Raw genomic sequence first — 56,776 nt, 5'->3', positions numbered from 1 at the left:
GAACGGGATCCGCAGCGGCGTCGCGTCCGCGTGCGGGCTGACCACGACGGCGAACAACTACCAGGCGCCGTCGTCCTCGAGCTCCCCGTCGAACGGCGGCGCCCAGTCGAACGGGAACGCGCCCGCGCAGAACGGCGGCGGCAACCCGCTCGGCGACTACCAGCCGGGCTCGACCGGGATCGCCCCGCCGCGCGACTACGGCAACATCCCGACCGCGAGCCCGGGCAACCCCGGCGTGCTCGGCACCGCGATCGCCCCCGGCGCGCGCTACGGCACGCTGCCCGGTTCCGGCGCGCTGCCGCAGCAGCCCTCGGCGGGCCAGGACCCGCAGGGACAGCAGGGCCCGGACATCCTCAACGCGGGCAACGCCGAATCGCTGGCGAGCCAGGGCCGGCCCTCCGACGTCCAGCTGCCGATGCTGCTCGCGGTGATCGTGCTGGCCGGCGTCACCGCCGGGCTGGTCCGCACCTGGGTGTTGCGCCGCGTCAGCTGACCCGCCGGACGGGACTGTCGTACCCGCCGGGTACGCTTACCTGGACAAACCCTCCTGTCACGGATCCGCCGTGACCGCGAGCCCATAGGAGGTGAGTGGTTATGTCACGCCATTACGAGGTAATGGTCATCCTGGACCCGACGCTCGACGAGCGTACGGTCGCGCCCACGCTGGACAACTTCCTCAACGTGATCCGCACTTCGGGCGGAAGCGTCGAGAAGGTCGACGTGTGGGGCCGCCGTCGCTTGGCGTACGAGATCAAGAAGAACGCCGAGGGCATCTACGCGCTGCTGGACCTGAACTCGACGTCCGAGGCCGTCAAGGAACTGGACCGCCAGCTGTCGCTGCAGGAAACCGTGCTGCGCACCAAGGTCATGCGCCGCGAGGTCAAGGCCGCGGCCAAGCCCGCGCCCGCCAAGGCCTGATCCGAGCCCGATCCGAAGGGACGCCATCCGTGGCTGGAGACACCGTCATCACCGTGGTCGGGAACTTGACGTCCGACCCGGAGCTGCGCTTCACCCCGTCCGGTGCGGCGGTCGCGAACTTCACCGTCGCGTCCACCCCGCGCACGCTCGACCGCCAGAGCGGCGAGTGGAAGGACGGCGAGGCGCTGTTCCTGCGCTGCAACATCTGGCGGCAGGCGGCGGAAAACGTCGCCGAGTCGCTCACGCGGGGCGCCCGCGTGGTGGTGCAGGGGCGGCTGAAGCAGCGGTCTTTCGAGACCAAGGAAGGCGAGAAGCGCACCGTCGTAGAGCTCGAGGTCGACGAGATCGGCCCCTCGCTGCGCTACGCGACGGCGAAGGTCAACAAGGTCAGCCGCGGTGGCGGCGGCGGTGGTGACTTCGGCGGCGGCGGAGGCGGCGGCTTCAACGGCGGCGGCGGAAATCGCGGCGGCGGTGGCGGCAACAGCGCGCCCGCCGACGACCCGTGGGGCTCGGCCCCGCCCGCGGGCGGTGGCGGCGGAGGCTTCTCCGACGAACCCCCGTTCTGATCTCATTTCTTTCTAGAATTCCAGGAGTACACCAGTGGCCAAGCCACCCATTCGCAAGCCCAAGAAGAAGGTCTGCGTGTTCTGCAAGGCCGAGAAGAAGGGCCGCCCGGAGACGATCGACTACAAGGACACCAACCTGCTGCGGAAGTACATCTCCGACCGCGGCAAGATCCGTGCCCGTCGCGTCACCGGCAACTGCAGCCAGCACCAGCGCGACATCGCCATCGCGGTGAAGAACTCGCGCGAGATGGCTCTGCTGCCCTACACGTCCACCGCGCGCTGAGGGGAGCACTAGTCATGGCGAAGATCATTCTCACCACGGACGTGGCGAACCTCGGCGGCCCCGGCGACATCGTCGAGGTCAAGGACGGATACGCCCGCAACTACCTGCTGCCGCGCGGCTACGCCATCGTGGCCAGCAAGGGCGCGGAGAAGAACGTGCGCACGATCCAGCGCGCACAGGAATCCCGCCGCATCCGCGACCTCGACCACGCCAAGGAGATCAAGGCGACGCTCGAGGGCCTCGGCGCGATCCAGCTGACCGGCAAGGCCGCGGCGGGCTCGAAGAAGCTGTTCGGCTCGATCACCGCCGGCGAAATCGTCGACGCGATCAAGGCACAGGGCGGCCCGCTGCTCGACAAGCGCGTCCTCGACCTGCGCGACCACATCAAGACGGTCGGCAAGCACTCGGTCAACGCCCGCCTGCACCCGAACGTGAAGGTGGACCTCCGGCTCGAGGTCAAGGCCACGGCCGCGAACTGACGCTCGCGTCTTTTTTCCGCGAACCGCCCCCGGGGATTCTTCCCCGGGGGCGGTTTCGTTTCGGCGGCCTTCCCGCAGCTCGGGCCCACTCTCGAAACAACTGAACGCGAAGCGGGAACCAACGGGCGTGCGTTACCATCCAACTTGCTGATCTCGCCGCTTGGGGAGCGAGAACTGTGCCAAAGGGGGTCACCGGATGTCCGACGTACCACCGCCCGCGCCGATCATGGTCGGCGGATACGGATCCGCAGGCGGGTACAAATTCAGCGAGGACGAGGTCGACTCGGTCATCAAGCAGTGGGAAGACCTGCTCGGGAACCTGAACAAGGACCTCCGCGACGCTCGGTTCATCGCCGACGTCAAGCGTCCGGCCGACGAGTTCGCCAGCAACGACTTCATCGACAAAGGTGCGAATCCTTCCGGACAGACCCTGCTGGACCAGCACCAGCGCATGGTCGACTACGTCACCAACTTCATCACCGCGTTGAAGGCCGCCAAAAACAAAATCACCGTCGCCGAGCAGGAAGCACGCGACGCCGCAAGCAAGACGAAGGTCTGAGCTGCTCATGCCGCACCGCACCATCCGGATCGCCGCCGCTGCCGTCGCCGCTCTCGGTCTTCTGACCGCCTGTGGCGGAGGAGGAAAGACCGGCGGAGGTGACACCCCCTCGCAGGCGCCTGCCAGTTCGAGCGCGACCGGAGGCGGCTCGGGCCCCAAGGTCCCCGCCGCGCTGCCCACGCAGGACTTGCTCGGCGACAACCCGTGCAAGGTCCTCACCGACGCGGAGACCTCCGACTTCGGGCTGGTCGTTCCTGGGGAAAAGACCACCGAACCGCTCTCCGGCTGCGAGTGGAGGTCGTCTGGCAATGGGCAGAACTCCATCGGCATGCGAGTGGCGCCGAAGCTGACTCCGAACGGCATCAGCGACATTTACGACCAGAAGGCGCGGCAGGCATATTTCGAGCCGGTCTCCATCGACGGCTACCCGGGCGTTCTCGCGGACACCCAGGACGGACGTCCGTCGGGCACCTGCACGCTGTGGCTCGGGGTCACCGACAAGGTCGCCATCTCGATCATCCCGGCGATCGGTGCCGGTCCGAACAAGAGCAACCCCTGCGGTCTCGCGCAGAAGTTCGGGAACGCGGTGGTCAAACATCTCAAGGGTGCGGCGTGACCGCCCAGCAGCCGATGACCGGCTTAGAAGAAGGAGTGGCTCATCATGGGGAATGACGCCAACACCGTAGGCAAGGAATTGAAGTACGCGGCCGCGGGTGCCGGCGTCGGCGCCGCGGTCGGCTCCGTCGTGCCGGTCGTCGGGACCGCCGTCGGTGCGGCAGGCGGCGCGCTGGTCGGCAGCCTCGTCGGTCTGTTCAGCGGTGGCCCGGACGCGAAGCTCGCCGAGGCGGATCTCGGCGGCCGGTCGATCGACGCGCGCACGATCTGGGAGAAGATCCACGTCGGCGACAGCTCGTCGCTGCAGACCGGCGTCAGTTCGGCCAACAATCTCAAGACCGTGCACAACGACCGCATCACCGAGATCGACAACCTGAACAAGAAGATGGACGCCGCCTGGCAGGGCGGCGGTGCCACCGCCGCGCAGGCCGGTGCGCACCCGCTGGGCGTCTGGCTCCAGGATTCGGTCAACAACCTCGGCAAGAGCCACACGTACCTGAACACGCAGGTCGACTGCTTCTCCACGGTCAAGGGCAAGGTCCAGGAGATCGCCAAGGACCCGCCGCACGCCGGGTTCGTCGACGGGATCAACCCGTGGAGCGACAAAGACGACGAGATCAACAAGTACAACGAAGACGGCAAGGCGAACGTCCAGGCCTACACCAACTACTTCAACGCCAGCGGCCAGAACGCCGGCGGGCTGCCGCAGTACAGCGCCTGGCAGGGCAACAACATCTCGAACCCGGGCGGCAACGGAGGCGACTTCGGCGGCGGTCCCGGCGGCACCGGCGGAAACTTCGGGGGCGGCCCCGGCGGCGGTGGCGGCGGCTTCACCCCGCCGAAGATGGACCCGCCCAAGTTCACCCCGACCCCGCCCAGCACCCCGCCGCACACGACGTTCCCCCCTGGCGGACCGGGCGGTCCTGGGCACAACATCACGGACCCGACCGGGCACTACCCCGGCGGCGGCGACGGTACGAGCACCTCGGGCTGGACGCCTCCGACGACCGACCCGAGCAAGTTCAACCCGAGCACGTTCGGACCCGGCGGCGGTGCGGGCCAGTTCGGTCCGGGCGGCGGTGGCGGCGGCGCGGGTTCCGGCGCCGGCGCGGCTTTCGGTCCCGGTGCGTTCGGCGCGGGCGCGGGCTTCGGTCCCGGCGGCACCGGTTCCGGTGCGGCCGCGGGCGGCATGGCCGGCGGAGCCGGAGCGGGCGGCATGGGCGCCGGAGCCGGCATGCGCGGCGGCGCGGCGGGCAAAGCCGGTGCGGCCGGAATGGGCGGCATGGGCGCCGGAGCCAAGGGCGGCAAGGGCCAGGAGGACGAGGAGCACCAGACGAAGTACCTGGTGGAAGAGGACTCCAACGAACTCTTCGGCTCCGACCAGCTGACCGTTCCTCCCGTGATCGGTGAATGAGGCCAGCCGACGTGATCACGCTTGACCGACCCACCAAGTTCACCCTCCCGACGCTGTACAACCTGATCCGGCGTCGGGGCGGTGAGCCCCATCAGGCCATCGCCGAGATCCCGGTGTTCCACGACCCGGACGCCGAGCGGAAGCTGGACCAGCAGGTCAACGAGGCGCTGACCGAGTCCGGCCTGATGGGCCCGCGCGGCATGGACCGCGATCTGCTCGCGCTGATCGAATCCATCTCGCATCCGCAATTGGAGTACTACGGCTGGTTCGACGGCACGTTCGAGGACGGCAGCCCCGGGAACTACTCGGTGCTGTGCGGCAGCGGCAACGGCGGCGGCTTCGGGCTGCTCCGGATCATCGGCGAGAACACCGTCACGGTGTCGCGCCAGCGGCCGGACCTGCTGTTGCAGACGTTCCTCGACCTCATGCCCGCGGGCAAGGCGGCGGCCGGTCAGCCGCTCGTCACCAGCCGCAGCGAGTACGAGAGCGGCCGGTCCGCCGGGTCGGAGGAAGTTTCGCAGCGCTCGATCATGCAAAGCGGGCAGCGGAGCGACCAGCTTTCGCCGCTCAAGGAGATCCAGCGGATCCTCAAGCTGCCGCGCACCGGCAGCGGCGCGCTGTACGTCGCCACTCGCCCGAACGGCGGACGGCGGCGGCGCATCCCGAAGCCGGTGAACTTCATCGACACCAGCGAGGGCCGGTGGCTGATGGAGGAGCGGCCGGGACAGGATTCGCTCATCGTCTTCACCCCGGGCACTCCGCAGGCGCTCTCCGAACGGCTCCGCCAAGCTCAAAGCGCCTTGGGCTGACCGCCCCGAGCGTTACTCCGGGTGGGGTTCCCGGTACGGCACCGCGAGGTGGCCGGCCGGTGAACCTCACCCGGTTTCGCGTTTGCACCCGGTTAACCTGCGCTTTTCCCGGATCGGTCACCACGGGTAGTCACCGGCTGGGCCAGGTGTGGAATTCTCCTTCGTTCAGCCCATCGGGTCAGTGATCTACCGTGCGTAGCAACCATCCACAGGGCGGTGGATCGCGGCCGGTGCGACACGCCGAAGAACCAGTTCGACACGACACGCCGGACGAGTTTTCGCGAAGTTCTCCACAGTCTCTACACAGGCCTTGACCTGCGGGTTTAGTGAAGCCGATCAGCACTGTCCCCACTTTGTCCACAGGCTCACCGGCACCTGTGATTCGTTGCCCCCAGTCATCCACAGGTTGTCCACAAGACGGTCAACACCCGGAATTGCGCTCGTCCTTCCGGGGGATCTAGCGTGCGATCGCGCTCAGTACTCCCGGTGGCCCCGCGTGGCGGTCACCGGCGCGGGGAACCGCCCGGTCCATCATCGAAGAGGACCGGACGGACAAGGTGGGAAAGCCGGGCCGACTCCGGCATACTCGAACAGGTGTTCGCCTTGACCGGCCTCTTCGCGAGGCGGGCGGCGGACGCGGTTCGGCACAGCACAGGCGCACGCGAGACAGGCGCAAGCGAGACGACGGGGCCGGCCGGAACGACGGCGGGGCGAGGGGAGGTGTCCGGGCAGTGGCGGTGACCGATGACCGCGGTCCGGCGTACGCGGAGTCCGATCCGGGTCCGAGCGACCCCGGCCCTGGCGGGTTCGACCGCCAGCCGCCGCAGGACATCGCGGCGGAGCAGTCCGTGCTCGGCGGCATGCTGCTGTCGAAGGACGCGGTCGCCGACGTCATCGAAGCGCTCGGGCCCGGCGATTTCTACCGGCCCGCGCACCAGGCCGTCTACGACTGCATCCTCGACCTCTACGGCCGCGGCGAACCGGCCGACCCGATCACCGTGGCGGCCGAGCTGGAACGACGCGGCGAACTCGGCCGCGTCGGCGGAGCTCCGTACCTGCACACGCTCATCGCAACCGTGCCCACCGCGGCCAACGCGGGCTATTACGCGGAGATCGTGTCCGAGAAGGCGGTGCTGCGCCGGCTCGTGGAAGCGGGCACCCGCATCGTGCAGTACGGCTACGGCGCGGCCGCGGCCGACGGCGCGAACATCGACGAGGTCGTCGACCGCGCACAGGCCGCGATCTACGACGTCACCGAACGCCGCACGAGCGAGGACTACGTCGCGCTGGAAGACCTGCTCCAGCCGACCATGGACGAGATTGACGCGATCGCCTCGCGCGGCGGGCAGTCCCAGGGCATCCCGACCGGGTTCGCCGATTTCGACGAGTTGACCAACGGCCTGCACCCCGGCCAGATGATCATCGTCGCGGCCCGTCCCGGTGTCGGCAAGTCGACTTTGGGGCTGGACTTCGTCCGTTCCGCGTCCATCAAGCACGGCCTGACCAGCGTCATCTTCTCGCTGGAAATGAGCCGCACGGAGATCGTGATGCGCATGCTGTCGGCCGAGGCGAAAATCCGCCTCGCCGACATGCGCGGCGGCAAGATGTCCGACGACGACTGGACGCGGCTGGCGCGGCGGATGAGCGAGGTGTCCGAGGCTCCGCTCTTCGTCGACGACTCGCCGAACATGACGATGATGGAGATCCGCGCGAAGGCCCGCCGGCTCAAGCAGCGGCACGACCTGAAGCTCGTGGTCGTCGACTACCTGCAGCTGATGACCTCGGGCAAGCGCGTCGAATCGCGGCAGCAGGAAGTGTCGGAGTTCTCCCGTCAGCTGAAGCTGCTGGCGAAGGAGATCGAGGTGCCGGTGATCGCGATCTCCCAGCTGAACCGTGGTCCGGAACAGCGCACCGACAAGAAGCCGATGCTGTCGGACCTTCGTGAATCCGGCTCGCTGGAGCAGGACGCGGACATCGTCATCCTGATCAACCGCCCGGACGCCTGGGAACGCGACGACCCGCGCGCCGGGGAAGCGGACCTGATCCTGGCGAAGCACCGTGCCGGTCCGACGAGCACGATCGTGGTCGCGCACCAGCTGCACTACAGCCGATTCGCCGACCTGGCCCACGACTGACGCGAGCCGGCAGGGTCTCAAAGCTGGCCGCACCTCGCGCGGGAGCCTGCGCGATCGCCGTCAGAACCGAAGACAATTCACTGCTCGGACGAGTCCGGCGCGCCGTCTCGGAGGAAGGCGTGCAGGGTGTCGAGCAGTTCCGTGACGCGGTCGGGTCCGATGGCATCGAATCGGCGTTGCAGTTCCGGTCGAATGCGCCGCGCGATGAGGCCGACGATCCGGCGTCCCTCGTCGGTCAGGCTGACCGTGAGTCGTCGCGCGTCGGCTGTGGTGCTGATGCGCTGCAGCAGGCCGGCGCGAACGAGGCGAGTGATGGTGCGGCTGGTCGCGCTCGGGTGAGTGCTCAGCTGCCGCGTCAGCTCCGCGGGTGACACCGCTCCGCGGGAAGCGGCACGCAGCACCATGAACTCGCTCACGTCCAGCTCCGCGATCCCGGCAATGTGCTGCCGGGCGTCATCGACGAGCAGCCGATTCACCCGGTACAGCACCTCCACGAAATCGAGTACCGCACTGTCCGCTTCCATCGGCGTACAGTAGCAGCTGTCAATAGTTGACAGATGCAAAGCACTGGAGGATTGCCGTGCAGCGGTTCGATGTGCACGCACATGCGGTCGCGCCGGGAACGGATGTCGCGTCCTTCCCCGCGGCCCAGGCGCTGATGAAGCGTGAAGGGTTCGCCGGCAGCATTCCGGGCGCCGGCTGGAGCGTCGACGGAGCACTGCGGTTCATGGACGAGCAGGGCATCGCGTTGCAACTGCTGTCGATGCCCGGCGCGCTGGACGCGGAGCAGGCGAGGACGTGGAACGAACAAACCGCCGGCATCGTGGCCGCGCATCCGGACCGGTTCGGGCTGCTGGCGGCACTGCCCATGGCAGATCCCGACCGCGCCATAGAAGAGATCCGCTACGCGACCGATCAGCTGCACGCCGACGGGTTCGTCCTCGCCACCAACTACGACGGCGTGTACTTCGGCGACGCCCGTTTCGAGGCAGCCTTCGCGGAGCTTGACCGGCATCGGCTGCCGGTTTTTGTGCATCCAGTGTTGCCACCGGCGTTCGACCGGCTGGGCCTCGGCCGACCGGGACCGCTGATCGAATACCCGATGGACACGGCCCGCACGATCGTCGACGCGATCTTCGCCGGAGTGTTGCTGCGGCACCGGAATCTCCGCCTCGTCCTCGCCCACGCCGGGGGCGTACTCCCCGCGCTGCAGGACCGCATCGCCCTCGCCGGACCCGAGCCGTGGGTCGCGAACCCGTTGGGGCTGACCTCGCAGCAGCTGACCGAGCAGCTCCGCGGCCTCTATCTGGACACCGCGATCGGGGGCGGCCCCGCCGGCATCGTTCCCGCCGTCCAGATGGTCGGCATAGACCACCTCGTTTTCGGCACGGACTACCCGCCGGCGGGGACCGACATCATCACCGCCACGTCGAAGAATCTCCGGAACACCCTCGACCGCGCTGGACAGCAGCAGCTGGAGGCAGCCTTCGCCCGCCTGTTCCCGGCCGCGGCCACACGCGCCGGGTAGGACCGATGACCTGAGTTGGCAGGAATGAGAAGCCCTCGCGGAAGCTGTCGGCCTGCTTCAGCGTCGCGCGAACCGGTGCAGGGAGTCGAGCGCTGCCGGGGCGAGAGCGCTCGGGTGGTCGGCGTCGTGCAGCAGGTGGTCCACTCCCGACAGCGGCACCCGGCCCGGTCCGCTGACGTGCGCGCGGCGTAGCGCGGCGGTCAAGGCATCCGTTGTGGCGCAAGGGACTTGGGTGTCGTTCGTGCCGCAGGTCAGCAGCACCCGGGTCCCTGGTCGCAGGGCCGCCGCGGTGTCTGGCGGGTAGACGGCGTCGTCGCTGTCCACGAAGCGGCTGTTCTGCCCTTGGAAGGCCTTGAAAAGCTGTGCGACGGCGGGTGGCAAACCGGTGGCGTCGACCGGTCGGTGTTCGCGCAGCGCGGTGACGGCGGCGTCGATCGCCGCGTCGATCGTGTGCTGCTGCTCCGGGGTGAGCTGGCCTTGCCGGGCCGCCTCGGCGATCTGGGCGTGCAGTTGCAGCGCGACCAGGTCCAGCAGGCGGATCGCCTGCGGTTGCAGCAAGGCCAGGCCAGTCGGGCGCGGGCGGGCGGTGCCGCCGAGCAGCAGCGCGGTCATCGCGCCCTCGCTGTGCCCGACGACGGTCAGCGCGTACGGGTTGGTCTCCGGCTGGTCGCGCAACGACTCGTAGGCGGCCTTCGCCTGGCGGACGAACGCCGGATAGTCGAGTTTCTCCGGGTGGTCGCGATAAGCGCCGAGCCCGGTGCGGCCGGTGCCGTACTTGTCGAATCGCAACGTGGCGACCCGGTCGTCGCCCAGCGCGCCGGCCACCTGCGCAAGGGTGTTCGGGGACGTGTGGGCTTGGTTGCCGTCGCGGTCGGTGGGCCCGCTGCCGGGCAGCAGCAGCGCGGCTCGCAACCGGTGCCCGGCGCGATGCGCGGGAACATGCAGGGTGCCGTAGGTCGTGGTCCCGTCGACGGTGAAAACGATTTCGCGGTCGGCGGCGGGTACGAGGCCGACCGGCGCGGCGGTCACGCCCGTCAATGCCAGCGCGGCCGCGGCGAGATAGGAGAACATCGGCTCACCGCCGGGCGTTCTCGACCAGCGCGACCGTCGCCCGGGGGTCGTCGACCTGGACGACCAGCCGGGCGTAGCGCTCGTCGGCGAGTTCGAGCACGACGGCCTTCGCCGGATCTTTGACGTCCCAGAAGACCTTTTCGCCGTCGAGGTGGAACGTGCCCGCGGTGATCACGCCGGGCACGTGGGCGCCCGGCGCGCGGATTCCCTTGGGGTCGGCGGCGATGCCGGGGTCCGCGGTCGCGCCGCGGACGTGGGCCAGCGGGATGGTCAGGCTGCTCTTGAAGGCCCAGAGCTTGTCGAGACCCTCGATCACGACGACGAGGTTGTCGCCGTCGATGGAGACCAGTGCCATGTCTGTTTTCCTTGTCAGTTAAGCGGATCGAGTCGTTGAGTCAGCGCGGCGCCGGCCCCGTCGGGATTGCCGCGCAGGCGCAGGCCCAGCGCCGCGGCCGTGAGCGCGGCGGCCAAGGCGGCGGAGACGCCGAGCGCGTCGGAGATCGCCTGGTCAAGCGAGGCAAACGCGGTACTCACCTCGGCAGCCACTTCCTCGTCGGAGGACGCCCGTTCGACCGCCGCGAGCAGCAGCAGACCGAGGTCGGCCGAGGCGACCAGACGGAGCACGGTCGCGGAGTCCTTGGCCGCGGCGAGCGCTTCGGCCAAGGGGCGGACGTCGTCGGCGAGGTGGCGGCGCAGGGCGACCAGGTACAGGCCGCGCTTGCTGCCGAAAGTCTTGTAGAGGCTGTTGCGGTGCACACCGAGGTGGGTGACGAGATCGTCGACAGACACCCCGTCGTACGCGCGGCCACCGAACAACTCCACCGCCGCGCGCACTACTTCGTCCTCGTCGAACGCCCTTCGCCTGCCCATGGCTCCACCATAGGATTTTGGGGAACGATCAGTCAAGAACAATCGTTCCTCAAAAATCAGGGAAGGTCAGCTCGACTGGGCCTGCCGATCGATCATCGACACCAGGGCCGAGACGAGTTCCTCTGCCGTGACCTGCCACTTCTCCGCGGACAGATGGCCGTTGACCGCCATGTCCGTGATCCCGTGCGCGCTGGTCAACAGCAGCGCGGCGAATCGCCGGACGTGCTCGGGCCCGACCAGATCGCCGACTATCGCGAGAAACTCGCCCATCGCCCGGTCACCCGCCTGCTCCGCCGCTTCGATCGCGGCCGAATCGCCGGCCGGCGCGGCGAACATCAGCCGGTACAGGTGCGGCTGGCCGCGGCCGATCGCCATCAGCGCGGCCAGGCCGCGATGCAACGTCTCGGCCGCGGGCACCCGCGAATCGGCGCGCACCGCGCGCACCTGGTCCGCGAGCCGGTTCAACGCTTCGGCCGCGATGGTGGTCAGCAGGCTGTCCTTGTCCGGGAAGTGCCGGTACGGCGCGCCGCGGCTGACCCCCGCCCGCGCCCCGACCTCGCGCAACGTCACCGCTTCCGGACCGCCGCTGTCCAGCAGGCCAGCGGCCGCGTCCAGCAGGGCCCGACGTGTCGCGGCAGCGGATTCCGCACGGGTGACCATGCCGTTCAGCATACAGTTGACAGCGTCATCTGAGCTTCCTACCCTCGTTAAGGTGACAATGTCATCTGAGTCATCTGAAGGCTGTGCGGTCGTCACCGGAGCCTCGACCGGGATCGGCGCGGCGACCGCCCGCGAACTGGCCCGCCGGGGGTTCCGCGTGCTCGCCGGAGTCCGCCGCGAGCGCGACGCGGACGCAGTGCGCGCCGACGGCATCGAACCGCTCATCCTCGACATCGCCGAGCCGGACCACATCGCCGCACTCGCCGCCCGCGTCGAGCAGCAGGCAGGTCCGCTTCGGGCGCTGGTGAACAACGCCGCGATCCAGATCAACGCACCCGTCGAAGCCCTGCCGCTGAGCGAATGGCGACGGCAGTTCGAGGTCAATCTCTTCGGTCACGTCGCCGTCACCCAGGCACTGCTGCCCGCCCTGCTGCGCCACTCCGGCCGGGTGATCAACATCAGCTCCGTCGGCGGCCGGGTCGCCTTGCCCGCCTACGGTCCCTACGCGGGCACGAAGTTCGCTCTCGAAGCGGTCAGCGATTCGCTGCGCCGGGAAGTGGCTCCGCTCGGCGTGCGAGTAGTCGTCGTCGAACCCGGCGCGGTCCGCACGCAGATGCCGGACCGGGTCATCGCCGCCACCAACCAGCAGGCCAGCGCGATGTCCCCGGAACAGCGCGAGCGCTACGGAGGGCTCCTCGAAGCGGTCAACACGCATGCCGCCGCGCACCTGCCCAACGGCAGACCCGCGGAGGACGCGGCCCGGGTGATCGCGAAGGCGGCGACTGCCCGGAAACCACGCACCCGCTACACCGTTGGCCGGGATGCGGCACTGATCACCCGTCTGTCGCGGATCGTGCCGGACCGGATGCTCGACCGGATCCTCGCGGCCAACCTCCGCCCGCACTATCCGAAGCCCGCCACGGCACTGCGCTAAGAAGCGGGCTGCCACTCCGCGACCAGGTCCAGCAGCCCGGGGAAGCGCGCGTTGAGATCCTCCGTGCGCACCCGGCTGCGGCGTTCCAGCCCGTATTGCCGCTGACGCAGGACGCCTGCCTCTCGCAAGGCTTTGAAGTGGTGCGTCAGCGACGACTTCGGGCGGTCGAAGCCGAACCAGCCGCACGGATGGTCGTAAGCCTCGCGTTCCAGCAGCAGTTTCCGCACGATCGTCAGCCGCAGGGGGTCGCTCAGGGCGGCTAGGACGGTTTCCAGGCGCAGGTCTTCCCGGGCCGGTTCGGGGAGGGGCGACGGGAGTTCGGCGGGCGGGGTGTCCGGGTCGGTCACCGAAGGCGAGGGCATGCCCACAGTCAACCACTCCAGTACGAGATTAGTCGAACTACTGCTAGGTTCGACTCATAGTTCGACTTATTTCGTACTGGAGGATCCATGGCCGTCGTCGCGCCCTCGCGGGCTGGTAGTCCTTGGCTTGCCGCGTGGCCGGTCACCGCGGTGTTCGTGCTTTCCAATGCGCCGACCCCGCTGTATGTGCTGTGGCAGCACCGGCTCGGGTTCTCCGCCGGCACCCTCACGGTGATCTTCGCGGCCTACATCGCCGGACTGCTGGCCGCGCTGCTCGTCGCGGGGCGTGCGTCGGATCGGCTTGGGCGGAAACCTGTTGTGCTGCCGGGGGTTTTGCTCGCGCTCGTTGCTTGCGGGCTGTTCGCCGTCGCGACGTCGGTGCTCGCGTTGGCGATCGCTCGGTTGCTGGCGGGGATCGCGGTCGGCATCACGGTGTCGGCGGGGATGGCGGCGGTCGTTGACGTCGGCGGGCCCGAACGTGCGAAGACCTCGACGCTCGCGGCGTCTACCGCGATGGTCTTCGGGGCCGGGCTTGGGCCGTTGCTTGCCGGGGCGCTGTCGGAGACTCTGCCCGGGCCGACGGTGACGATCTTCGCGGTTTCGGCGGTGCTGCTGCTCAGCGCGGTCGTCGTGGTTATTCGGCTGCCGCTGCGGCGTCCGGCCGATTCCGGTGCGGGCGGTTGGGTGCGGGTTCCCGCGGTGCCGCGAGCGCAACGCAGGTATGTCGCGCTCGGGATCGCGGTTTTCGCGCCGGGGATCACCTCGACGTCGTTCGTGCTTTCCCTCGGACCGGCGTTGCTGGCCAACGTGCTCGGTACCAGCAATCGCCTGCTCGCCGGGGCGACCGCGTTCGTCATGTTCGGTGCGGCGACTGCGGTTCAGTTCGCGGCGAGGCGGCTCGAGGTGCGCGCCATCCTGCTCGCCGGCGCGGCGGCGGGGGTCGCCTGCATGGCGGCGTTGCTGGTCGCCGTGCACGCGCAGTGGATCGCGGCCATCGTCGTGACCGCGGTGCTGGCTGGAGCCGCGCAGGGACTCGGCCAGCTCGGCGGGCTGACGCTGATCAGCACCCACGTGCCTGAGCGCAGGCGCGCCGAGGCCAACGCCTTGCTCAACTTCGGCGGCTACCTTCCGGCGGCGCTGCTGCCCGTCGGCACCGGGTACCTCAGTGACGCCCTCGGAATCGCTGCTGGGTCAACGGTTTTCGCCGCGCTTCTCGCACTCGCCGCGCTCACGGCCGCCGGATTCGTATGGCGGTCCGCCCACTGAGGGTCAGGGACGGCCGCCCGGTCGCCAGTCGTGCACCTCGATCGCCGCATAGTGCGCGGAGGTAAGGATTCCCCGTGCCGTGTCTACGTCCGCGGCTTGCACCAAAGCCGCGGTGCCGAGCCAGGCAGTGCAGTCGACGGACCACAGCGGGCCGTAGGCGATCAAGGACTCCGTGGCGGACGGTTCGAGGTCGACGGCGGCGCCGGAACCCAAGCCCAGCACCAAATACAGGTTCGCCGCCTCCGGATCGCCGGGGAACTCCCACATCGTGCGGCCGAGGGCGTTGTCCCAGCGGCGAATCAGGACGTCCCGGTAGGCGCCGGCCTGGTAATTCGGTTCCGCGAAAGCGAATTCGCGGACGGCGGCGGCGTCCGGGAGGTCGACGATGTGCACGCTGCCGGTCGGAATTTCGCCGTCCAGCGTCGGGCCGCGGGCGATCAGCTCGAAACCGTCCATATAGGACCAATGTTCTTCGATCAGCTCGGCGCGCAACGCGGCGGAGCCGGGGCGGTCGCGGTGGTAGCAGAAGAACTTCACCAGGAGAGTCTGCCGCATCCGGCAGACCGCCGAGGACGAATTCGCCAAGTCCGCGAACCAGGCGTACGGTAGTAGTTGAACTTTCAAACACTCGGAGGCAGTCATGGCGAACCGCACGCCGGTCCTGTACCTGAGCCACGGTGCGCCGCCGCTCGCCGACGACGCGACGTGGACCCGGCAGCTCGCCCAGTGGTCCGCCGACCTCGCGAAACCTCGCGCGATCCTGGTCGTTTCGGCGCACTGGGAGGAAGCTCCGCTGACGCTCGGGGCGACCACGACAGTCCCGCTCGTCTACGACTTCTGGGGCTTCCCCGAGCGCTACTACCAGGTCAAATACGCCGCGCCAGGTGCTCCGGAGCTGGCCGCGCAGGTGCGCAAGCTGCTGCATTCGACCGAAACCCCGGTGCACGACGCCCCGGACCGCGGCCTCGACCACGGCGCCTACGTCCCGCTGGTGGAGATGTTCCCCGACGCCGACGTCCCGGTGCTGCAGATTTCCATGCCCTCCCTCGACCCGCGAGCGCTCTACGACCTCGGCCGCAAGCTCGCGCCGCTGCGCGACGAGGGCGTGCTGATCATCGGCAGCGGATTCTTCACCCACAACCTCCGCGCGATGCAGGAGGTCAACGGCAGCAACGGAACCCCGCCGGGATGGTCCGCGGAATTCGACCACTGGGGCGAGGAGGTGCTGCGCGACCGCGACCTCGACGCGTTGCTCGACTTCCAGCACAAGGCCCCCGCCGCCGCCATGGCGCACCCGCGGATCGAGCACTTCGCGCCGCTGTTCGTGTCGCTCGGCGCCAGCTCGGCCGAGGGCGAAGGCCGCACGGTGATCGACGGTTTCTGGCACGGCCTGGCGAAGCGGTCGCTCGAATTCTCCTGACCCAGCACACAAAAAACGGGCCCGGAAGCACGTGGCTTCCGGGCCCGCCCGGGGTTATCCCCGGCTCGCTTCAGGCGAAGCGGTTCACTTCTTGAAGATGCCGGTCACCTTCGCGGCCAGCTTCTGGAACGCACCCAGCGGGCCGGTCGCGTCACCGATCGCCGGCACGGCCGGAGCGGTCGGCATCGTGGTCGGCAGCGTCGTCGGGGCGCCCGGAACGGCGGGCACCGCGGCGAAGGCGGGCAGCTGGCCCAGCGTCGGCAGCGAGGTCTTCACCGGCAGCTGAGCGGGAACGGCCGGAACATCCGCGCGCTCGGCGCCCGCACCCGGCAGAGCCGGAACGCCCGGCAGAGCCGGGACCGCGGGAGCCGACGGCAGGTGGATGCCGTTCTGCAGCCCGGAAACCGAAGGCAGCGCCGAAGCACCCTTCAGCTGGTTGAGCTGGTTCAGCGCGGACAGTCCGCTGACCTGCGGCACGTCAGCACGCTGGGCGCCCGGCAGGGCCGGGGCGGGCAGCGTGGTGGCGGTGGGCAGGCTGCCCAGGCCCGGCAGGGAAGGCACAGCCGGAGCCGACGGCAGCGACGGCGCGGCCGAGGAACCGCCCGGCAGACCCGGCACGGCGGGCATCGCGGGGAGCTCGCCGGCGCCCATCTCGCCGCCGATCGGCACGTCGATGGCAGGCGGCTCTTCGACGTCGGTCGAGTTGGGGGCCTCGGCGGTGGCCACGCCGAGCACCTCCAGCGGCACGCCGAAGACCTGCACCAGCGCACCCAGCGGGTGGTAGAAGTCGAAGCCGGAGAGGGCTTCGCCGGTGCCGTCGGTGCTGGTGGCGTCGTTGCCGTCGGTCACGTCGGTGACGTTGTCGCCGACCCCGTGCGCCACGCCGCCCACGGCGACCCCGTCGCCGAAGACCTGCGCCACAGCCGGGACCGGGAGGTCCAGGATGTCGCCCGAGATCGAGCCCTCGGTGCCCGAGGTGGTGTCCTTGCCCGCGTCGGTGGACACGGTGTTGTTCATGGCGTCGCCCGAGGACACGCCCGCCGCGGAGACCGCGTCGCCGAAGACCTGCGCGACCGGTTCGGCGTCCGCGCCGACGATGTCGCCCGCGACCGCGCCGCCGTCGCCGTCGGTGAGGGCGTCGCCGCCCGCCGTCGAGGTGACGTCGTTGGTGGCGGTGCCGTGGCCGATCGCACCCCCGGCGACCCCGTCGCCGAAGATCGAGCCGGCGCCGGCGATCGGAGCCTTGACGATGTTGCCGGCGAGCGCGCCGTCCTTGCCGTCGGCGCTGGCGTTGCCGCCCGCCTTCGAGTCGGTCAGGTTGTCCGACATGCCGGTGCCGATGCCGGCGACCGAGCCGCCGACGCCGTGGCCCTGGACCGGCAGCGAAACCGGGGCCTCGACGAGGTTGCCCGCGCCCGCGCCCTGCGCGCCGGTCGCGTGCACGTCGTTGCCCGCTGTGGAGGTGGTGTCGTTGCTGGACTTGCCGTGGCCCTGGCCGACGAACGAGCCGCCGATGCCGAACAGCTGCACCGGGGTGGACAGCGGCGCGGTGGCGAGGTTCGAGCTGAGGAAGCCGTTGTCGTCAGCGGTGTTGCCGCCGCCGCCCGCCTTCACGACCTTGGTCTCGGAGCCGTCGGCCGAGCCCTGCCCGATGAACGAGCCGCCCACGCCGAAGACCTCGGCCGGCGCGGCCACCGGGACCTGCACGATGTTGCCCGAGCCCGACGAGTCGTTGCCCTGGCTGCCGTCGTAGTTGCCCGCGGTGACGGTCTTGGTCTCGGTCGAGGTGCCCGAGGCGTTGCCGATGTGGCTGCCGCCGATGCCGTGCACCTCGGGGGCGCCCGCCACCTGGGTGTTGACGATGTTGCCGGTCAGCGTCGAGCCGTTGCCGCGGGTGTAGCTGCCGTCGCCGGACGTCGCGGTGGTGGTGTTGTCGCAGTTGGCGACCGCGCGGCCGATGTAGGTGCCGCCGACGCCGCACGCCTCGACCGGGAGCGCCACTGCCGGGTCGACCACGTTGGCCGAGCCGGCGGCGTCGTTGCCGCTCGTCTTCACGAAGCCGCCGGAGGTGGCGGTGGTCTCGTGGCTGGAGGACGAGGCCTGGCGGTCGAGCGCCTGGCCGGTGGTGGCGTTGCCGATCCACGAACCGGCGACCGACGCGACGTTCGCGACCGGGCTGGCCTGCGCGGCGGCGGCGTTGCCGGACAGGAACGACTGGTCCCCGTCGGTCTCGAGGTAGGTCGGGGTGCCGTTCAGGCTGCCCGGACGGGTGTCGCCCGCCTTGGCGTCGGCCGAGGAGCTGGAGGTGGAGTCGGCGTCCGAACCCCACACGCCGCCGGCGTTGCCGTTGAACTTGACCGGCAGCGCGATCGGCGCGCCGACCACGTTGCCGCTGCCCGCGGCGCCCTTGCCGTTGGACTTCATCGAACCGCCGGAGGTGGCGGTGGTGTCGGCGTTGTACCCGCCGCTGTAGGCGTTGCCGAGGATCCAGGACGCGGCGTTGCCGGTCACCTGGACCGGGGTCGCGAACTGGCCGCCGACGACGTTGCCGGACAGGCCGGAGCCCTTGCCGGTGGTGTCGACGTTGCCGGTCTCGGTGGTGCTCTGGTGCGCCGAACCGCCGTGCACCGCGCCGCTGCCGCCGGCCAGGCCGACGCCGTTGCCCGCGATCTGCACCGGGAGCGCGTAGTCGAGCGCCACTACGTTGCCCGCGATGCCGGAGTACTTGCCGTCGGTCGCGACGTCCTGGTTGTGGTTGTAGGTCTGGCTGTGGTCGCCGCCCTGCACGTGCGCGTCGCCGATGACGCCCACCGCGTTGTCCACGATCTGGATCGGGACGACCACGTCGCCGTTGACCTTGTTGCCCTTGAACGCGTCGTGGGTCGGCGTGATCTGCCGGGGCGCGTCCGCCTTCGGGAGGCTGTCGGTCAGGCTGCCCGCGGAGCCGCCCGGCGTCTTCGCCGAAGCGAGCGCTCCCTTGACGGCGGAGGTGACGGGCTTGGTGCTGATCTCGTTGTGGTGCGCCGGGAGGTCGACCTGCCCGAGCGGGGTGCCGATCGCGTTGTTGGCCTCGTCGATCGGGACGGTGACGTTGAGATCAAGCGGGGAGGCCGGGGTGTCCGGGTTCACGTTCTCGTCGGCCGAGGCGATGCCGGTGCCCAGCATCAGCAACCCACCCGTGACCAACGCGGTCTGGAGTCCGCGCTTTGCCCAGGTCTGCATGGGATTTTTCTCCTTCATATCGGGGTCCCTTGCGGGTTTGTGGCGGTGCGCCCTGTCTCTCAAGGAATGCACCGGGGAATGCGTGCGCGGAAATTGCGCAGCGCGCGAAAAACCCGCGGGATATCTGTCGATGACGGCGACGGCACACAAAGGTGTCCGTGGGTGCGTCAAAGACCCCGCGGGTGAAGTGGATCAGTCAGGAGTGACGCCGGGCTGCGTGCCCGGGGTGCGCGGCGTGTGCGCGAGGCCGGTGCGGGTCGAACCCGCCACGGCGTTGTCGACGGCGGCGGTGACCCAGGAGGGGACGCCGAAGTTCAGTCCGTCGAGGTGTCCGCCGGGCGCGGTGCTGCCACCGGCCGGGGAGTTCGGGATGGAAAGCGGCGCGGCGGGAAGCTGCGCCGGGGAGAACGGCGCGCCGGGCAGGCCGCGGTCGCCGCCGTGGTGCCGCGAGGGCAGTTCGACGCTCTGCACCGGGTCGACGGACTGCGCGTCCATCGAGGGGAAGACCGACTGCAGTGCGTCGGACGTGGTCATCGCGGCGGCGCCGAGGTTCTGGTCCGCCTCGGCAGGCTGCTCGGGAATGCCGGGCGCGGGCACCTGCTCGGACCCGGGGGCCGGAGCGGAGGGCAGTTTCGGCAGGTCGACCAGGTTCGAGGGAGCGCTCGGGTCGAGCAGGTCCCACAGCTTCCGGCCGAAATCCTGCGCGGCGGGCGGCGGGGTGGTCGCGTCGGCGATCACCTGGCGCGCGTCCTGCGGCTTGCGCGCGATGTGCTCGAGCGAGCCGAGCGTGCGCTCCACCGGCTTGACGACCGCGTGCTGACCGAGATCGCTGACCGCGGTGCTGACCTTTCCGGCGGCCTCCTGGCCGCCGGCGAGATCGTCCCGGTGCGAACCGCCGAGCTGGCCGAGCGAGCAGGTGGGCCGCGACGTGCCTGGTTCAGACCACGTGGTGGCGCCCTGGCCGCACGACGAAAGCCCTTGCGCCGCACCGGTGACGTCGCCCGCGAAACGGGCCGCGCCGTCGGTGACGTCGCCGATTCCGGCGGCCGTCGCGTCGGTGACCGGCGTGACGCTCGCGTCGACCGTGTCCGCCGAAGCGGCGGCGGAGGAGACTGTCCACGCGGCCGCGGTGGCCGCGAGCGCGCCGCCGACGACGAACAACGCACGCGACGCGAGACGACCGAAGCGCGTCGCGCCCCGCCTCTCGTGCACAGCGTCGTTCGTCACAGGTGATTTCTCCTTGAGAGTAAAAAATGATTTCGGTTTTCGAGCGGAACGGCACAGTTCCGCGGTGGTGCAAAACCGAGACAACCAAATTTCCGGCCCGCCGCGCATCCTTGACACGGCTTGATGCCACCATCGTGTGAACAACACAGAGTGTGGCCGGGTCTCACGATGGGTCATCCCCGGAGAAGACGGCGGGTTACTCCCGAGTCGGTTCGCGCGCACCGGCGAAGCGGTGATTCGCACCGGCCGCTGGGCGATCCGCCCGGTTTTCGTCGACAGGGCCGATACGGTTGACCCCGTGAGCCAGCCAGGGCGCGGACAACGCGAACAACCGTCCCTTTCCGAACCAGTCGCCGACGTCACCGGCTTCATCCCGCGCGGCCTTCGCGTGTCCGCCGCGCTGTCGTGGCGGTTCATCGTGGTGATCGCCGCGCTGTACGCGGTGGTGTGGCTGCTGGGCTATCTCGCGTCGGTCGTGGTGCCGGTGTCGATCGCGCTGCTGCTCTCGGCCCTGCTGGCCCCGGCGGTGTCGCGGCTCGTGCAGATCCGCTTCCCGCGCGGGCTCGCCACGGCGATCGTGCTCGTGGCCGGGCTCGCCGTGCTCGGCGGGCTGCTGACGTTCGTGATCACCCAGTTCTCCAGCGGCCTTCCCGAACTGCAGCAGCAATTGACCACGAGCCTCAACCAGATCAAGGACTGGCTCATCAACGGTCCGCTGCACCTGCGCCAGGAGCAGATCCAGGACTTCATCAACCAGGCGATCGGCTTCCTGCAGAACAACCAGGCGTCGATCACCACCACCGCGCTGACCACCGCGGGCACCGTCGGCGAGATCCTCACCGGCTTCGTGCTGACGCTCTTCGTCACGATCTTCTTCCTCGCCGGCGGCGACGGCATCTGGTCGTTCCTGGTGCGCGGCGTGCCGCACCGGGTGCGCTCGCGGGTGGACGTGGCGGGACGGCGCGGGTTCGCGTCGCTGGTCAGCTACATCCGCGCGACGGCCGCGGTGGCCGTGGTCGACGCGGTCGGCATCGGCATCGGGCTGTGGATCGTCGGCGTGCCGCTGGTGATCCCGCTGGCGACGCTGGTGTTCCTCGGCGCGTTCATCCCGATCATCGGCGCGCTGATCACCGGCGGCGTCGCGGTGCTGATCGCGCTCGTGTCCAAGGGCATCATCGGCGCGGTGATCGTGCTGGCCATCGTGATCGGCGTGATGCAGCTGGAAAGCCATGTGCTGCAGCCGCTGCTGCTCGGCCGCGCGGTGCGGTTGCACCCGCTCGCGGTGGTGCTCGCGATCGCCACCGGCCTGGTCGCCGCCGGCATCGCGGGCGCGCTGCTCGCGGTGCCGCTGCTGGCCGTGCTCAACTCCGGCATCCGGTCGCTGCTGCACGAACACGATCCCGATCCGGCGACGGTCGACGCGTTGCACAGCAAGGCCGCATACCCGAACGACGCCCCGGACAGCGACGGCGGCAAGAAGCCGGGCAAGTCCAGCAAGTCCAGCAAGGACAAGAAAGACGAGGACGCCGGCTCCGGCGAAGACGAGAAGTGAGCATTCGTTCCATCCGGGATCCGGCGGCACCGCTGTGGCGCGGTGTCGTGGTGCTGCGCGTCGTCACGTGGTTGTTCGCGCTGGCCGTGGCGATCGTGCACCACCCGGGCTTCCAGCGGCCGTGGCTGGCGTGGCTCGTCATCGGAGTGATGGCCGTGTGGTCTGTCGTTTCGAGTCTGGCGTACATGCGCGAGAACGGACGGCGCCGCTGGCTGGTGATCTTCGACCTCGTACTCACCACAGCGCTCCTGCTCACGTCGCCGTGGATCCTGTCGGACGCGCAGTTCGCCAACGCGACGACGCCGTTGATCACCACGGTCTGGGCAGCGGTAGCGCCGATCGCGGTGGCAACGCGCTTCGGCGCGCGCTGCGGCGTAATGGCAGGTCTCGTCGTGGCAGTGAGTACTGGTGTCGCACGCGCGAACGTCGACATCGATGTCCTCCGTGACGGCGTGCTGTTGTGCGCGAGCGGCCTCCTTGTCGGTATGGCGGCGACGCTCGCGCGCAGCTCCGCCGAAACACTCGCGCGCGCACTTCGCGCCGAAGCAGCGACGGCCGAGCGTGAGCGGCTTGCGCGCTCGATTCACGACGGCGTGCTTCAGGTCCTCGCGCGCGTACGGCGGCGCGGTCTCGAAGTAGGCGGCGAAGCAGCGGAGCTGGCACAGCTCGCGGGGGAGCAGGAGATCGCGTTGCGCGCGCTGGTGACCAGCGAACCGACGCGGTCCGGCGACACCGCGGACCTCCGCTCGGCGCTGCAACTGCTGGCGACCACGTCGGTGCAGGTGTCGACGCCGGCCGGCACGGTGGACCTTCCCGGGCACGTGACCGAGGAACTCGTCGCGATCACCCGCGAAGCGCTGGCCAACGTGGAGAAACACGCTGGTCCGGGCGCGCACGCCTGGGTGCTGCTGGAAGACCTCGGCGGCGAGGTCGTGGTGAGCGTCCGCGACGACGGGCCGGGGATCGAGCGCGGCAGGCTGGAACGGGCGGCGGCCGAGGGCAGGCTCGGCGTAGTGAAGTCGATTCGCGGCCGGGTGGCCGACCTGGGCGGGACCGCGACGCTGGACAGCGCTCCCGGCCGGGGCACGGAGTGGGAAGTGCGGGTGCCAGCCACGATGAGGGACGGACGATGACGGAACGGACGATCTCGGTGATGGTGGTCGACGACCACCCGATGTGGCGCGACGGCGTGGCCCGCGACCTCAGCGAGAACGGGTTCGAGGTGGCCGCGACCGCCCCGGACGCCCCGGCGGCGATCCGGATCGCCCGCGCGGTGCGGCCGGACGTGGTGCTGATGGACCTGAACCTCGGCGGCACGTCCGGCGTCGAAGCGACCCGCGAGATCACCGCGGCGGCGCCGGACACGCGCGTGCTGGTGCTCTCGGCCAGCGGCGAGCACAGGGACGTGCTGGAAGCGGTGAAGGCGGGCGCGTCCGGTTACCTGGTGAAATCGGCGTCCGCGGCGGAGCTGGTGGACGCGGTGCGCCGCACCGCCGACGGCGACCCGGTGTTCACCGCCGGGCTGGCGGGCCTGGTGCTCGGGGAGTACCGGCGGATGGCCGACGTTCCGGACGGCGCGCCGGAACCGCCGCGGCTCACCGATCGGGAGACCGACGTGCTCCGGCTGGTCGCGAAGGGGCTGACCGCGCGGCAGATCGCGGAACGACTGGTCCTGTCGCACCGGACGGTGGAGAACCACGTGCAGTCGACGTTGCGGAAGCTCCAGCTGCACAACCGGGTCGAGCTGGCGCGGTACGCGATCGAGCACGGGCTGGACGAGGACTGACCTCACAACGTCAGGAAGTCGCGACGCCGGCGGCCTGCTGCGCCGCGGAGAGTTTCGCCTTCCCCAGCCGCCAAGCCGGTTCGCCCGGATGCCACGCCGCGACCACCCCGTCGTCCACGACCAGGTCGCCGGCCCCGGTCCACTCCAGGCCGGAATGCTTCAGGTTCTCCGTCGAGTACGGCATCGACGGAGCCTGCTGCCAGGTGCCGTCGGTCAGGTTCAACAGCCACAGGTCCCGGGTCTGCGTGCTGGTCCCGGCGAACGACGGGGTGCCGAAATCGACCACGGCCAGGGTGCCGTCCCGGCTGGGCAGCACGTACGGATTGGGCTGCGGCACCGGCAGGGTCACCGGTTTCCGCGCTCCGTCGCGCAGGTTGAGCACGGTGAGGTCGGTGAGTCCGCCGAGAAGGAGCCGGTCGCCTGCCGCAGCGAGGATTCGCGGCGATTGCTGCACGGTACGCCCGGTTTCCGGGTCGATCAGGACGTCGACCGTCTCCGCGGTGCCGCCGCCGACGGTGATCAGCAACCCGTGCGATGTCTCCACCCGGACCACCGTGCGGCACGCCGCCACCGTGCCCCGGCCGAAGGAGACGCCGGTGAGCGCGACGTGTTCCAGCCGGCAGAGGTCCGGGCCGTCCTGGCGGATCAGCCACACGCTGGTGCCGTCCGCGCCCGGTGCCGCACTCACCGCTTTGCCGAGCGACCGCGGGGCCGAAAGTCCCAGGTAGACAAACACTTCGGCCGGATCGCAGGTGGCCTGCGAGCAGATCGGCGCGGTCAGCACGACCGGGGTGTGGCCGACGCGCAGCACCGAGACCGCCCGCTCCCCGCCCGGAACGCCGGGCAGGGTTCCGCGCACGCCCGAATCGGAGTCGAACACTGTCGGCGGCGACGTGGCCAGCAGCAGCTCCACGCCGATGCCGCCGGTCGCGACGCCGCCGTCGAGGCCGGTCGGTGGGGGCGTGGTCGGGGTCGGGCGTGCCGACGAGGTGACCGGCGCGGGTGCGGGAACCCCGCTCGTGCAGGCGGTCAGCAGGCAGCAGGCCGCGACCAGGGCGACCGTCGCGCGGGATACGGGTCCGTTCAGGGTTTTTCCCCGATCTGCCAGCGGAAATCGAGTTCTACCATCGAAGCCATGGCCGAGGAAGAGACGATCGCCGCGCAGCCCGCGACCGAGACCAAGCCGTTGACCGAGCGCGACATCCGGGTGTCCGACGACGAGCGCGAACACGTGGTCGGAGTGCTGCAGAAGGCGATCGGGCAGGGGATGCTCACCCTCGACGAGTTCACCGAACGCACCGACCAGGCGCTCGCGGCCCGCACCCGCGGCGAGCTCAACACCGTCCTCGCCGACCTGCCCGGGCTGGTCCACCCCGGCGCTGCCCCGCAGTACGCGCCGCTGCCCGAGCCGCCCGGCTACGGGCCGAACTACGGGCTGGGCAGGCGGCTCGAACTCAACGCCAAGTACTCGTCACTGCAGCGCAGCGGCCCGTGGCAGGTCCCGGCCGCGATGGTGGTGCGCAACAAGTACGGCAGCACCAAGCTCGACTTCACCGAAGCCCGCGTCGCCACCCCGGTCGTGCAGATCGAACTCGACTCGAAGTGGGGTTCGGTCGAGCTGATCATCCCGCAGCACGCGGCGGTGGACTACAACTCGATCACCGAGATCAAGTTCGGCTCGCTCGACGACAAGACCGGCAGCAACGGCCGCGCGGGCACCCCGCGCTACGTGCTGACCGGCCGCGTCCACGGAGGCTCGCTGGTCATCCGCCACCCTCGGCGGGGCATCTTCGGCTGACCAGCGTCCGGCGCCGGATCCGGTACCCCATCTCTCTCCCGGGTCCGGCGTCCCCTTATGCCGAGACCGCGTCCGCGACGGCTTTGCGGGCCGCGGCCGGATCGGCGGTGGCGAGCGCCGCCGCCGCGATCTCGTGCGCCCGCTCCCGCGACACCGTCGCCAGGCTCGCGCCGACCGCGCGGACCGCCGGGGCGTTCATCGACAGACTGGTCAGGCCGAGCCCGGCCAGCACCAGCGCGAGCCGCGGGTCGGCCGCCGCCTCGCCGCACACGCCCGCCGGTTTGCCGGTCGCTTCCGCCGCGTCGCCGATCAGCTTCAGCAGGCGCAGCAAACCGGGCTGCCACGGGTCGTTCAGCTTCGCGACCGCACCGAGCTGGCGGTCCGCGGCGAAGGTGTACTGGGCCAGGTCGTTGGTGCCGACGGACACGAAATCGACCACGCCGAGAATCTCCTGCGCCAAAACCGCGGCGGCGGGAATCTCGATCATCACGCCCGCGCGCGCGATCCCGGCGGCGCGCACGCGCTCGGCGAACCAGGCGGCTTCCTCGACGGTGCCGACCATCGGGGCCATCACCGAAACCTCCGCGCCGGAATCCTCCGCCGCGCCCGCGATGGCTTCGAGCTGCCGGTCGAGCACCTCCGGCCGGTCGAACGCGATCCGCAGGCCGCGGACGCCGAGCGCCGGGTTGGGCTCGTCGTCCGGGGACAGGAACGCGAGCGGTTTGTCCGCGCCCGCGTCCAGCGTGCGCACGATGACCGGCTTGCCGCGGAACGGCGAAAGCACTGCGGCATAAGCTTTTCGCTGCTCTTCGACGGACGGCTCGGCCGGCGCGTCGAGGTAGCAGAATTCGGTGCGGAACAGTCCGACGCCCTCGGCCCCCGCGTCCGCGGCGGCCTGCGCGTCGGCCGGGGAGCCGACGTTGCCGTACACCTTCACCCGGTGCCCGTCGGACAGCTCGCCGACGCCGTTCCATTCGGCCGGGCCGGAAGCGGCGGCGGTGACGATCGGCGCGGACGGGTCGACCGCTTCGATCACGCCGGTGTCGCCGTCGACCGACAGCGCCTTCGCGTCGGAGGCCAGCAGCCCGCGCACCGCGACGACCGCCGGAATTCCCAGCGCCCGCGCGAGAATCGCGGTGTGGCTCGTCGGGCCGCCCTCTTCGGTGACCAGCGCGAGCACCTTCGCCGGGTCGAGCCCCGCGGTGTCGGCCGGCGCGAGGTCGCGGGCGACGAGCACGCTCGGCGACGTCAGCTCGGGCACCCCGGGCGGGGCGACGCCGAGCAGTTCGGCGACGAGCCGGTCGCGCACGTCACGGACGTCGCGGACCCGCTCGGCCATGTATCCGCCGGCGGCCGCCAATGCGTCGGCGAAGCCTTCGGCGGCCTGGTAGACGGCGCGGGCCGCGGGTAGGTTCCGCGCCGTCACCAGCTGTTGAGCCTGAGCGGCGAGCGCCGGGTCGGCGGCCATCGCGGCGGTGGTGATGAGGATCGTCGCGGCCTCGCCGGTCGCGGCCTCGGCCTGCGCTTCCAGCCGCGCGGCGACCGCCTGCGCGGCGGGCTCGATCCGGGCCGCCTCCGCCGCCGGGTCCTCCGGCGCGGGCGTGCTGGCGGGTTCCCCGAGCGGCTCGGCGACCCGCACGACGGGTCCGCTCGCGCGTCCGGGGCTCACCGCGACCCCGGTCAGCGAGGAAGCGACAGCGGACTCGGCCGGAGCGGCGGCACTCTCAGACATGGTCTAGACCATAGCTCACGTAGACGGCGATCTCCCGGGGCGCCGCACCCGTTTCCCGATTTCGCACCCGTTCGACCACCGGACGCACCTCCTCGTGCCACCACGCGCCGGCCAGTTCCGCGCGGTCGCGCAGCACCCGGCCCCGCAAAGTCTGCCGGAAACCCCACGCCTCCGCCGAGTCCGCGAGCCGGAACCAGTCGGCGGGATCGTCCAGCCACAGGTCGGTCCGGTCGGCGTCAGCCAGCGGGACGCGCTCCAGGAACATCCGTTCGGCCCGCTTCGACGGCAGATCCGCCAGCGTCAGGCAGCGCATCGCGAACGCGACTGTGCAGACCGACCGCACTTCGGCGAGGACCGCGTCCGCACCGCGCGCCCTGGCCAGCGCGATCCGGTGGTGCCCGTCTTCCACGAAGTACATGTCGCCCAGCCGCACGAGCCGCACCGGCGGAAGCTCCCCGACGGCGTCGGCGATCGCCCGCCAACGCTCCCGCAGCGCGCGGTTGCGGGGCCGGAACAGTCGGTCGAAATCCTCGGCACGCGCGAGCGACCCCACCACTCCGTCGACCGGGACCTTGCGGAGCCCCTCGTAGGTTTCCGCCGTCCGCCCCAGCGCGGCGAGCGTCTCGTCGAGCGGCATCAACGCGAGCGGATCACGCGCTGCCGCAATCCTCCGCAACCGGGTCGCGTACCCCTGCCACCACGCTGAACCGAACGAATCGCCCACGTGAGCCACAACACGGCCCGGGCGCGGCTCATTCCAGCTCGGCGGCCGTCGGATACGACGGCTGAGCACCATGCCGGGTCACCGTCACCGCGGCGACTTTCACTGCTCGCTCGGCGGCTTCGACCAGGTCAGCGCCATCGGCAAGGGCCGCGGCCAGCGCACCGGCGAACGCGTCGCCCGCGCCCGTCGTGTCGACCGCTTCCACCTTCGGCGACTCGACGGTTGTCGACTTGTCGCCCTCAATCACCGCCGCACCCTTGGCCCCGAGCGTGACCACGGCCGCGCGCGGGCCGAGTTCGAGCAGTTTGCGTGGGTCAGCGTCTTCCGAGCCGAGCAGGTAGGCGGCCTCGTGCTCGTTGACCAGCAGGACGTCCAGCGCGGCCAGAGTTTCCGGCGACACCTCGGCCGCCGGCGAGAGGTTCAGCAGCACGCGCACGCCGTTCTCGCGCGCCCGAACCACCGCGCGTTCGATCGTCGGCAGCGGCACTTCCAGCGAGGCGACGAGCACCCGGACGCCGTCCAGCGCCTCGTCGGTGATGTCGCCGGGTTCCAGCGCGGAGTTCGCGCCAGGGGAGACGAGGATTGAGTTTTCCCCGTCCGGAGTCACGGTGATGTAGGCGATTCCGGTAGGCCGATCAACAGTACGAACGAATTGCGTATCGACACCCGCATTGGACAACGAATCCCGCAGCAATCGACCATAGGGATCGTCGCCGACCGCCCCGAGCAACGCGACGTCCGCGCCGAGTTTTCCCGCCGCGACCGCGGTATTCGCGCCCTTGCCGCCGGGAGACAACGCGGTGTCGCCGCCCAGTACCGTCTCGCCACCGCCGGGACGACGGTCGACCGGCACCACCAAATCGGCATTCGCGGACCCGACTACCAGCACCGCAGCACTCATGCCGCCACTCTGCCATGACCCGTCCTTTCCGCCATCTGTGCCCGAAAGTGAAAGCGTTTGTAACTTTCTCGGCGCTCAGTGCGACAATCAGGCGGAACAGCGTCTGGCCGTCACTCGATCGGGGGATCCGTATCCCCCAGGCGTCACTTCTGCGGCGGCCTTCGCTCTTCTTCGAGCGTCACTGGCCTTGAGCCGATGACGTTGCCCCGACCGGAAGCGCACCGGAGAGGGCATCGGGTCGCCGGCGCCGATCACGTAGCCCCCCGAGTGATCGGCGTCGGCACCGACCCGATTCGCGCGCCAGCGCCTGAATCGGTGTCCAGACCACCTAGACTGCCCGAATGAGCAGCCCCACACGCAGGGGTCGCGCGCGAGCGGCTACCGAATCGGACATCCGCCGGACCGCGCGGAAACTGCTGGTAGGCCAAGGCCCGGAAGCCGTGACGCTGCGGGCCATCGCCCGGGAGCTGGGGATCACCGCACCGGCCCTGTACCGCTACTACGAATCCCGCGACGACCTGCTGGAGAACCTCCGCCTCGACGTCTGCACCGACCTCGCCGCCGAACTCGCCGAGGACATCGCGGAACTGAAGGACGAGGGCCTGCTGCAGCTGTTCCAGATCTGCAAAGGCTTCCGCCGCTGGGCGCTGACCCACACCAAGGAATTCACGCTGGTGTTCGCGTCGCCGACCGGGGCCACCGGCACCGCGACCGGCAGCGCGCTGCGCAGGCTGGACGAGCCGTTCGGCAAGATCTTCCTCGCCGCGGCGGGCCACGTGCTCGCCCAGCACGACCTGGTCATGCCGCCGAACGACGTGGTCCCGCCCGAACTCCGCGACGACCTCACCGCGTTCCAGGAAGACCTGCTGACGGTGCTCAAGGAATCCGGGCGGGAAATCCCGCCGGAGAAGCTGGACCTCGGGCTCACCTACCTGATGATCACCTTCTGGGCGCGGCTCTACGGCCACGTGACCCTCGAGGTGTTCGGCAACTACCCGATCCCGGTGTCCAAGCCGGACGTGCTGTTCGAGGCCATGCTCACCGACCTCGCCCGCGACGTCGGCCTCTACTCCGATTAGGCCGCGTGGCCGCCGTCGACCGAGATGGTCGAGCCGGTCACGTACGCGCTGGCCGGCGAGGCGAGGAAGGCCACCGTGTCGGCCACTTCCGCGGGCTTGCCGTACCGGCCGGCCGCGGTCATCGACGCCTGGTCCGCGGCGTACGGGCCGTCGGCCGGGTTCATTTCGGTGTCGGTCGGCCCCGGGTGCACCAGGTTCACCGTCACGCCGTTCGCGGCCAGTTCGCGGGCCAGCGCCTTGGTCAGCCCGACCATCGCGGACTTGCTGACCGCGTACAGCACCATCCCCGGTCCCGGCACGCGGTCGGTCACGCAGCTGCCGATCGTGATCACCCGGCCGCCTTCGCCGAGGTGCTTGGCCGCCGCCTTCGTCGCTGCCAAAACCCCGCGCACGTTCACCGCGAGCACGCGGTCGACGTCGTCCATCCCGGTCTGCTCCAGCGGCCCGACGAAACCGACGCCCGCGTTGTTGACCAGCACGTCCAGCCGCCCGAACTCGGCGACCGCCGCTTCCACCGCCGCTTCGACCGCGGCCGTATCGGCGTTGTCCGCGCCCACGGCGAGCGCACGCCGCCCGAGCGCCTTGATCCGGTCGACCACTTCGGCCGCTTGCTCGGCGTTCACCGCGTAGGTGAGCACCACATCCGCCCCAGCCTCGGCGAGCCGCAGTGCCGTCGCCGCACCGATTCCGCGGCTCCCACCAGTCACCAGCGCCACTTTGCCGTCGAGGTTCATGTCCGTCCTTTCCGTTTGTTTCGCTTTCAACCATCGAAGCGCCGGACGACGGGCGAAGCTGGCGTCTTTCGGCCGTGGCGGTTCGATTCCGCACCCGGGCGGCCACAGCGTGTGACAAACTCCTGCCAGCGGGAAAACGGGGAGGGGGACGGGTTGCTGCACGTCCAAGAGCTGGTGAAGGTCTACAGCCAACGTCGCGTGGTCGACACTGTGTCGTTCAGCCTGCGGCCGGGCACGGTGACCGCGTTCCTCGGACCGAACGGCGCCGGGAAATCAACCACGCTGCGGATGATCTGCGGCCTGACCACGCCGACGTCCGGCACCGCGACCATCGCCGGCCGCCGCTTCGGCGAATGGCCCAATCCGGCGCACGTCGCGGGCGTGCTGCTCGACGCGTCCGCCGTGCACCCCGGGCGCACCGGCAGGCATCACCTGCGCAACGCCGCGAAACTGATGCGGCTGCCCGCCGCCCGGGTGGACCAGGTGCTCGGGCAGGTCGGCCTCTCCGACGCGGCGAACCGGCGGATCGGCAAGTACAGCCTCGGCATGCGGCAGCGGCTCGGCATCGCGCAGGCGCTGCTGTGCGATCCGCCGGTGCTGATCCTCGACGAACCGATCAACGGCCTCGATCCGGACGGCATCCGCTCCACCAGGCAGTTGCTGCGCGGGTACGCCCAGCGCGGCGGCACCGTGCTGCTGTCCAGCCACGTGCTGTCCGAAGTGGACCAGACCGCGGACCGCGTGGTGATGATCGGCCAGGGCCGCGTCGTCGCCGACGGTCCGCTGGAGAGCTTCGCCGGACCGGCCCGCACGCTCATCCGCACCACCGACCTGCCCCGGCTGACCTCCGCGCTGAGCCAGGCCAGGCTCGAACTGCGCCAGACCAGCGTGGACGGGGTGTCCGTCGCCGCCCCGATGAAACAGGTGTCCGACCTCGCGTTCGGCGCCCGCGTGCAGGTGCTGGAGCTGCGCGAGGAACAGCAGAATCTGGAAGAGCTTTTCTTCCGGCTCACCGGAGGAGCCCGATGATCCCGGCACAGGCGCCCGCGTGGCAGGCCCCGGCGCAGCGGCGCGCGTCGTTCGGCACCGTGGTGGGCGTCGAGTTGCGGAAGATGACCGCGACGGTGGCGGACAAGATCCTGGTGATCTCGGCGCCGATCCTGTTGGTGGCGTTGTCGTTGCTGTTCTTGCAGGGCGGACTGCGCGACTACACGCTCGACAAGCAGCTGCTGCCGGTGTTCCTCACGATCCGGCTCGGCGCGGTGCTGATGAACGTCGTCCTCGTGAAGCTGATCGCCGCGGAATGGCATTACCGCAGCGCGCAGCCGACCCTGCTCGCCCAGCCGTCGCGGCTGCGCTACGTGCTCGCGCAGGCCACCATCGCGATCGGGGTCTGGCTGGTCACCTCCGGGCTGAACCTGCTGATGACCTTCACCTACTACCGCAACCAGCTCGACGGATACGACACCCAGTTCCTGCTCGACGCCCGGCCGGGCGCGATGGTCGCGACGATTCTGCTCGGCGGGTTCTGCATGACCCTGCTCGCGGTCACCATCGGCTGGCTGATCCCCAACACCGCCGGATCGATCACCGCCTACGTCCTGCTGTCGCTGCTGTTCGTGTTCCTGCAGAGCGGCATCGACTACGCGGGATGGGTCGATCCGGCCGAACCCGCGCGGCAGCTCGCGGGGATCGCCAAGCACGGACCGGTCGCGCTGGCCACGTCGCTGGTGGTGTGGATCGGCCTCGCCGGGGTCGCGATCTGGCGGGCGGGCACGCGGGAAGCGGCGTGACCGCGGGTCAGCCGGCCAGCGAGCCGCCGCCGGGGTCGACCGTGTTCAGGTAGTCCTCGGCGGCCTTCTGCGCGTCCGGGCAGAACTGCTGAGCGGTCTGGCGATCGACGTCGAGATTGTCGCCGGGGACCGGTCCGCGGCCCGCTTCGGTGCCGACCCGGACGGTGACGACCTGCAGCGAACCGGTGTTCACCGCCACCACGCAGCCGTATCCCTGGAGCTGGGAAACCGCGTAATAGCGATCCAGCACCAGCATCCGGCGGAAGTGGTAGACGCTGTAGTCGTAGACCTTCCACCAGCCGGGCCACGGCTCCGGGATGCGCTGGTCCGGGTCCATCGAGCCGATCTCGACCTGCGTGCCCGCCGACCGTTTCAGGACGCAGGCCTTGGCATACGGGTTGTACATCGGCGAACTGCCGCCGAGGGAGGCCAGCAACTGCGGGTTCTTTTCGAGCTGTGAACAGTCGCCAGGGAACAGCTTCGGGCGGCTCGTGATGACCGGCAGCGTGTCGTAAGCGATCGAATCCGCCGGCAGCCGCGGCGCGGGTTTCCCCGGCGGCGGAGCGGGCGCGACGGCGCACCCGGAAAGCACTGCCGCCACTGCGACAATGCTCGCCGTTACCGCGGTGATCGCTCGGTTACGCACGGAAAGCACAGTACCGGCCCGGGATCGGCTCCCGGGCCGGAACGAGCTTTTTCAGAGCACGATGTTGACCAGCCGGCCCGGCACCACGATCACCTTGCGCGGCGTCTTGTCGCCGACCAGCGCGGCGATCTTCTCGTCCGCCAGCGCGGTCGCCTGCACCGCGTCGTTCTTCGCGTCCGCGGGCACGGTGATCCGCGAGCGGACCTTGCCGTTGACCTGGATCGGGTACTCGACCGAGTCCTCGACCAGGTACTTCTCGTCCACGACCGGGAACGGCCCGTGCACCAGCGAGTCCGCGTGGCCCATCCGGTGCCACAGCTCCTCGGCGACGTGCGGGGCCAGCGGAGCCAGCAGCAGCACCAGCGGTTCGGCGACCTCGCGCGGGGTTCCGGCAGCCGAGCCGTAAACCTTGGTCAGGTGGTTGTTCAGCTCGATCAGCTTCGCGCCGGCGGTGTTGAACCGCATCTCCGCGTAGTCCTCGCGGACCCCGGCGATGGTGCGATGCACCAGCTTCCGGTCCGCCTCGGTCGCCTCGTCCGCCGAGACCCGCAGTTCGCCGGTCTGCTCGTCGACCAGCAGCCGCCACAGCCGCTGCAGGAACCGGTGCGCGCCGACGACGTCCTTGGTCGCCCACGGCCGCGACATGTCCAGCGGACCCATCGACATCTCGTACACGCGGAAGGTGTCCGCGCCGTAGGTGTCCGACATTTCGTCCGGCGTCACGGCGTTCTTCAGGCTCTTGCCCATCTTGCCGTATTCCTGCTTGACCTCTTCGTCGCCGAAGAAGAACTTGCCGTCGCGCTCGACGACGTCCTCAGCAGGCACGTACACACCGCGCTTGTCGGTGTAGGCGAACGCCTCGATGTAGCCCTGGTTGAACAGGCGGCGGTACGGCTCCTTCGAGGAGACGTGGCCCAAGTCGTACAGCACCTTGTGCCAGAAGCGGGAGTACAGCAGGTGCAGCACCGCGTGCTCGACGCCGCCGACGTACAGGTCGACGCCGCCCGGGTCGTCCCCGCCGTGCTCGGCCGGGCGCGGGCCCAGCCAGTACGCCTCGTTCTCCGGCGCGCAGAACACGTCCTCGCTCGACGGGTCGACGTAGCGCAGCTGGTACCAGCAGGAACCGGCCCACTGCGGCATGACGTTGGTGTCGCGGCGGTACTTCTTCGGCCCGTCGCCCAGGTCCAGGGTGACCTCGACCCAGTCCTTCGCGCGCGACAGCGGCGGCGACGGCTCGGAATCGGCATCGTCCGGGTCGAAGGTCTTCGGCGAGTAGTCGTCGACCTCCGGCAGCACGACCGGCAACTGGTCCTCGGGCAGCGCGATCGGCAGGTTGTTCTCGTCGTAGACGATCGGGAACGGCTCGCCCCAGTAGCGCTGGCGGGCGAACAGCCAGTCGCGCAGCTTGTACTGCACGGTGCCCTCGCCCGCGCCGCGGTCCTCCAGCCAGGCGATGATCGTCTTCTTGGCGTCGGCGACGCCCATGCCGTTCAGGTCGACGGTGTCGTTGGCGGAGTTGATCGCCGGGCCGTCTCCGGTGAACGCCTCGCCCTCGAAGCCCTCGCCGGGGTCGACCGTGCGGACGATCTCCAGCTCGAACTTCTTCGCGAAGTCGTAGTCGCGCTGGTCCTGTGCGGGCACCGCCATGATCGCGCCGGTGCCGTAGCCCATCAGCACGTAGTCGCCGACGAAGACCGGGATTTCCTTGCCGTTGACCGGGTTCACCGCGTAGCTGCCGGTGAAGACGCCGGTCTTCTCCTTGTTCTCCTGCCGGTCCAGATCGGACTTGCGGGAGGCGGCGGCCCGGTAGGCGGCGATGGCCTCGGCGGGCGTCTTCGCGCCGCCGGTCCAGCTCTCCGGGTGCTCGCCCGGCCACTGCGCCGCGGTCAGCTTCTCGACCAGCGGGTGCTCCGGCGCGATCACCATGTAGGTGGCGCCGAACAGGGTGTCCGGACGGGTGGTGAAGACCTCGATCTTCTCGGTCTTTTCCGGCGAGCCCGCGGCGAACGAGACGCGCGCGCCCTGCGAGCGGCCGACCCAGTTGCGCTGCATGGACTTGACCTTGTCCGGCCAGTCCAGCAGGTCCAGGTCGTCGACCAGGCGGTCGGCGTACGCGGTGATCCGCATCATCCACTGGCGCAGGCTCTTGCGGAACACCGGGAAGTTGCCGCGATCGCTGCGGCCGTCCGCGGTCACCTCCTCGTTCGCGACGACGGTGCCCAGGCCGGGAGCCCAGTTCACCGGAGCCTCGGAGATGTAGACCAGCCGGTGGTCGTCGATGATCTTGCGCTGCTCGACGGTGCTCAGCTCGACCCACGGACGGCCGTCCGGCGTCGCGCGCTCGCCCGCGGCGTACGCCTTCTCCAGCTCCTCGATCGGCCGCGCCTTGCGGGCGTCCTCGTCGTAGTAGGAGTTGAAGATCTGCAGGAAGATCCACTGGGTCCACTTGTAGTAGTCCGGGTCGATCGTCTCGATCGACCGGCGCTCGTCGTGGCCCAGTCCCAGCCGCTTCAGCTGGCGGCGCATGGTGGCGATGTTCTGCTCGGTCGTGGTGCGCGGGTGCGTGCCGGTCTGCACCGCGTACTGCTCGGCCGGCAGGCCGAACGCGTCGTAACCCAGCGTGTGCAGCACGTTCCGGCCGATCATCCGGTGATACCGCGCGTAGACGTCGGTGCCGATGTAGCCCAGCGGGTGCCCGACGTGCAGGCCGGAGCCGGACGGGTACGGGAACATGTCCTGCACGAACAGCTTGTCCGAGGGCACCGGCTCGCGCGGGTCGGCGAGCGGGCCGACCGGGTTCGGCGCGTGGTAGGTGCCGTGGTCGGACCAGTGGTCCTGCCAGCGCTGCTCGATCTGCCCGGCCAGCTCCGCGGTGTAGCGGAACGGCGGGGCGTGCTCAGCGTCCGCGGCACTCTTCGCCGCGACCCCGGTGGCCTCGTCAGACCCTGTCATCGCCGTCTTCCTCCGTGTCGAGCCACTCCCAGAAACAACTCGACCCCCCAAGCCAGAAGGCATGAGGGGTCGCCGCGCCGAGCCGGTCATCGGACCAGGTCAGCGCGGCAGGCCAAGGAGCAGCCGAGCCGTGTTCATGCACTCATCGTAACGCGCTGGTCAAAGCCGTTCCGACGGGACCGCCAAAGCGACGACCTGGGTCACCTGCGACGCGGAGAAGTTGTTGTCGCTCACGAGCAGCAGGCTGCGCTCCCCGGACGGCAGCGCCGGACCCCAGGTCATCCCCTCGATGTTGTCCACAGTGGACAGCGGGAGGTCGGAAAGGTCGGCCAGCAGCCGCTTCTTCACCGGCTTGACGTGCTTGGCGGCAGTCAGCGACGGGGTGTTGAGGACGTTCGTCGCGCCGGTGGTGTCAACCTCGAAGATGCGCACCTTGTTGCCGACACCGGTAACGAAGGACCGCTCCATCATCAGGAACTTCGTCGGATCCGCCTGGTTCACCGCGAGCATCGAGGAGACGCCGGTGTCGGCGAACCCAGTGGCGGGCTTCGGCTCGGCGAAAAGCTTCTCCTGCGGGTACGCGTACTGCGCCAGCACTGGCCCGAACCGGCTCTGCAGGGTGATCCGCGACAACGCGCCCGACGTCGGCGTGGGCGGCGGACCGTCCTGCAGCAGCGGGGCCTCGACCTCGCTGGCCAGCAGCGTGCCGAACCCGGTGTAGGCGAGGCCTTCGAGGACGTAATTTCGGCGCGGACCGGCGTCCGGCGTCATCCGCTCGTTGGCGGGCAACGGCAGGTCGCGGAGGTAGTGCCCGTCGCGGGTGGCTTCGCGGATCGACGGCTGGATCAGATGCTGGTCAGCGAGCCGGTCGCCTTCCTGCGACCAGACGTAATGGCCGGTCCACGGGTCGACGCGCAGTTCCTCGGGGTCGATCGTCTGCTCGTTCTGGGGAGCGGCCGGGTCGTTCTTCGCGAGCGGCGGGTACGGCGTGCCGTCCGGGCGCAGCAGCGGATGCGTACCGGTGAAGGTGACCGGTCCCACACCCTTGGCGCTGACGTCGAACTTCGCGGTGTAGAAGCGGGCCGGGTTGATCGCGGACCGGTCGTCGCTGATGAAGACGTATCCGCCGGTGCGCGGATCGAAGTCGATCGACGACAACCCGCCGACCGTCGTGCCCTGGAACTGCAGGTTGTGCGGCACCCGCTGCTCGCCGAGCAGCCGGACCGGCCGCGGCGCGGCGTCCGCGGCGTCGCTGGTTCCGGGGATGAGCAAGGACAGCGTGACGATCCCGGCGGCGGCGAGCAGCCGGTGTCGCGTGGACGAAGACATGGCCCGTAGCACAGCCGACGAGGGTATCCGGGACATGGCCGCGAGGTCACGCTTATCCTCAAGAGGTGTTCGCTATCGCGCTCGTCCCGATCGTCCTTGGTGTCGTCGTCGGCTGGGGTGGTTTCCTCGGCGTGCGCGGACGGCTGAGCAGGGAAGGCGGGGCCGGAGTCCGGACCGAAGCCTCGATGCGCAGCGAAGAGGCCTTCAAGCTCGCCAACCGGGTCGCCGGAATCCCGACCCTCGCCGGCGGCGCCGCCGCGGTCGTCTGCGGACTCGCCGGCCTCGCGATCCCCGCCACGGCCGGCCTGGTGGCCGCCGCGATCGTCGGACTGCTCGGCCTGCTGGTGATGGTGGTCGCCGGAGCCCGGATGGGCGCCCGAGCCGCCCTGACCGTGCCCGCTCCGGTGCAGGCCCCGGCCGGCTGCAGCGGCTGCGCGTGCGGCGCTGGCGGCTGCGGAGTCCTGCAGAAGTCCAGCGAGGCTTAATTCCGCTGCAAATCGCCGGGGTGAGTGGCCAGCAACGCGAGCGGCACCCCCTGGCGACGCAGCACCTGACCCCACAGGTCACGGCTGGGCGGCGCGAGAATGTCGCTGGGCAGAGCGGGAACGATCACCCAGTCCTCGCGCTCGATCTCACCCGCGAGCTGCCCTGAGTCCCATCCGGCGTAGCCCGCGAACACGCGCACCCCACGCACCTTGGGCACGAGCACTTCCGGATCGCTGTCCAGATCGACCAGCGCGACCGGCCCCCGCACCGCGACCACACCCGGGACGCTGGAAGCGGTCTCCCCAGTCCGCAACGCGGCGAGACAAAGCGCGGTCTTCTTGTCCACCGGCCCGCCGACAAAGACCGACTGAGGTTCGGCGACGTGCGCGCCCCACCCCGGCAGGACGTCATTCACCGGAACATCGGACGGCCGGTTCAAGACCACCCCGAGCGTGCCCTCCGCCCGATGATCGATCACGAACACCACGGTCCGCTTGAAGTTCGGGTCGAACATCGTGGGTGCGGCGACCAGGAGCGTTCCCGGTTCAACCTCGGCGTCCGCTGGCACGCCACCCATGATCCCATCACCCGCCACGGGAAATCCTCCCGGCACGGGAACACCAGCACCACGCGCCCCGTTGAGAACAGTGAGCCGGCGCACTCGTGTCCCCCGGGCTCACTGAAGAACCGCCTTTGCGGAATACCGGTCCGGCCGGAGCCGCACTGCGCCAAGCCGCCGAGAGGCGAAACGAGTGCGCCGGTGTTCTCTCCTCCTGTTCGGTGCTTCGCACCTTCCCTCTGCCACCGGCGCCGAGTACCCGGGGGGCCGAGCCCCCCGGACCCCCGCGGTGCCTTCGGTGCGGTTTTCGGGGTGGTCGGGGGCGGAGCCCCCTTTGGCTTCCTGGGTGGCTGGGTTTCGTTGAGGGGTGCGGTTTTGTTGTTGGCTGGTTGCTGGGGTGGGGTGGGTTGCTGAGGGTTTGTTGGCTTTTGTGTTGTTTTTTCTGGTGGGAGTGGTGGCGCGGTTGGTGCGGTGGGGTCGCAGCTCGTTCAATAGGGCCGGGGCGTAGGTCGCTCGATGGCGCCGGGTCGCAGCTCGCTCAGTGACACCGGGTCGCAGCTCGCTCAGTGGCACCGGGGCGCAGGTCGCTCGATAGCGCCGGGTGGCAGCTCGTTCGACGGTGCGAAGCCGCCCTCGCTCCGGTGCCACAGGCCGCCAACCGTTCGACGGTGCAAAGGGCGGTGGCCCGTTCGAGGCGGGCAGGTTGTGTTTCTTGCTCTTTGCGTTCTGCGGTCGGGGGTTTTGTTCTGGTTGTGACTTGCGCGCGGAGCGTGCGGGAGCGTTGTTTTGTTTCCTGCTGTGCAACTCTTCGCCTGCCGGTGCCCGATGCTCTGTTTCCTGCGCTGCGGGCCTCGTGAGCTTCAGTCGCCCGCGTGCCTCTGGGTTTGCGGCGTACGTCCTTCCTGCGGGGCGCACTTCCGGCGCCCCACTCGCCCCGCTCGTCCTTCCTGCAGGGCGCACTTCCGGCGCTCCACTCACCGCGCGCATCCTTCCCGCGGGGCGCACTTCCGGCACTCCACTCACCGCGCGCATCCTCCCTGCGGGGCGCAGTTCCTGCGCTCCACTCACCACGTCACCCCGCGTCCTTGTCTGCGGGGCGGGCTTCCTGCGCATCGTTCGCCGGCGTCCGTCAGGTCTGCGGTGCTTGGTCCGTAGGGCCTTCCCGGCGCGTCGGTGGGTCCCCCGCCTGGTGCTCCCTGCGTCGTTCTTTCGGCGTTGGGGGGCGTGGTCTGGTCGATTGCGTTCAGATGCGCTGAGTTCCGGGGGTTTCGCTCTCGTGGAGACCTGTCTCTGTTTGGCCCCAGTTTCGGAGGTGTTCTTGCCTTGGTCAGGTGCGGTGTCGTTGGGGCTGCGGGGCTGTTCGGCGTGGTCGCGGGGTTTCTTGGGCGGGCGTGTTGGGGCTCCGTTTGTGGGTGGCAGCTTCGGGGTTGGGGTGTCTCATTTTTGGGGGTTTTGTCGGGGGGTCTCGGTAGGGTTGCGGGGTGAAGGTGGGGGAGCGGCGGCTGGGTTGGCAGCTGGTTCGGGATCCGTTGTTTCGGCGGTTGCTGTTCACGCGGTTCGCGGCGCAGTGGGGGGACGGCGTTTTCCGGGCCGGGTTGGCTGGGGCCGTTTTGTTCAATCCGGAGCGGGCGACGGATCCGCTGGCCATTGCGGAGGGGTTTGCGGCGCTGCTGCTCCCGTATTCGCTGGTGGGGCCGTTCGCGGGGGCGTTGCTCGATCGGTGGGACCGGCGGCGGGTGCTCGTGTTCGCGAATCTCCTGCGGGCCGTGGCGATCGTGGCGTCGGTTTTCGCGGTGGGGGCCGGGGTCGGCGGGATCGGGTTGTTTTCGCTCGCGTTGCTGGCTGAGGGGATCAGCCGGTTCATCGGGTCTGGGTTGTCGGCCGCGCTGCCGCACATCGTGGAGCCCAAGGCAGTCGTTTCCGCGAACGCGGTGGCGGCGACGCTCGGGTCGGCGATCGCGGTCGTCGGGGGCGGGTGCGCGATCGGGTTGCGGGCGGTGTTCGGGTCTGGCGACATCGGCTCGGCGGAGACCACGGCGTTCGCGGCGGTCGGGGCGTTGGTGTCGGCCTTCCTCGCGCATCGGTTCGCGAAGGGCGTCCTGGGGCCGACGGTCGTGGACGAGCCGACCAACCCCGTGGTGGCGGTGGCGCGGGGGCTCGCGGACGGGGCCCGGCACGCGTGGCGGGCGCCCAGCGTCATGGCCGGGTTCGTGGCGTTGTTCGCGCATCGCGCCGCGTACGGGATTTCGTTGCTGGTCAGCGTGCTGCTGATGCGCAATTACTTCACTGACGACGGGATCTTCCGAGCAGGGCTGCCTGGGCTTGGACAGCTGGTCGCGTGCGCGGGAGCGGGAATTCTCGTCGCGGGACTGGTGACGGCGAGGCTGATCCGCTCGCTGGGGCGGGTTCGGACGGTTCTGGGGTCGCTGCTCATCTCAGCGGTCACCCAGGCCGCGCTCGGGTTGCCGATGCTGCTGCCGTTGGCGGTGGTCGCGTCGTTCCTGATCATGGGGACCGGCCAGGTGCTGCGGCTGTCCGTCGATTCCTCGGTACAGCTCGATGTCGCGGACGAGGCTCGCGGACGCGTCTTCGCGCTCTACGACACCCTGTTCAACATCACCCAGGTAGTCGCCGTCTCGATCGCGGCGGCCTTCGTCAAGGACAACGGGTACTCGCCGGAGCTGATGGTCGTCGCGACCGCGCTCTATCTGCTGGGCGGGGCCGGATATCTGCTGGCCCGCCGACGGCGCGGCGATTCGCTGCCGCAAACCGTTGAAGCCAAACGGGGGTAGTAACTCACCGTCTGGCATTAGGGTGACTTGTGACCCGGTCGAGTTAATCTCGGCACGCGCAACCGACACGAGGGGCCACCGTGAGCACCATCGGCGACGACCGTGCCCGTCTCGACGCCGCTCCAGCTGTCCTGACCTCGCCGGACGGACTGGTCCGGGCGACCGCCGGGCCGGCCGGCACGCTCGGCCGGCTCGAGTTCGCCCCGGATGCCTTCGAGCGGACAACGCCCGCACAGCTCGCGTTGACCGTCCAGGCGCTCGTCCAGCACCTGGCCGACGCACCCGAACCGCAGCACGCCTCCTCGATGCCTGCTCCGCGGCCGACTCCGCGCCGCGTCCGCCCGCGCGGAACCGTTCCGCAGAACCGCCGTCGCGGGTCCTGATGTCGTCCGCTCCGGACGAAATGATTCACGTGGAACCAACGAGTACCGGTCAGCAGGCGCTCGTCGAGATCGGTCGGCTGATCAAGGCGAACCGGGCCGATGGGGACGCGGCGGCCGGGATCGGATTCGCCCAGCTCGGCGACCATTTCGAGGTGCAGGCGCGCAATACCGTCGCCGGCACGGAGGTCGTCCAGCGGCTTACCGCGTTGCGGGCTGAGATGTATCAAGAGGGCCGGGGCACCTGGGTTCAGGCGCGTTACGTGCTCACCCCGGACGGCGCGTTCGACTTCGACTATTTCACCGACGGCGAGCCCCCGTGGACGACGCCGCCAGATTCGGCCGCCTACCTCGCCGAACTCGCCATCTTCCCCCGCGACGACGAGCACCTGCCCGACTGGTGGCGGCTGCACGTCGGACTCCCGCTCGGCGTCGAATTCCGGCACGCCGCCGCCGGAACCGGCGAACCGCTGTCGGAGGAAGAACTGCCGCTCGTCCTTCGATACCTCGAACGCGAGGCCGAGGTCGGCGAAAATCACCGCACCGACGGCACCTGGATTTGGCCGGTCGAAGTGGCCGAGCAGCTGAGAGAACACGGCACAGCGCCCGAACCGGAGCTCCTCCAGCACATCCGTGACCTGGGCTTTCACCCGCCGTACGTCGAGCATCTGGTGCGCCGCACCGCGGAAGCCGATCTTTTCGGGAAGCCTCGTCCGCGACCGACTCCGGACGACCTCCAGCGGACCGCGGCAGACATCGCGGCCGAGCGGGAAACCAACCCGGACCCGGTCCTGTCCGACGCCGAACTGCTGACCCACCTCAGCCGCCGGCTCGAGTCCTTCGGCGTGTGGCGCGACGTCCGCTGTCTCGGTGGCCGAGAGGCCGGAAAATGGAGCCTCTACCAGGTCAAAGCCGGGTGGGCGGTCGTCGCGCCGGACGGCCGCGAACAGACCTTCGCCCGCCTCGAAGACGCCGCTCAGCAGCTGCTCGGCGCACTGCTGCTGCATCCCGCCCGCGCGACCGGCGGCCGCGAAACCCCGCTGGAAACCGCGCGGGAGGTCGCCGACTGGCCGGTCCAGCCCGTCCCGGGTGACCCTCCCCTCACGCTGCTGCGGAACAAGAGACTCACTCGGTTGGCGGAAGGTACCGTCGTCCTGCGATTCGGTGAAGAACCCGGCAACCTGGTCCACCACCAGGCGGTACGGTTCGCGACGACGTCCCTGCCACTCGAACGGGAGCGCATGACCAGCACTTTTCGCCTCCGAAGATCACTCCGCGTGATCACCGGGGTGACGGTGCCCTGGGCGAACCTTCCCGGCGGCGCGGTGGCGTACGTCTTGCCCAAGCCGATCGCGGAGCACGAGTCCGACGGAAGCCTGGAGAGGATCGAGTAGGTGGAAGCGGCGGAAGCGGTGGACAAGGTCGGGAAGTGGTTGCGCGCCGTGCACGGCCCCGAGGTCTCCGGGCCGGGCGGCCTCCGGGTCGACCACGACCGCGTGCTGCGGGTCCCCGAAGGCTGGTCGATTCCCTACAACACCGTCGCCTTCCTCGACGACGGCCGTCCGGACAAGGAACTCTTCCCCGCTCCGTCGGTGCTCGTGCGCGAGCCGGACGGCGAACTGCGCCAGGCGCATCCGCATCCGGGCGGGCTCAGCACCCCGGTCGCGTACCCGGGCCAGGAGAGCTGGCGCGAGGTCGTCGACCCGGAGTACGCGAAGGCCGGGCTGGGCGAGCTCGGTGTGCCGCTGCCTGCGGTCGCGGGCTGGGTCAAGGTCGACAACGACGGCCACCAGACCGGTGACGAACGGGAGAACCCCGAGTACAAGGCCGGTCCGATCCGCCGCGGCTACCCGAAGCCGGAAAATCCGCTGGAAACCCTCCTCGCTTTCGCGAGCGTCGGCTGGCTCTCGCGCGAACAGCTGCTGATCGGCCTGTTGCGCTGCGAAGTCTTCGTGCCGTTCGATCTCAAAACCGGCGCGACCGACCGTTTCTACTTCTCCGAGGAACGCAACGAGCTGCGCGTCTTCAGCTCGACCCGGCATCTGCCCGCCCGCGAACACGCCTGGTGGCGGGTCGACTTAGCGACACTCGCCGAGTTCGAGCACCCGCCGAACCTGGTGATCAACGGCGGTCCGGCGACGTTCGAGGACGTCGCGGGCGCCGAGCTGACCGCGATCGCGAAGCGGTTCCCCCGGCACGAGCCTCGGGTCGACGAGAACGGCCGCTGCCCGGAGATCGAAGAAAACCTGGAGAAGTTCGCCGTCGAAACCGCCGCCCGGATCGGGCTGGAGAAGCCGGTCGACGTGCCGAAGGCGGCCGCGGAACGCGCGCGGCGGCACGGGTTCGAGCTGACCGCAGACGAATGCCGCAAGACCGTTCTCGGCCGGTCGTGGCTGCGCCGCTTCGAACAGCCGGAGCCGAGCCGTTCGCGGCCGAACGACTTGCGCGCCAACGGTCTCGTGCCGTCCTGGGACAACGAGGGCCGGATGGTCCCGAAGCTCGACACGTTCGGCAAATACCCCGAGACGAGCCTGGAGAACTTCCGCTACGGCTGGCAGCGGGTGGTCGGCGCGTGGGTCGGGTTCGCGCTCGGCGAGGCGCTCGGATCGGCCGTCGACCGGATGCGGCTGGACGAGATCGTCTCGACCTACGGTCCGGACGGCGTCCGCGAACTGCCGCTCGCGTTCGATCAGCCGGGCCGGATCGGCTCGATGACGCAGCGGCTGCTTTTCCTCACCGAGGCGGTGATCCGCAGCCCGCATCGCGAACAGCCGGAATCGCGCGACGTCGAGAAGCTGTTCCCCGGCGTGGTGCGCGGAGCGCTGGGCCGCTGGCTGCACACGCAGGGCGCGGCGATCCAGAACGCCGACGGTTTCCTGGTCAAGGTGCCCGAACTGCACGCCCGCCGCGCCATCGACGACGCCGAGCTCAACGCGTACCACGCGCTGGTCACCGGCGATCCGCAAGCCGCGCCGCTGTCCGGCCCGGCCGCGCTGGTCGGTTCGCTGCCCGCGGTGCTGACCGCGGCCGGTCCGGGCACCGGGTTCAGCGGCGGCATCGGCCAGGTCGTGCGCGATCTGGCCGGCGTGACGCACCAGCCGGACGACGTGGCTGCCTCTACGTACCTGGCGTGGGTGTTCGAAAAGGCGCTCACGAAAGATTCGTTCAGCTATCCGGTGTGGAACCTGTCCCGCGAGGTCCTCGACGAGCACGACGGCCCCGAGTGGGGACCAGTGCGCGACCTGGTCGCCGAGGCAGTGCCGTTCTTCGGCGAACACGGCCTGCCTGACCTGCGGATGCCGGAGCTGATCGGAGACGGGCACAGCACGCTGTCCGTCCTCGGCCGCTCGTTCGCCGCGCTGTCCGGCTTCGAGAACTACCCGGAGCAGGCCATGCTGCGCGCGGTGAACCACTCCGGCCGCAGCGCGCTCACCGGCGCGTTGACCGGTGCGCTGCTCGGCGCGCGGGTGGGCGTTCCCGGGCTGCCCCGAAAGTGGGTCGAGCAGCTCGAACTGCACCACCTGATCGAACAGGTGGCGACCGACGCGCTGTGGCATTTCGACCGCCATTCGGCGCGGAACGCACTCGGCGACGCCTGGGTTCAGCGCTACCCACGGCACTGATCGGTCACCCGAGCAGGTATTTGTGGGCGCATATTCTCCCGTCTCCGGTGACCGATGGTCGGGTCGTGACACGGTCAGATAGGTTCGTTGCGGCTACACGGGGGACTTCGGGGAGGAACCAGACGTGCGGTACCGGGTGGAATCGGGAGAACGCCCAGACGGCCTGTACGCGACGCTCGACGATCGCACTTTCGCGGCACAACGCTCCACCACCGACGGCACGCTGCTGCTGACCGTCATCGGTGACGAGGAAGCGCCCGAAGGCTTCGACCGCGAGCACGAGGGCAAGCCGGCCAGAGTCGTACTCGCGAACGAGGTGCCCGCGACGTTCGACCTGCGCACCTACGTCGAATACGACGACGAACTGTTCGAGGTCGCGCCGGGCGATCAGGCAAATCTGACCCTGCGCTGGACGCGGAACGATCCGGCGCGCGCCGCGCAGCTCGGGCTCACCGATTTCTCGGTGACCGTCCCGGGCAAGCAGCTCACCGGGCTGTGGCTGACCCGGCACGACTACGGCGAGCCGAAGGCCGAGACCGAAGGCGGCGACCAGACGCGGATCCTGCGCGGGATCGGCCGCACGCTGCGCCAGGTGCCCGGCGGATGGTCGCGGGTCGCGGCGCAGTTCCGGCAGGTCGGCGACTACTCCGAGCTGGAGGTCCGCGCGGTCGGCGACGAGAACGGCCCGGTTTCGGTGTCGCTGCCCGGCACGCCGCAGCTGAGCACGCTGTTCACCCAGCTGCGCGCCGCGATGTACCAGCCGGAAAGCGGCACCTGGTTCCAAGGCACCTTCACGCTCGACGCCGATTCGCAGTTCGATTTCGACTTCGACGCCGACCAGGAGCCGGACTGGCGGCTGCCGCCCAACGACGGCGGCGAGCCCGCCCGCGAGTCCTACCTCGTCGAGCTGACCCGTTTCCCGCGTCCGGACAAGCACCTGCCGGACTGGCTCGGCGCGAAGGCCGGGCTCCCGCTGACCGTCGGATTCCGCCAGGCGCGTCCGGTCGACGCGCACAACGAGGGCGAACGGCCCGTGGTGAACCGTCCGCCGGTGCCGCCGGACCAGGTCCGCGGCGTGCTCGACTACCTCTTCCGCTCGCCGGTCGTGCTGCACCGCCCGGTGCCGCAGCCGGACATCTTCGCGCCCGGCGCGCCGCCGGACGTGCCGCAGGCGTTCCACACCGACGGCACCTGGATCTGGCCCGCCGCCGTGCCGCACTACCTGCGCAAATACGGTGTTCCGCCGGAGCCGGAGCTGGTCGAGCACATCCGCGCCGCCGGGTTCCGGCCGCCGATCGTGCGCGATCTGGTCCGCGCGACCGCCGAGGCCGACGTGCTCGGCAAACCGCGCCCGGGACGTACCGAGGCCGATCTTCCGGACGACAGCTCGCTCGCCCGCGCGGTCCGCGGCGAACAGACCCATGCGCTGCGCGGGGCCGAGACTTTAGCGCTGTTGCAGCAACGGCTCGTCGAGCACGGCGTGCCGGCGTCGGCGTACCGGATCGGCGCGGACGAGGTGCCCGCCGAAGGCGTGTGGACGTTGCGCCGCGCGGAAAACGGCTGGGAGGTGTCGCGTCCGCCGGCGGTGGAGCCGGTGGCGTTCGCCAACCTCGCCGACGCGTCCCGGTTCCTCCTCGGCACGCTGCTGATGCTGCCACCGCAGGCTCCGGAGGAATCCGATCAGCCCGCGGACTGGCCGATCCTGCCGATGCGCGGCGAGCCGCCGCTGTCGTTCTTCCGCGGCAAGCGGATCGTCGCGCTGCCCGCCGGCACGACGATCGTCCGGTTCGGTCCCGAGGCCGGGAACCTGGTGCACGCGAATTCGGTGCGGTTCCTCGAAACCTCGCTGACGCCGGACCGCGAACGCGACCGGCACGAGTACCGCGTGCAGCGCACGATCCGGGTGCTGACCGGCGTCACCACGCCGTGGGGCCAGCAGCCCGGCGGAGCCACGGCGTACCTGCTGCCGCGGCCGATCGCGCAGCACTTGGAGCAGGGAACGCTATCCCGGCTGTGAAGCCGTGATCAGCACGGCGGGCGACCACCAGTAGTCCGCGAGCGGTTCCACGGTCACGTCGGCGAACCCGGCGGCTTCGAGCTGCCGGGTCCATTGCGCGGCCGGATGTTCCCAGTTCGTGCGGGCTTTCCCGGCGGCGACGCCGAGCAGGACGGGCAGCAGAAATCCTTGTGCCACCAGGGAAGCCTGCTCGCCGTACTCGGCGACGCCGCGTTCGTACCGCTGCGCGAGCGACTCCAGGTCAGCGGTGTCCGGCACGTCGAATTCGGCCAGCACCAACCGTTCCGTCCGCGGCCGCAACGCGCTCAGCACCTCGGCGCGGGCGGCAGGCTCGATCGACTGCAGCGCGAACGTCGACTGCGTGAGATTCCACGTGGAACCATCCGCGGCGAGAAAGTCCTGTGCGGTCAACGAAAATCGGCGCGCACCAGGGACTTCGACGTCCGCGAGCAGCGCCTCCGACGGCTCCACGAGGTCGATCCGCTCCGGCCGGAACGAGGCCCGCGCCAGCGCCGGTTCGATCGCCAACCCGTCGCCGCACCCCAGATCCAGCAACGCCGCCGGACGCCAGGAGTCGTACCGCGCGGCCAGTTCTTCGCTCAACCGCCGGTACAACTCGACGTTCCCGCCTCCGCGAATGAACGCCGTGAACGCGGCAGGCTGGTCGTACACCGGACCACTCGGCCCCGCCGCGAGATACGCCGCCAGCTCAGCGCCCAACGGCGTCCCAGCCGCGGACGCAAGCGCACCCGCCAGCTCGATGTCGCCGTCCCGATACGCCGCCAGCGCACCGGCCACTCCGCTCACAGCGGCACCCACAACGTCACCCTCGTTCCGCTGCCCGGACTCGATTCGACCAGCGAAGTCCCGCCGACCTCGGACAACCGCGCGGTGATCGACTCGCTGATCCCGAACCCGGCCGGCCGGTCCTGCGGACTGAACCCGGTGCCGTGATCCCGCGTGATCACCGCGATCCCGCCGTTGCGTTCCTCCACGCGCACCACGACCTTGTCCGTCTCCGCGTGCTTCATCGTGTTGCGCATGGCTTCCCGCACCGCGTCGCGGATCGCGATCTGCCGGACCTCCGACAGCGTGTCGTTGTCCAGCTCAGCGATCACCAGTTGCGCGCGGAGACCGTCGCGCGCCATCTCCGCGGCCAGCGCCGCGAGCTTCTCGCCGAGCGGCCGCGCACCTTCCTCGGCCCGCTGCGCGGCGGCGGTCTCGATCGTCTGCCGCAGCTCGATCGCCTGCGCGCGGGCCAGCCGCTGCACTTCGACCAGCCGCTGATCCGAATCGCCGGGACCGCCGAGCGCGATCGCCTCCAGGGTCTGCAGCACCGTGTCATGCAGCATCCGGTGCTGCCGCGCGCGTTCGGCGAGCCGCCCGTTGCGGATCCCGTACGCCAGCGCCAGCCGGATCCCGAGCCCGAGCAGGATCAGCGCGCCGACCGCGGTGAACAGGACGCCGAACATCGTCGGGTACAGCGACGCGGCCTGCTCGAAATCGAACGTGCCGTGGTTGAGCAGATCCGACAGCAGCCGCACCGGCAGGCTGAGCACCGCCAGCCCGATCCCGGACGGGATGCCGACGGCGAGCGTGAGCAGGGCGACGCTGCCAAGCAGGTGTTTGTCCGCGACACCGACTGCGTCGTGGAACACCGCGGGCGACACCGTCGCGCCCATGAACAGCTCAAAGGTGAGCGTGGCCACGAGGTCGACCAGCAGCAGCCGCCCCGCGAGATCGCTGCGGAACGGGGCCCGGCGCATCATCCAGAACAGGCCGAACGCACTCAGCACCACCGAGCACACGGTGACGATCGCGACCGACGCCAGCCCGGGCGATCCGTGCTTGACCGCGTACGAGATGAACGTCGCTGGCACCACCAGCAACCGGTAGACGAGCGGGACCAGCACGACGTACCGGGCCGCCCGCAGCAGCAACCCGTCGCGGTTGCGTTCGTCGACCGGACCGGCCATCCGCGAGATCCGCTGCAACGCGCGCACCGGGGTCGGATCGGCGATCTCGTCGGTCAGCCCGGTCGTCGCCGTGGCCAGCGCGGGCGTGCCGCGGCGCAGCAACATGACGAGAAAGCTGGCACCGCGCCGATCCCCGTCGTGCTGCCGCGTCATCGATCCCCCTGTTCGGTTCAAGAAAGGGAGTATCTCGGCTGCCTGGTCGATGATCCAGAGCCCAATGGGGGATCGTGGCGAACCCGCGATCCCGAATTCACTTCTTGGGACTATTCGCCCGAACCGAGCCCCTCCGCCTTCGCCCACTTCTTGAGCTCGGCGACCGCCTCGTCGTGCTCCAGCGGACCGCGGTCCAGCCGCAGCTCCTTGAGGAACTTCCAGGCCTGCCCGACCTGCGGGCCGGGCGGGAGGCCGAGCAGCCGCATGATCTCGTTGCCGTCGAGGTCCGGCCGGACGCGGTCGAGGTCCTCCTGCTCCTTGATCCGCTCGATGCGGGCCTCGAGGTCGTCGTACGTCGCCTGCAGCGCGGCCGCCTTGCGCTTGTTGCGCGTGGTCGAATCGGCGCGGACGAGCTTGTGCAGCCGGGTCAGCAGGTCGCCGGCGTCGGTGACGTAGCGGCGGACCGCCGAATCGGTCCACTCGCCGCCGCCGTACCCGTGAAACCGCAGGTGGAGGAACACGAGCTGGGAGACCTGCTCGACGATTTCCTTCGAGTACTTCAGCGCCCGCAAACGTTTGCGGGCCATCCGCGCGCCGACCACCTCGTGGTGGTGGAAGCTCACGCCGCCGCCGGGGGCGAACTCGCGGGTGGCCGGCTTGCCGATGTCGTGCAGCAGCGCGGCCAGCCGCAGCACGAGGTCCGGCTCGCTCGTCGGCTCGTGCGATTTCTCCAGCGCGATCGCCTGCGCGAGCACGGTGAGCGAATGCTGGTAGACGTCCTTGTGCTGGTGGTGCTCGTCGATCGCCAGCCGCATGCCGGGCAGTTCGGGCAGCACGCGCTCGGCCAGCCCGGTGTCGACCAGCAGCTCAAGGCCCGGCCGCGGATCCGCGGCGAGCATCAGCTTCGACAGCTCGGTCTGCACCCGTTCGGCGGTGATCCGGTCGATCTCCTCGGCCATCGACGTCATCGCCTCGACCACGCGCGGCGCGGCGGTGAAGCCGAGCTGCGAGGAGAAGCGGGCGGCGCGCATCATCCGCAGCGGGTCGTCCGCGAACGACTCCTGCGGCAGCGCCGGGGTGTCGAGCACCTTCAGCCGCAGCGCGTCCATCCCGTCGTGCGGGTCGATGAACGTCTTCCCGACGAGGTCGATCGCCATCGCGTTGACCGTGAAGTCGCGGCGCAGCAGATCGCCCTCGATGGTGTCGCCGAAGGTGACCTCGGGGTTGCGGCCGACGCGGTCGTAGCTGTCCGCGCGGAACGTGGTGATCTCCAGCGTCGTGCCGTTTTTGGTGACGCCGACGGTGCCGAACGCGATGCCGACGTCCCAGACCGCGTCGCCCCATTCGCTCACGATCTGCAGCACCCGGTCCGGGCGCGCGTCGGTGGTGAAGTCGAGATCGCTCGACAGCCTGCCGAGCAGCGCGTCGCGCACGCTGCCGCCGACCAGGTACAAGCTGTGGCCGGCGCGCGCGAAGCGCTCGGCCAGCTCGTCGGCAAGCGGGGACACTCGCATCAGTTCCGTCACCGCGTTCTGCTGGGCGACCAGGTTGTTCACTCGAATCCCACCACGAAAATGGCGCCACCACCGCGGACGCCGCCGGACACGGACACGGAGAGCCAGAGTACCCGGGCGGCCGTTTGCTCTAGCATCGCAGCATGTCTGGATCTGCCGGTCGCGCCGGACCGCCGACGCCGCGCCGGCGGCGACGGCGCCACCGCGGCAGGCGGCTGACCACGGTCGACGAGACCTCGGCCGGCGGACTGGTCGTCGACCCGGAGCGGGAACGCGCGGTGCTGATCGGGCGGCTCGACCGACACGGCAGACTGCTGTGGTCGTTGCCGAAGGGCCACATCGAGGACGGGGAGACGGTGGAGCAGACCGCGGTGCGCGAGGTGAAGGAGGAAACCGGCATCTCCGCGCGCGTGCTGCACCCGCTGGGCACCATCGACTACTGGTTCGTCGCGCAGCAGCGCCGGGTGCACAAGACCGTGCACCATTTCCTGCTCGAGGCCACCGGCGGCGAACTGTCGGACGAGGACGTCGAGGTGACCGAGGTCGCCTGGGTCCCGCTGGCCGAGCTGGAGACCACCCTCGCCTACGCGGACGAGCGCAAGCTGGTTCGCGGGGCAGCAGAACTTTTCGCGCCCGACGAGCGCGGCTGAGAGGGAGCACCCGAGTGAAGCGGCCCGCCGCCTTCTTGCTGTCCTTGCTGATCGTCGCCGCCACCGCGTTGTTCGGTGCGCCGGCGGGCGCGCAGGAGAATCCGTCGCCGGAACCCGCCCGGCTGCGGCTCGACCTCGGCCAGCTGGCCCCGCGCCTGATCACCAGCTCGGACCAGGCGATCACGGTGACCGGGACGGTGACCAACACCGGATCCCGGCGGATCGTCAAGCCGATGGCCCGGCTGCAGATCGGCGAACGCCTGGCCAGCCCGCGCGCGATGGACTCGGTGCTCGCCGGGAATCCGGTGCAGGACACCCCGCTGACCGACTTCTCGCTGCTCGCCGAGGACCTGGAGCCGGGGCAGAGCGCCCAGCTGAACATCACGGTGCCGCTCACCGGCCCGCGCGGCGCCGCGCTGCGGCCGGGGGTGTACCCGCTGCTGGTGAACGTGAACGGCACGCCGGAGTACGGCGGCCCGGCCCGGCTCGCCGCGGTGAGCTTGCTCATGCCGGTGCTCTCGACGCCGGGTCACGCGAACAACCAGGCGGCGCAGCGGCATTCGAAGCTGGCCGTGCTGTGGCCGATCACCGACAGCACCCCGCACATCCAGTCCGCGCCGTTCGGCGTGCCGATGACACTCACCGACGATTCGCTCGCCGACGAGCTGAGCCCGGGCGGACGGCTGTATTCCCTGGTCTCGGCGGCGCGGGCGGCGCAGGAGAACAACCAGAAGATCGGCGGTTCGCTCTGCTTCGCCCTCGATCCCGACCTGCTGCGCACCGTCGACGCGATGCGTGGCGGCTATCGGGTCAACGGCGGGGTGACGGGCAAAGGCGCGGACGCCGCGTCGAACTGGCTGGCGTCACTGCGGGCGCTGGTCACCGGCCGCTGCGTGATCCCGCTGCCGTTCGCCGACGCCGACCTCGCCACCCTGGGCAAGATCCGCGGCGCTGACGGCAATCCCGACGCCGGTCTGATGACCACGGCGCTGAACGGCACCGCGACGATCCGCCAGGTGCTCGGCGTCGAATCGCAAACCGGCGTGCTGTGGCCAGGCGGAACACCGGACGACAAGGCGCTGGCGGCGATTTCGGCCGGCGGCTTCCAGACCGTCCTCACCGACAGCGCGAAGCTGAAGGCCGGCGGTGACGACGAAACCGTCACCGGCGCGGCGACGCTTTCCGACGGCCTGCGCGCGCAGCCGACCAACTCGATGGCCACCGCCGGTCTCACCGGATTCGCGCCGAGCCCGCAGACGCCGACCACCTTCAGCGGAGCGTCGCAGCGCGCGGTCTCCACACAGAACGGGCTCGCCGCGATCGCGTTCGAAGCCGGGCTCGGCCGTACCGATGGCTCGACCGGCGGGCCGATGCTCATCGCTCCGCCGCGGCGCTGGGACGCCACCACCGACGAGCTGAACGCCTTCCTGTCCGGGCTCGGCAAGCTCACCAACGCGGGCGTGACGGCCGGGTCGACGCTCACCGACCTGCTGAGCAGCACCCCCGAAGGCAGCGCTTCGCTGGTCTCCGGCACCCGTTCGGACGGCGGCGCCGCGGTCGCCGACCAGCTGTCCAGTCTCGACCAGGACAGCGCGGGCCTGCTGTCGGCGATGCAGGTGGACCCCAGGAACCGGATCGAGCCGGGGGCGATCGTCGGGCCGGTGCGCGACGCGCTGGTCCGCGGCAGTTCGACCGCGTTCGGGCCGTCCGGGGCGTCCTCGTCCGCCTCGGCGAACGCGACCGCCGAACTCGCCGCGATCCGCGACCAGGTGACCGTGGAACAGCCGAAGCAAACGTTTGCGCTCGCGTCCGGATCCTCGCCGCTGCCGGTGTACGTGCACAACGACCTGCCGGTCGGCGTCACCGCGCAGATCGCGCTCAAGAACAGCATGGGCATCCGGCCCGAGAAGGCCAAGGACCTGCTTTTCCCGGCGAAGGGCGGGCAGACCCGATACGTGCAGATCGAGGCGCTGCGGGCCGGGCACCTGTCGGTCGATGTGTCGTTGACCACCCCATCGGGCACGGATCTCGGCGCGACCGCCCGGTTCGAGCTGACCTCGACCGAATACGGCCCGATCACCATCATCGTCACCGTCGCCGCTGGTTGCGCGCTGTTGCTGCTGGCGTCCCGGCGGATCTACCGGCGGATCAAGGAAAGCCGAGGCGGCACGCCCTGACAGCCGAAGGGGCCGGGTGCTCGCGCCCGTTCCCGATTACCCTGGGTCGGCGCTGCCACAATGGCAGAGGCCAGGGGACCGCCGAGGATTGGGCACGCGTTGGACAAAGAGCCGGGTCAACCACCCGAGCGTGCGGGTCGTCCTCGGCGGGACGGCGCGCCGCCGAGGCGGGACGACCAGCCTCCTCGCCGCGCGGTCCGAGACGCCCGTCGCCAGCCGCCCCCTCCGCCGCCGCCCGCCGACCGCAGGCAGCCGCCGCCCAACGGCACCCGCAGGATGCCCCTGCCCGACGAGCGTCCGCCCGCTGACCGGGCACCGTCCGACCGGGCTCAGCCGCGCCGGATCGACCCGCGCGGCGGCGAACCGCGCGACCCCCGTGAGCCCCGGGACCGCGCGCCGCGCCGTGTCCCGCCGCCGCCTCCTCCGAACGGCCAGCGCCCGGCCCCGACCAGGGCCGCGATGCCGCCGGTACGCAGGCCGCCCCCGCCGCGGCCGGCCGGGCCGCCGTCCGGACCCCAGCAACTTCCGCCGTCGGGTCCGCAGCCGCTCCCGCCGTCGAACCAGCCGCCCGCCCGCGGCCAGCTTCCGCAGCCGACGCCGCCGCCCGCGAACGCGCCGGGCCCGCCACCGCCGCCGGTGCACCGGGGCCGCAGCCCGCGTCCCGGCGCGCCGGTCCGGCCGTGGCAGGAAGAAGCGATGCGGGACCCGGACGCCACCCGGTTCATCCCGCGCACCGCGGGCGTCCCGCTGGCGGCTCCCTCGCGGTGGCCGACCGCCGACCCGGACGTGCTGCGCCCGTACGACGCGCTGGCCACCCAGGTCATGCCGCGGATCAAGGACGCGCCGCTCGCGCGTCCGACCGAGGCTCCGCAGCAGCCGAAGGACGAAGGCCCTTCGGTCGCCAAGGCGTCCGGCCGGATGGCGATCGCGTCGCTGATCAGCCGGATCACCGGGTTCCTGTGGAAGGTGCTGCTGGTCGCGGCGATCGGTTCCGGGATCGCGACCGACTCGTTCAACGTCGCGAACACGATGCCGAACATCATCTTCGAACTGCTGCTCGGCGGCGTGCTCACCAGTGTGGTGGTGCCGCTGCTGGTGCGTTCGCAGGACGACCCGGACCACGGCCAGGCCTATGCGCAGCGGCTGCTGACCACCGGCGTCACCGTGCTGTTCATCGGCACCGTGATCGCGGTGGTCGCGGCGCCGGCGTTCACCTCGCTGTACATCGATTCGTCCGGCGAGGCGAGCGCGGGCCTGACCACCGCGTTCGCCTATCTGCTGCTGCCGGAGATCTTCTTCTACGGCGTGTTCGCGCTGGTCTCGGCGATGCTGAACGCCAAGCACGTGTTCGGGCCGACCGCGTGGGCGCCGGTGATCAACAACCTGGTGGTCATCTTCACCATCCTCGTGGTGTGGCTGATGCCCGGTTCGATCGACACCGACCACCCGTCGATCACCGATCCGAAGGTGCTCACCCTCGGCCTCGGCGTGACCGGCGGCATCGCCGCGCAGGCGCTCATGCTGATCCCGCCGCTGCTGCGGTCGGGCTTCCGCCCGCGCTGGCGCTGGGGCCTGGACAGCCGGATGAAGGAGTTCGGCGGGCTGGCCCTGTGGGTCGTCGGCTACGTGGCGGTGAGCCAGGTCGGCCTCACGATCACTACCCGGGTGCTCACCAAGGGCACCTCCGGCGGCGTCACCGCCTACAACTACGCGTGGCTGCTGTTCCAATTGCCCTACGGCGTGCTCGGCGTCTCGCTGCTGACCGCGATCATGCCGCGGATGAGCCGCGCGGCCGCCGACGGCGACACGAAGAAGCTGGTCAGCGACCTGTCCTACGCGTCGCGGATCTCCACCGTCACGCTCGTGCCGATCTCCGCGGTGATGACGATCGTCGGCACCTCGATGGGCGTCGCGCTGTTCGCGATGGGCAAGGGGCCGATCGCGAACGCCGAGCGGATGGGCCAGGCGCTGGCGATCACGGCGTTCGCGCTGCTGCCGTACGCGCTGGTGATGCTCCAGATGCGGGTGTTCTACGCGATGAAGGACGCCCGCACGCCGACATTGATCATGATCGTGATGACCGTGGTCAAGGTGCCGTTGCTGTTCCTGTGCCCGGTGCTGCTGAACGCGGAGAACATCGTGCTCGGCGTGATGATGGTCAACGCGCTGACCTATGTGATCGGCGCGATGCTCGGCCAGGTGTGGCTGTGGGTGACGCTCGGCAACCTGCGCAGCAAGCGGGTGATCGGGGTGATCCTGTTCACCGTTGTGGCGAGCGTCCTCGGAGTCGGCGCCGCGTGGGTCGTGGGGCTGATCGTGCCCTCGTCGCTCAGCCCGGTTCCGCACGCCTGGATCAAGCTCATCCTGCAGGGAATCGTCGGGATCGCGGTCTCGTTCGGGGTGCTCATGGCGCTGAAGGTCGAGGAGCTGAAGCCCGTAACATCGAGGTTCACCCGATTGATCAAGCGCGGGTAACGATTGATTCACGACTCACGACGCTTCCCTGACCGATGATCCGGGTACCCTCGGTGCCGGGAGCGAAGCGGGAGAGAGCGTGGACACGAGACGAAGCGAGCAGGCGGGGGACGCCGCGGGCATTCGCGCCCGGGGCGGATCGCTCGCGCCCGGACGCGTCGTAGGGGACGGCCGGTATCGCCTGCTTGCCCAGTTCGGGGTGGACGAACGAGCCGCCGCGCACCTGTGGCGGGCACGCGACGGCCAGCTCAAGCGGGACGTCGCGCTGACCTTGCTGGTCGGCGATCCGGCGGATCCGGAGGCGGCCCGGCAGGCCCGGCGCACGCTGGAGCGGGCCGCGCACGCGTCGAAGTTCGGGCACGGCGGCGTCGCACGCGTGCTGGACGTGCTCAGCCTCGGCAGCGGCGTCACCTCGAGCGAGGGCTTGCTCGGCGTCGTGGTGGCGGAGTGGACCAAGGGCAGCGACCTGGTGGACCTGGTCGCGCAGCGCCCGGTGGCCCCCGCCGCGGCCGCGCGGATGGTGCAGGCGCTCGCCGAAGCGGTCGACCACGCCCACCAGAACGGCCTCGTCCTCGGCCTCGACCACCCGCAGCGGCTGCGGCTCACGCCG

Annotated in this window: 52 protein-coding genes (2 of these 52 cut by a window edge); 31 read left to right on the top strand and 21 right to left on the bottom strand. The window is 70.1% G+C overall.

Annotated features, from left to right (window positions below):
- The 10 genes from ABD156_RS32470 to dnaB form a co-directional block, all read left to right on the top strand.
- Positions 1–493, top strand: the 3' portion of a protein-coding gene (locus ABD156_RS32470) for a hypothetical protein (protein WP_344282608.1). The gene continues 428 nt to the left of window position 1, outside the view; only the last 493 of its 921 coding nucleotides appear in the window; its start codon lies off the left edge, out of view; the stop codon is at positions 491–493.
- A gap of 101 nt (positions 494–594) precedes the next feature.
- Entirely contained in the window at positions 595–918 is a 324-nt protein-coding gene (rpsF, locus tag ABD156_RS32465; protein WP_344282605.1) for a 30S ribosomal protein S6, read from the top strand.
- A 29-nt stretch (positions 919–947) separates the two neighbouring features.
- Positions 948–1,484 (top strand): single-stranded DNA-binding protein, encoded by a 537-nt coding sequence (locus ABD156_RS32460; protein ID WP_116206071.1) that lies wholly within the window; start codon positions 948–950, stop codon positions 1,482–1,484.
- 34 nt (positions 1,485–1,518) lie between these two features.
- Complete coding sequence (gene rpsR / locus ABD156_RS32455; RefSeq protein ID WP_009085242.1) at positions 1,519–1,767, top strand: 30S ribosomal protein S18; 249 nt, start codon at positions 1,519–1,521, stop codon at positions 1,765–1,767.
- A gap of 14 nt (positions 1,768–1,781) precedes the next feature.
- Positions 1,782–2,246: a 50S ribosomal protein L9 gene (rplI, locus tag ABD156_RS32450; RefSeq protein WP_344282598.1), complete on the top strand. Its 465-nt coding sequence runs from the start codon at positions 1,782–1,784 to the stop codon at positions 2,244–2,246.
- A 196-nt stretch (positions 2,247–2,442) separates the two neighbouring features.
- The gene (locus ABD156_RS32445) at positions 2,443–2,805 is read left to right on the top strand and encodes a hypothetical protein (protein ID WP_344282595.1); all 363 of its coding nucleotides are present in this window, start codon (positions 2,443–2,445) and stop codon (positions 2,803–2,805) included.
- Positions 2,806–2,812: 7 nt separating this feature from the next.
- Complete coding sequence (locus tag ABD156_RS32440; RefSeq protein ID WP_344282592.1) at positions 2,813–3,421, top strand: DUF3558 domain-containing protein; 609 nt, start codon at positions 2,813–2,815, stop codon at positions 3,419–3,421.
- Between the two features lie 45 nt (positions 3,422–3,466).
- A complete protein-coding gene (locus ABD156_RS32435) occupies positions 3,467–4,834 on the top strand; it encodes a hypothetical protein (RefSeq protein ID WP_344282589.1) in 1,368 nt (455 codons plus the stop codon).
- An 11-nt stretch (positions 4,835–4,845) separates the two neighbouring features.
- Entirely contained in the window at positions 4,846–5,643 is a 798-nt protein-coding gene (locus tag ABD156_RS32430; protein ID WP_344282585.1) for an ESX secretion-associated protein EspG, read from the top strand.
- A 731-nt stretch (positions 5,644–6,374) separates the two neighbouring features.
- The gene (gene dnaB / locus ABD156_RS32425) at positions 6,375–7,778 is read left to right on the top strand and encodes a replicative DNA helicase (protein WP_037809085.1); all 1,404 of its coding nucleotides are present in this window, start codon (positions 6,375–6,377) and stop codon (positions 7,776–7,778) included.
- 77 nt (positions 7,779–7,855) lie between these two features.
- Here dnaB and ABD156_RS32420 read toward each other — a convergent pair whose 3' ends face one another.
- Positions 7,856–8,302, bottom strand: a complete 447-nt coding sequence (locus ABD156_RS32420) for a MarR family winged helix-turn-helix transcriptional regulator (protein WP_344282581.1) — start codon at positions 8,300–8,302, stop codon at positions 7,856–7,858.
- 56 nt (positions 8,303–8,358) lie between these two features.
- Between ABD156_RS32420 and ABD156_RS32415 the strand changes: the two genes are divergently transcribed.
- Positions 8,359–9,306 (top strand): amidohydrolase family protein, encoded by a 948-nt coding sequence (locus tag ABD156_RS32415; protein WP_344282578.1) that lies wholly within the window; start codon positions 8,359–8,361, stop codon positions 9,304–9,306.
- Positions 9,307–9,363: 57 nt separating this feature from the next.
- Here ABD156_RS32415 and ABD156_RS32410 read toward each other — a convergent pair whose 3' ends face one another.
- From ABD156_RS32410 to ABD156_RS32395, 4 genes are all read right to left on the bottom strand, one after another.
- Positions 9,364–10,377, bottom strand: a complete 1,014-nt coding sequence (locus ABD156_RS32410; protein ID WP_344282575.1) for an alpha/beta hydrolase — start codon at positions 10,375–10,377, stop codon at positions 9,364–9,366.
- 4 nt (positions 10,378–10,381) lie between these two features.
- Positions 10,382–10,732 carry a hypothetical protein gene (locus ABD156_RS32405; protein ID WP_344282572.1) on the bottom strand — a complete coding sequence of 117 codons (351 nt, stop codon included), beginning with the start codon at positions 10,730–10,732 and terminating at the stop codon, positions 10,382–10,384.
- Between the two features lie 14 nt (positions 10,733–10,746).
- Complete coding sequence (locus ABD156_RS32400) at positions 10,747–11,247, bottom strand: TetR/AcrR family transcriptional regulator (RefSeq protein ID WP_344282569.1); 501 nt, start codon at positions 11,245–11,247, stop codon at positions 10,747–10,749.
- A gap of 66 nt (positions 11,248–11,313) precedes the next feature.
- Positions 11,314–11,907 carry a TetR/AcrR family transcriptional regulator gene (locus ABD156_RS32395; RefSeq protein ID WP_344282566.1) on the bottom strand — a complete coding sequence of 198 codons (594 nt, stop codon included), beginning with the start codon at positions 11,905–11,907 and terminating at the stop codon, positions 11,314–11,316.
- A gap of 58 nt (positions 11,908–11,965) precedes the next feature.
- Between ABD156_RS32395 and ABD156_RS32390 the strand changes: the two genes are divergently transcribed.
- Positions 11,966–12,841: an SDR family oxidoreductase gene (locus tag ABD156_RS32390; RefSeq protein WP_344282898.1), complete on the top strand. Its 876-nt coding sequence runs from the start codon at positions 11,966–11,968 to the stop codon at positions 12,839–12,841.
- On the opposite strand, the gene ABD156_RS32385 is transcribed toward ABD156_RS32390, so the two are convergent.
- A complete protein-coding gene (locus ABD156_RS32385) occupies positions 12,838–13,203 on the bottom strand; it encodes an ArsR/SmtB family transcription factor (RefSeq protein ID WP_344282563.1) in 366 nt (121 codons plus the stop codon). The two genes, ABD156_RS32390 and ABD156_RS32385, sit on opposite strands and share 4 nt — an antisense overlap.
- Before the next feature lie 87 nt (positions 13,204–13,290).
- Between ABD156_RS32385 and ABD156_RS32380 the strand changes: the two genes are divergently transcribed.
- A complete protein-coding gene (locus tag ABD156_RS32380) occupies positions 13,291–14,469 on the top strand; it encodes an MFS transporter (RefSeq protein ID WP_344282560.1) in 1,179 nt (392 codons plus the stop codon).
- A gap of 3 nt (positions 14,470–14,472) precedes the next feature.
- Here ABD156_RS32380 and ABD156_RS32375 read toward each other — a convergent pair whose 3' ends face one another.
- Positions 14,473–15,024 (bottom strand): YciI family protein, encoded by a 552-nt coding sequence (locus ABD156_RS32375; protein WP_344282557.1) that lies wholly within the window; start codon positions 15,022–15,024, stop codon positions 14,473–14,475.
- A gap of 85 nt (positions 15,025–15,109) precedes the next feature.
- Here ABD156_RS32375 and ABD156_RS32370 point away from each other — a divergent pair, with 85 nt between their 5' ends.
- Positions 15,110–15,889, top strand: a complete 780-nt coding sequence (locus tag ABD156_RS32370; protein ID WP_344282554.1) for a dioxygenase family protein — start codon at positions 15,110–15,112, stop codon at positions 15,887–15,889.
- Between the two features lie 84 nt (positions 15,890–15,973).
- Here ABD156_RS32370 and ABD156_RS32365 read toward each other — a convergent pair whose 3' ends face one another.
- Both ABD156_RS32365 and ABD156_RS32360 read right to left on the bottom strand, forming a co-directional pair.
- Positions 15,974–19,111 (bottom strand): PE-PGRS family protein, encoded by a 3,138-nt coding sequence (locus ABD156_RS32365; protein ID WP_344282551.1) that lies wholly within the window; start codon positions 19,109–19,111, stop codon positions 15,974–15,976.
- A gap of 192 nt (positions 19,112–19,303) precedes the next feature.
- Positions 19,304–20,338 (bottom strand): hypothetical protein, encoded by a 1,035-nt coding sequence (locus ABD156_RS32360; RefSeq protein WP_344282548.1) that lies wholly within the window; start codon positions 20,336–20,338, stop codon positions 19,304–19,306.
- Between the two features lie 298 nt (positions 20,339–20,636).
- On the opposite strand from ABD156_RS32360, the gene ABD156_RS32355 reads away from it, so the two are divergent.
- The 3 genes from ABD156_RS32355 to ABD156_RS32345 are packed head-to-tail and all read left to right on the top strand — an operon-like array spanning position 20,637 to position 23,676.
- A complete protein-coding gene (locus ABD156_RS32355) occupies positions 20,637–21,890 on the top strand; it encodes an AI-2E family transporter (RefSeq protein ID WP_344282545.1) in 1,254 nt (417 codons plus the stop codon).
- A complete protein-coding gene (gene macS, locus ABD156_RS32350; RefSeq protein ID WP_344282542.1) occupies positions 21,887–23,023 on the top strand; it encodes a MacS family sensor histidine kinase in 1,137 nt (378 codons plus the stop codon). Before ABD156_RS32355 ends, macS begins: the two co-directional genes overlap by 4 nt.
- Positions 23,020–23,676 carry a response regulator gene (locus ABD156_RS32345; protein ID WP_344282540.1) on the top strand — a complete coding sequence of 219 codons (657 nt, stop codon included), beginning with the start codon at positions 23,020–23,022 and terminating at the stop codon, positions 23,674–23,676. Before macS ends, ABD156_RS32345 begins: the two co-directional genes overlap by 4 nt.
- A 10-nt stretch (positions 23,677–23,686) precedes the next feature.
- Here ABD156_RS32345 and ABD156_RS32340 read toward each other — a convergent pair whose 3' ends face one another.
- Positions 23,687–24,589 (bottom strand): hypothetical protein, encoded by a 903-nt coding sequence (locus ABD156_RS32340; RefSeq protein ID WP_344282537.1) that lies wholly within the window; start codon positions 24,587–24,589, stop codon positions 23,687–23,689.
- Between the two features lie 222 nt (positions 24,590–24,811).
- Here ABD156_RS32340 and ABD156_RS32335 point away from each other — a divergent pair, with 222 nt between their 5' ends.
- Complete coding sequence (locus ABD156_RS32335) at positions 24,812–25,474, top strand: DUF1707 SHOCT-like domain-containing protein (protein ID WP_344282534.1); 663 nt, start codon at positions 24,812–24,814, stop codon at positions 25,472–25,474.
- Positions 25,475–25,529: 55 nt separating this feature from the next.
- On the opposite strand, the gene ptsP is transcribed toward ABD156_RS32335, so the two are convergent.
- From ptsP to ABD156_RS32320, 3 genes are read right to left on the bottom strand one after another with little or no spacing between them, the layout of a single operon-like run.
- On the bottom strand, positions 25,530–27,206 hold the full coding sequence (gene ptsP / locus ABD156_RS32330; RefSeq protein WP_344282531.1) for a phosphoenolpyruvate--protein phosphotransferase: 1,677 nt from the start codon (positions 27,204–27,206) through the stop codon (positions 25,530–25,532).
- Entirely contained in the window at positions 27,199–27,930 is a 732-nt protein-coding gene (locus tag ABD156_RS32325) for a hypothetical protein (protein ID WP_344282528.1), read from the bottom strand. Before ABD156_RS32325 ends, ptsP begins: the two co-directional genes overlap by 8 nt.
- 28 nt (positions 27,931–27,958) lie before the next feature.
- Entirely contained in the window at positions 27,959–28,831 is an 873-nt protein-coding gene (locus ABD156_RS32320; RefSeq protein ID WP_344282525.1) for a ribokinase, read from the bottom strand.
- Between the two features lie 341 nt (positions 28,832–29,172).
- Between ABD156_RS32320 and ABD156_RS32315 the strand changes: the two genes are divergently transcribed.
- On the top strand, positions 29,173–29,910 hold the full coding sequence (locus ABD156_RS32315; RefSeq protein WP_344282522.1) for a TetR/AcrR family transcriptional regulator: 738 nt from the start codon (positions 29,173–29,175) through the stop codon (positions 29,908–29,910).
- On the opposite strand, the gene ABD156_RS32310 is transcribed toward ABD156_RS32315, so the two are convergent.
- Positions 29,907–30,644, bottom strand: coding sequence for a 3-oxoacyl-ACP reductase family protein (locus ABD156_RS32310; RefSeq protein WP_344282519.1), 738 nt, complete (start codon positions 30,642–30,644; stop codon positions 29,907–29,909). The genes ABD156_RS32315 and ABD156_RS32310 overlap by 4 nt on opposite strands.
- Positions 30,645–30,797: 153 nt before the next feature.
- On the opposite strand from ABD156_RS32310, the gene ABD156_RS32305 reads away from it, so the two are divergent.
- Entirely contained in the window at positions 30,798–31,673 is an 876-nt protein-coding gene (locus ABD156_RS32305) for an ABC transporter ATP-binding protein (protein WP_344282517.1), read from the top strand.
- The gene (locus tag ABD156_RS32300; RefSeq protein WP_344282514.1) at positions 31,670–32,437 is read left to right on the top strand and encodes a hypothetical protein; all 768 of its coding nucleotides are present in this window, start codon (positions 31,670–31,672) and stop codon (positions 32,435–32,437) included. Before ABD156_RS32305 ends, ABD156_RS32300 begins: the two co-directional genes overlap by 4 nt.
- A 7-nt stretch (positions 32,438–32,444) precedes the next feature.
- Here ABD156_RS32300 and ABD156_RS32295 read toward each other — a convergent pair whose 3' ends face one another.
- From ABD156_RS32295 to ABD156_RS32285, 3 genes are all read right to left on the bottom strand, one after another.
- Positions 32,445–33,083 (bottom strand): hypothetical protein, encoded by a 639-nt coding sequence (locus ABD156_RS32295; protein ID WP_344282510.1) that lies wholly within the window; start codon positions 33,081–33,083, stop codon positions 32,445–32,447.
- A gap of 51 nt (positions 33,084–33,134) precedes the next feature.
- Positions 33,135–36,035, bottom strand: a complete 2,901-nt coding sequence (gene leuS, locus ABD156_RS32290; protein ID WP_344282507.1) for a leucine--tRNA ligase — start codon at positions 36,033–36,035, stop codon at positions 33,135–33,137.
- Positions 36,036–36,194: 159 nt separating this feature from the next.
- A complete protein-coding gene (locus ABD156_RS32285; protein WP_344282504.1) occupies positions 36,195–37,364 on the bottom strand; it encodes an esterase-like activity of phytase family protein in 1,170 nt (389 codons plus the stop codon).
- 65 nt (positions 37,365–37,429) lie between these two features.
- Between ABD156_RS32285 and ABD156_RS32280 the strand changes: the two genes are divergently transcribed.
- The gene (locus tag ABD156_RS32280; RefSeq protein ID WP_344282501.1) at positions 37,430–37,849 is read left to right on the top strand and encodes an SdpI family protein; all 420 of its coding nucleotides are present in this window, start codon (positions 37,430–37,432) and stop codon (positions 37,847–37,849) included.
- Here ABD156_RS32280 and ABD156_RS32275 read toward each other — a convergent pair.
- Positions 37,846–38,427, bottom strand: a complete 582-nt coding sequence (locus ABD156_RS32275; RefSeq protein WP_037809108.1) for a YqgE/AlgH family protein — start codon at positions 38,425–38,427, stop codon at positions 37,846–37,848. The genes ABD156_RS32280 and ABD156_RS32275 overlap by 4 nt on opposite strands.
- Positions 38,428–39,890: 1,463 nt before the next feature.
- Between ABD156_RS32275 and ABD156_RS32270 the strand changes: the two genes are divergently transcribed.
- From ABD156_RS32270 to ABD156_RS32250, 5 genes are all read left to right on the top strand, one after another.
- Positions 39,891–41,201 carry an MFS transporter gene (locus ABD156_RS32270; protein ID WP_344282496.1) on the top strand — a complete coding sequence of 437 codons (1,311 nt, stop codon included), beginning with the start codon at positions 39,891–39,893 and terminating at the stop codon, positions 41,199–41,201.
- A gap of 80 nt (positions 41,202–41,281) precedes the next feature.
- Positions 41,282–41,584, top strand: a complete 303-nt coding sequence (locus ABD156_RS32265) for a hypothetical protein (protein WP_344282493.1) — start codon at positions 41,282–41,284, stop codon at positions 41,582–41,584.
- 20 nt (positions 41,585–41,604) lie between these two features.
- Positions 41,605–42,975: a TNT domain-containing protein gene (locus ABD156_RS32260; RefSeq protein ID WP_377926018.1), complete on the top strand. Its 1,371-nt coding sequence runs from the start codon at positions 41,605–41,607 to the stop codon at positions 42,973–42,975.
- Complete coding sequence (locus ABD156_RS32255) at positions 42,976–45,204, top strand: ADP-ribosylglycohydrolase family protein (RefSeq protein ID WP_344282487.1); 2,229 nt, start codon at positions 42,976–42,978, stop codon at positions 45,202–45,204.
- Positions 45,205–45,328: 124 nt separating this feature from the next.
- Positions 45,329–47,221 carry a TNT domain-containing protein gene (locus tag ABD156_RS32250; protein ID WP_344282484.1) on the top strand — a complete coding sequence of 631 codons (1,893 nt, stop codon included), beginning with the start codon at positions 45,329–45,331 and terminating at the stop codon, positions 47,219–47,221.
- Here the strand turns inward: ABD156_RS32250 and ABD156_RS32245 are convergent.
- The 3 genes from ABD156_RS32245 to ABD156_RS32235 form a co-directional block, all read right to left on the bottom strand.
- On the bottom strand, positions 47,207–48,040 hold the full coding sequence (locus tag ABD156_RS32245; protein ID WP_344282481.1) for a class I SAM-dependent methyltransferase: 834 nt from the start codon (positions 48,038–48,040) through the stop codon (positions 47,207–47,209). The two genes, ABD156_RS32250 and ABD156_RS32245, sit on opposite strands and share 15 nt — an antisense overlap.
- Complete coding sequence (locus ABD156_RS32240; RefSeq protein ID WP_344282478.1) at positions 48,025–49,350, bottom strand: sensor histidine kinase; 1,326 nt, start codon at positions 49,348–49,350, stop codon at positions 48,025–48,027. The genes ABD156_RS32245 and ABD156_RS32240 overlap by 16 nt, the downstream gene beginning before the upstream one ends.
- Positions 49,351–49,460: 110 nt before the next feature.
- Entirely contained in the window at positions 49,461–50,906 is a 1,446-nt protein-coding gene (locus tag ABD156_RS32235) for a CCA tRNA nucleotidyltransferase (RefSeq protein WP_344282476.1), read from the bottom strand.
- A 101-nt stretch (positions 50,907–51,007) separates the two neighbouring features.
- Between ABD156_RS32235 and ABD156_RS32230 the strand changes: the two genes are divergently transcribed.
- The 4 genes from ABD156_RS32230 to ABD156_RS32215 form a co-directional block, all read left to right on the top strand.
- Positions 51,008–51,514: an NUDIX hydrolase gene (locus tag ABD156_RS32230; RefSeq protein ID WP_009085315.1), complete on the top strand. Its 507-nt coding sequence runs from the start codon at positions 51,008–51,010 to the stop codon at positions 51,512–51,514.
- A gap of 14 nt (positions 51,515–51,528) precedes the next feature.
- Positions 51,529–53,691 carry a DUF6049 family protein gene (locus ABD156_RS32225; RefSeq protein ID WP_344282473.1) on the top strand — a complete coding sequence of 721 codons (2,163 nt, stop codon included), beginning with the start codon at positions 51,529–51,531 and terminating at the stop codon, positions 53,689–53,691.
- 696 nt (positions 53,692–54,387) lie between these two features.
- A complete protein-coding gene (gene murJ / locus ABD156_RS32220) occupies positions 54,388–56,166 on the top strand; it encodes a murein biosynthesis integral membrane protein MurJ (RefSeq protein ID WP_344282470.1) in 1,779 nt (592 codons plus the stop codon).
- Between the two features lie 79 nt (positions 56,167–56,245).
- On the top strand, positions 56,246–56,776 hold the 5' end (the start) of the coding sequence (locus ABD156_RS32215) for a protein kinase family protein (protein WP_344282467.1). 1,068 nt of this gene lie beyond the right edge of the window; 531 of the gene's 1,599 nt are visible here — the first part of the coding sequence; the start codon lies at positions 56,246–56,248; its stop codon lies beyond the right edge, outside the window.

It is taken from the genome of Amycolatopsis albidoflavus, assembly GCF_039525725.1.
Taxonomy (GTDB): Bacteria; Actinomycetota; Actinomycetes; order Mycobacteriales; family Pseudonocardiaceae; genus Amycolatopsis; species Amycolatopsis albidoflava.
This window is presented reverse-complemented; position numbering and strand designations above follow the sequence as displayed.

What these genes read in the sequence shown, in the direction of transcription:
- rpsF (WP_344282605.1), top strand. Translation starts at nt 595, where the DNA reads ATGTCACGCCATTACGAGGTAATGGTCATCCTGGACCCGACGCTCGAC.
- rplI (WP_344282598.1), top strand. Translation starts at nt 1,782, where the DNA reads ATGGCGAAGATCATTCTCACCACGGACGTGGCGAACCTCGGCGGCCCC.
- ABD156_RS32445 (WP_344282595.1), top strand. Translation starts at nt 2,443, where the DNA reads ATGTCCGACGTACCACCGCCCGCGCCGATCATGGTCGGCGGATACGGA.
- ABD156_RS32440 (WP_344282592.1), top strand. Translation starts at nt 2,813, where the DNA reads ATGCCGCACCGCACCATCCGGATCGCCGCCGCTGCCGTCGCCGCTCTC.
- ABD156_RS32435 (WP_344282589.1), top strand. Translation starts at nt 3,467, where the DNA reads ATGGGGAATGACGCCAACACCGTAGGCAAGGAATTGAAGTACGCGGCC.
- ABD156_RS32420 (WP_344282581.1), bottom strand. Translation starts at nt 8,302, where the DNA reads ATGGAAGCGGACAGTGCGGTACTCGATTTCGTGGAGGTGCTGTACCGG.
- ABD156_RS32410 (WP_344282575.1), bottom strand. Translation starts at nt 10,377, where the DNA reads ATGTTCTCCTATCTCGCCGCGGCCGCGCTGGCATTGACGGGCGTGACC.
- ABD156_RS32405 (WP_344282572.1), bottom strand. Translation starts at nt 10,732, where the DNA reads ATGGCACTGGTCTCCATCGACGGCGACAACCTCGTCGTCGTGATCGAG.
- ABD156_RS32400 (WP_344282569.1), bottom strand. Translation starts at nt 11,247, where the DNA reads ATGGGCAGGCGAAGGGCGTTCGACGAGGACGAAGTAGTGCGCGCGGCG.
- ABD156_RS32395 (WP_344282566.1), bottom strand. Translation starts at nt 11,907, where the DNA reads ATGGTCACCCGTGCGGAATCCGCTGCCGCGACACGTCGGGCCCTGCTG.
- ABD156_RS32390 (WP_344282898.1), top strand. Translation starts at nt 11,966, where the DNA reads ATGTCATCTGAGTCATCTGAAGGCTGTGCGGTCGTCACCGGAGCCTCG.
- ABD156_RS32385 (WP_344282563.1), bottom strand. Translation starts at nt 13,203, where the DNA reads ATGCCCTCGCCTTCGGTGACCGACCCGGACACCCCGCCCGCCGAACTC.
- ABD156_RS32380 (WP_344282560.1), top strand. Translation starts at nt 13,291, where the DNA reads ATGGCCGTCGTCGCGCCCTCGCGGGCTGGTAGTCCTTGGCTTGCCGCG.
- ABD156_RS32375 (WP_344282557.1), bottom strand. Translation starts at nt 15,024, where the DNA reads ATGCGGCAGACTCTCCTGGTGAAGTTCTTCTGCTACCACCGCGACCGC.
- ABD156_RS32370 (WP_344282554.1), top strand. Translation starts at nt 15,110, where the DNA reads ATGGCGAACCGCACGCCGGTCCTGTACCTGAGCCACGGTGCGCCGCCG.
- ABD156_RS32365 (WP_344282551.1), bottom strand. Translation starts at nt 19,111, where the DNA reads ATGCAGACCTGGGCAAAGCGCGGACTCCAGACCGCGTTGGTCACGGGT.
- ABD156_RS32345 (WP_344282540.1), top strand. Translation starts at nt 23,020, where the DNA reads ATGACGGAACGGACGATCTCGGTGATGGTGGTCGACGACCACCCGATG.
- ABD156_RS32335 (WP_344282534.1), top strand. Translation starts at nt 24,812, where the DNA reads ATGGCCGAGGAAGAGACGATCGCCGCGCAGCCCGCGACCGAGACCAAG.
- ptsP (WP_344282531.1), bottom strand. Translation starts at nt 27,206, where the DNA reads ATGTCTGAGAGTGCCGCCGCTCCGGCCGAGTCCGCTGTCGCTTCCTCG.
- ABD156_RS32320 (WP_344282525.1), bottom strand. Translation starts at nt 28,831, where the DNA reads ATGAGTGCTGCGGTGCTGGTAGTCGGGTCCGCGAATGCCGATTTGGTG.
- ABD156_RS32315 (WP_344282522.1), top strand. Translation starts at nt 29,173, where the DNA reads ATGAGCAGCCCCACACGCAGGGGTCGCGCGCGAGCGGCTACCGAATCG.
- ABD156_RS32310 (WP_344282519.1), bottom strand. Translation starts at nt 30,644, where the DNA reads ATGAACCTCGACGGCAAAGTGGCGCTGGTGACTGGTGGGAGCCGCGGA.
- ABD156_RS32300 (WP_344282514.1), top strand. Translation starts at nt 31,670, where the DNA reads ATGATCCCGGCACAGGCGCCCGCGTGGCAGGCCCCGGCGCAGCGGCGC.
- leuS (WP_344282507.1), bottom strand. Translation starts at nt 36,035, where the DNA reads ATGACAGGGTCTGACGAGGCCACCGGGGTCGCGGCGAAGAGTGCCGCG.
- ABD156_RS32285 (WP_344282504.1), bottom strand. Translation starts at nt 37,364, where the DNA reads ATGTCTTCGTCCACGCGACACCGGCTGCTCGCCGCCGCCGGGATCGTC.
- ABD156_RS32275 (WP_037809108.1), bottom strand. Translation starts at nt 38,427, where the DNA reads ATGGGTGGCGTGCCAGCGGACGCCGAGGTTGAACCGGGAACGCTCCTG.
- ABD156_RS32260 (WP_377926018.1), top strand. Translation starts at nt 41,605, where the DNA reads ATGATTCACGTGGAACCAACGAGTACCGGTCAGCAGGCGCTCGTCGAG.
- ABD156_RS32240 (WP_344282478.1), bottom strand. Translation starts at nt 49,350, where the DNA reads ATGACGCGGCAGCACGACGGGGATCGGCGCGGTGCCAGCTTTCTCGTC.
- ABD156_RS32230 (WP_009085315.1), top strand. Translation starts at nt 51,008, where the DNA reads ATGTCTGGATCTGCCGGTCGCGCCGGACCGCCGACGCCGCGCCGGCGG.
- murJ (WP_344282470.1), top strand. Translation starts at nt 54,388, where the DNA reads ATGCGGGACCCGGACGCCACCCGGTTCATCCCGCGCACCGCGGGCGTC.